This window comes from Zestomonas insulae (genome assembly GCF_016901015.1).
Lineage (GTDB): Bacteria > Pseudomonadota > Gammaproteobacteria > Pseudomonadales > Pseudomonadaceae > Aquipseudomonas > Aquipseudomonas insulae.
In genome coordinates this window covers 338,274-395,809 of record NZ_JAFEUP010000006.1, presented here as the reverse complement: position 1 = coordinate 395,809, position 57,536 = coordinate 338,274, and the positions used below count along the sequence as shown (strand labels likewise).

Sequence of the window (57,536 nt, the reverse complement as noted above, 5' to 3'; positions counted from 1 at the left end):
TGGAGATCCTGCAAGCGGCGCACGGTCTTCTCGGGACCGAACTTGAGCGCTTCACAGATCGCCTGCCCACCGGCCAGCGTGGTGGTACAGCAGATCTTGTGCTGCAGGGCGTTGCGACGAATGGAATAGGAGTCAGCGATCGATTGACGCCCTTCCGTGGTGTTAATGATCAGCGTGACTTCGTCATTCTTGATCATGTCGACGACATGCGGACGACCTTCGGTCACCTTGTTCACCCGACGCACCGGCAGGCCGGCAGCCTCGATGATGCGCGCGGTACCGGCGGTGGCGACCACCTCGAAGCCCAGCTCGACCAGGTCGCGGGCAACCTGGGCAACCATCGGCTTGTCGTCTTCGCGCACGCTGAGGAACGCGCAACCGGAGGTCGGCAGGATCTCGCTGGCACCGAACTGTGCCTTGGCGAAGGCTTCGCCGAAGCTGTCGCCGACACCCATCACTTCACCGGTGGACTTCATCTCTGGGCCGAGGATCGGGTCGACGCCAGGGAACTTGGCGAACGGGAACACCGCTTCCTTGACGCTGAAGTACGGCGGGATGATTTCCTGCGGGTAGCCGGCTTCGGCCAGCGACTTGCCGGCCATCACGCGGGCCGCGACCTTGGCCAGCGATTCGCCGACGCACTTGGAGACGAACGGCACGGTCCGCGAAGCGCGCGGGTTGACCTCGATGACGAAGATATCCTCGCCCTGCACGGCCATCTGCACGTTCATCAGACCGACCACACCAAGCTCCAGAGCCATCTTCTTGACCTGCTCGCGGATCTCGTCCTGGATGTGCTTGGGCAGCGAGTACGGCGGCAGCGAGCACGCCGAGTCGCCGGAGTGCACGCCAGCCTGCTCGATGTGCTGCATGATCGCGCCGATCACCACGGTCTCGCCGTCGCACACCGCGTCGATGTCGACTTCGATGGCGCAGTTGAGGAAGTGGTCGAGCAGCACCGGGCTGTCGTTGGACACCTGCACCGCTTCACGCATGTAGCGCTTCAGCTCGTCTTCCTGGTAGACGATCTCCATGGCGCGACCGCCGAGCACGTAAGACGGACGCACCACCAGCGGATAGCCGATGGTCTTCGACGCCGCCAGGGCCTCGTCTTCGCTGCGCGCGGTGGCGTTGGCCGGCTGGCGCAGGTTGAGGCGCTGGACCATTTGCTGGAAGCGCTCACGGTCTTCGGCGCGGTCGATGGCGTCCGGACTGGTACCGATGATCGGCACGCCGGCTTCCTCGAGGGCGCGGCACAGTTTCAGCGGGGTCTGCCCGCCGTACTGCACGATCACACCTTTCGGCTGCTCGACACGGACGATTTCCAGCACGTCTTCCAGGGTCACCGGCTCGAAATACAGGCGATCGGAAGTATCGTAGTCGGTCGACACGGTTTCCGGGTTGCAGTTGACCATGATGGTCTCGTAACCGTCTTCGCGCATTGCCAGCGCGGCGTGCACGCAGCAGTAGTCGAACTCGATGCCCTGGCCGATGCGGTTCGGACCGCCGCCGAGGATCATGATCTTGTCGCGCGACGACGGGTTGGCCTCGCACTCTTCCTCATAGGTCGAGTACATGTAGGCGGTGTCGGTGGCGAACTCGGCGGCGCAGGTGTCCACGCGCTTGTACACCGGCAGCACCTTCAGCTTGTGGCGGTGGCTGCGCAGGTTCTTCTCGGTGACGCCGAGCAGCTTGGCCAGACGCGCGTCGGAGAAGCCCTTGCGCTTGAGCTTGTACATGGCCTCGCGATCGATGCTGGACAGGCCGAGAGTCTTGACCCGCTCCTCGTCCTTGACCAGGTCCTCGATCTGCACCAGGAACCACTCGTCGATGCGGGTCAGCTCGAACACTTCGTCGACGGTCTTGCCGGCACGGAAGGCGTCGGCGACGTACCAGATGCGCTCGGCGCTCGGCACGGTCAGCTCGCGCTTGAGGATGCTCTCGGCTTCCGGGTGGGCCAGGTCGAGCTTCGGATCGAAACCGGTAGCGCCGACTTCCAGGCCGCGCAGGGCTTTCTGCATCGACTCCTGGAAGGTGCGGCCGATGGCCATGACTTCACCGACCGACTTCATCTGGGTGGTCAGGCGGGCGTCGGCCTTGGGGAATTTCTCGAAGGCAAAACGCGGCACCTTAGTGACCACGTAGTCGATGGCCGGCTCGAACGACGCCGGGGTGCGCCCGCCGGTGATGTCGTTCTGCAGCTCGTCGAGGGTGTAGCCGACGGCGAGCTTGGCGGCGATCTTGGCGATCGGAAAGCCGGTAGCCTTGGAGGCCAGCGCCGAGGAACGCGACACGCGCGGGTTCATCTCGATCACCACCATGCGTCCGGTGTTCGGGCAGATGCCGAACTGCACGTTGGAGCCGCCGGTTTCCACGCCGATCTCGCGCAGCACGGCCAGCGAGGCGTTACGCAGGATCTGGTATTCCTTGTCGGTGAGGGTCTGCGCCGGGGCGACGGTGATCGAGTCGCCGGTGTGCACGCCCATCGGGTCGAAGTTCTCGATCGAGCAGACGATGATGCAGTTGTCCTTCTTATCGCGGACCACCTCCATCTCGTACTCTTTCCAGCCGATCAGCGACTCGTCGATCAGCAGCTCCTTGGTCGGCGACAGGTCCAGACCACGGGCGCAGATTTCCTCGAACTCTTCACGGTTGTAGGCGATGCCGCCACCGGTGCCGCCCATGGTGAAGGACGGCCGAATGATGCACGGGAAACCGACCTTGTCGAGCACGCCGAAGGCTTCTTCCATGCTGTGGGCGATGCCGGAGACCGGGCAGGCCAGGCCGATGTCCTTCATCGCCTTGTCGAAGCGCGAACGGTCTTCCGCCTTGTCGATGGTGTCGGCGTTGGCACCAATCATTTCGACGCCGAACTTGGCCAGCACGCCGTGGTGCTCGAGGTCCAGCGCGCAGTTCAGCGCAGTCTGCCCACCCATGGTCGGCAGCAGCGCGTCCGGACGCTCCTTCTCGATGATCTTGGCGACGGTCTGCCACTTGATCGGCTCGATGTAGGTGGCGTCGGCCATGGCCGGGTCGGTCATGATGGTGGCCGGGTTGGAGTTCACCAGGATGACGCGGAAGCCTTCCTCCTTCAGCGCCTTGCAGGCTTGCGCGCCGGAGTAGTCGAACTCGCAGGCCTGGCCGATAACGATCGGGCCGGCGCCGAGGATCAGGATGCTTTTGATGTCTGTACGTTTAGGCATGGTTACTCACTCGAATCCGTAGGTCAGTCGACAGGCTTAGCGGCGCGTGGCCATGGCTTCGATGAAGCGGTCGAACAGCGGGGCGACGTCGTGCGGGCCAGGGCTGGCTTCCGGGTGACCCTGGAAGCTGAAGGCGACCTTGTCGGTGCGCTCGACGCCCTGCAGGGTGCCGTCGAACAGCGACTTGTGGGTGGCACGCAGGTTACCCGGCAGGCTGCTCTCGTCCACGGCGAAACCGTGGTTCTGGCTGGTGATCATCACCACGCCACTGTCGAGATCCTGCACCGGGTGGTTGGCGCCGTGGTGGCCGTGACCCATCTTCACGGTCTTGGCGCCGGAGGCCAGGGCCAGCAGCTGGTGGCCGAGGCAGATGCCGAACACCGGGATCTCGGTTTCCAGGACATCCTTGATCGCCTGGATCGCGTAATCGCATGGCTCCGGATCACCCGGGCCGTTGGACAGGAACACGCCGTCCGGATTCAGCGCCAGCACTTCGCTGGCCGGGGTCTGCGCCGGCACCACGGTCAGGCGGCAGCCGCGCGCCACCAGCATGCGCAGGATGTTCAGCTTGACCCCATAGTCGTAGGCGACCACGTGGTACGGCAGCTCGGCCGCCGGGATTTCCGGGTGGCTGTCGTCCTTCAGGTCCCACACGCTGGAGCGCCACTCGTAGCGCTCGGTGGCGCTGACCACCTTGGCCAGGTCCATGCCCTTCAGGCCGGGGAAGCTGCGCGCCAGTTCCAGCGCCTTCTCTTCGGTGGCATCGGCACCGGCGAGGATGCAGCCGTTCTGCGAGCCTTTCTCACGCAGGATGCGGGTCAGGCGGCGGGTATCGATGCCGGCGATGGCAACCGTGCCGTTGGCTTTCAGGTAGTCGGGCAGCGACTGGGTGCTGCGCCAGTTGCTGGCGATCAGCGGCAGGTCACGGATGATCAGGCCGGCGGCCCACACGCGGTCGGACTCGGCATCTTCCGGCGTGGTGCCGGTGTTGCCGATGTGCGGGTAGGTCAGGGTAACGATCTGCTGGGCGTAGGAAGGATCGGTAAGGATTTCCTGATAGCCGGTCATGGCGGTGTTGAACACCACTTCGCCGATGGTGTGACCATCGGCACCGATGGCTTCGCCGCGAAAGATGCTGCCGTCGGCAAGGGCGAGTATGGCTGGCTTAGTCAAGAAGACCTCCCGTAATCAAGGCTTGAAGCAAACGCAGGTTGTAAAAAAGCGGGATGACGTAAGAAACCGTCACCCCGCTTTTTATTTGAATCATTCTGCGTAACTTTTAGTGGACACACTAAAGCCGGCATCATACAGAAAGGCCCGTTTTCGGTCTACCGCAAAGCGACCTAACGGGCATAACTCAGCGCAAGCCGAGCACATCCTGCATGTCGTACAGCGCCGGCTGACGCTGATCCAGCCACATGGCGGCGCGTACGGCACCCTTGGCGAAGGTCATCCGACTGGACGCCTTGTGGGTGATCTCCACCCGCTCGCCGTCAGCAGCGAACAGCACGGTGTGATCGCCGACCACATCGCCCGCGCGCACGGTGGCGAAGCCGATGGTTTCGCGCTGCCGCGCGCCGGTCTGGCCCTCACGCCCGTACACCGCGACCTGCTGCAGGTCACGCCCCAGCGCACTGGCGACCACTTCACCCATGCGCAGTGCGGTACCCGACGGCGCATCGACCTTGTGACGGTGGTGCGCCTCGATGATCTCGATGTCCACCTCGTCGCCCAGCACGCGGGCCGCGGTATCCAGCAGCTTCAGGCAGAGGTTGACGCCGACGCTGAAGTTGGCAGCGAAGACGATCGGAATCTCCTTGGCCGCCTCGGCCAGCTTGTGCTTCTCGTCAGCCGTGAAACCGGTGGTACCGATGACCATGGCCTTACCGGCCTGACGGCAGACTTCGAGGTTCTTCAGGGTCACCGAGGGGTGGGTGAAGTCGATCAGCACGTCGAACTCGTCGACCACCCGCTCCAGGTCGGCGGACAACGGCACACCAATCCGACCGATGGCAGCCAACTCGCCGGCGTCAGCACCGACCAGGGTGCTGTCCGGGCGGTCGACCGCCGCGGTCAATCCGGCCCCGGCGTTCTGCTGGATCGCCTCGATCAGGGTCTTGCCCATGCGCCCCGCGGCGCCCATCACTGCAATACGTCGCATCAGTTCAGCTCCAAGCTGTGCGCCACCGCCGCGAGCGCTGCCCGCGGCGTGCGGCCATCAATCAAACGTCGCCGAAGAAGCGCTTCACGCCCTCAAACCAGCCACTGGCCTTCGGCGAATGGGAGGTGTCGCCCTGCAGCGAACCGCGGAACTCCTCGAGCATCTCGCGCTGCCGCTTGGTCAGGTGCACCGGGGTTTCCACCGCGACGCGGCACATCAGGTCGCCCGCCGCACCACCGCGCACCGGCGCCACGCCCTTGCCGCGCAGGCGGAACAACTTGCCGGTCTGCGTGCCTTCGGGAATCTTCAGCTTGACCCGGCCATCCAGGGTCGGCACTTCCAGCTCGCCGCCCAGCGCCGCGTCGGCGAAGCTGATCGGCACTTCGCAGTACAGGTGCTTGCCGTCACGCTGGAAGATCGCGTGCTCGCGCACGTTGACCACCACGTACAGGTCGCCCGCCGGGCCGCCGTGGGTGCCGGCTTCGCCTTCGCCCGACAGGCGAATGCGATCGCCATTGTCGACGCCTGGCGGCACCTTGACCGACAGGGTCTTGTGTTCTTCCACGCGCCCCTGGCCGTGGCAGCTGCCGCAGGGGTCGGTGATCATCTTGCCGTTGCCGTGGCAACGCGGGCAGGTCTGCTGCACCGAGAAGAAGCCCTGCTGCATGCGCACCTGGCCGATACCGCCGCAGGTGGTGCAGGTCACCGGACTGGTGCCCTTCTTCGCCCCGGAGCCATCGCAGGTCTTGCAGCCAACCAGGGTCGGCACGCGAATGGTCACCGTGGTGCCGCGCACCGCCTCTTCGAGATCCAGCTCCAGGGTGTAGCGCAGGTCACTGCCGCGCTGTGCGCCACCGCGCGAACCGCCGCGACCGCCACCGAAGAAATCGCTGAACACGTCGCCGAAGATGTCGGAGAAGTTCGCCCCGCCGAAGCCGCCGGCGCCGCCGCCCATGCTCGGGTCGACCCCGGCATGACCGTACTGGTCGTAGGCCGCGCGCTTGCTGGCATCGGACAACACTTCGTAGGCCTCGTTGGCCTCTTTGAACTGGTCCTCGGAGGCCTTGTCGCCCGGATTACGGTCCGGGTGATACTTCATCGCCAAGCGCCGGTAGGCCTTTTTCAGGTCCGCCTCGCTGGCGCCGCGCTCGACCCCGAGCACTTCGTAATAGTCACGTTTTGCCATAGCTCTGCTGCACTCTCGAATTCACATCATCCAGATACGCCGACGCGGGAGAAGGCTCCCGCGCGGCGAATCGTGCCCGCCGAAAGGCGGCGGGCTGGAACAACAGCTGACGCTTACTTGTTGTCTTTGACTTCCTCGAACTCGGCGTCGACCACGTCGTCCGCCGCGCCGCCGTTCGGCTCGTCTGCCGCCTGACCAGCAGCACCCGGCTGCGGCTGTTCGGCGTACATCTTCTGCGCCAGCGGTGCAGTGACTTCCGACAGCGCATTCATTTTCGCGTCGATGGCCGCTTTGTCGTCGCCCTTCACGGCCGCTTCCAGTTCAGCCAGCGCTTTCTCAATCGCCGCTTTCTCGTCGGCAGTCGCCTTGTCGCCCGCTTCGACGACCATCTTGCGCGTGGCATGGACCAGACCGTCGCCCTGGTTACGGGCACCGGCCAGCTCTTCGAACTTGCGATCTTCCTCGGCGTTGGCCTCAGCGTCACGCACCATCTGCGCGATTTCTTCCTCGGACAGACCGGAGTTGGCCTTGATCACGATGGACTGCTGCTTGCCGGTGGCCTTGTCCTTCGCACCGACGTGCAGGATGCCGTTGGCGTCGATATCGAAGGTCACTTCGATCTGCGGTACACCGCGCGGCGCCGGCGGAATCTCGGCCAGGTCGAACTTGCCCAGCGACTTGTTCTGCGCGGCTTGCTTGCGCTCGCCCTGCAGCACATGGATGGTCACGGCGGACTGGTTGTCGTCGGCCGTCGAGAACACCTGCGACTTCTTGGTCGGGATGGTGGTGTTCTTCTCGATCAGCGCGGTCATCACGCCACCCATGGTCTCGATACCCAGGGTCAGCGGCGATACGTCGAGCAGCAGCACGTCCTTGACGTCACCGGCCAGCACGGCGCCCTGAATGGCAGCACCCATGGCCACGGCTTCATCCGGGTTGACGTCCTTGCGCGCTTCCTTGCCGAAGAACTCGGCAACTTTCTGCTGCACCATCGGCATGCGGGTCTGGCCACCGACCAGGATCACGTCATGGATGCTGCCCGCGTCCAGACCGGCGTCTTTCAGGGCAATGCGGCATGGCTCGATGGTGCGAGCGACCAGGTCTTCGACCAGCGATTCCAGCTTGGCGCGGGAAATCTTCACGTTAAGGTGCTTCGGACCGGTCTGGTCTGCAGTGATGTACGGCAGGTTGACGTCGGTCTGCTGCGCCGAGGACAGCTCGATCTTGGCCTTTTCGGCGGCTTCCTTCAGGCGCTGCATGGCCAGCGGGTCGCCTTTCAGGTCGATGCCGGACTCTTTCTTGAACTCGTCGACGAGGTAGTCGATCAGGCGCAGGTCGAAGTCCTCACCACCGAGGAAGGTGTCACCGTTGGTGGCCAGCACTTCGAACTGGTGCTCGCCGTCGACTTCAGCGATCTCGATCACCGACACGTCGAAGGTACCGCCGCCCAGGTCATAGACGATCACGGTGTGGTCGCCCTTGGCCTTGTCCATGCCGTAGGCCAGCGCGGCAGCGGTCGGCTCGTTGATGATGCGCTTGACGTCGAGACCGGCGATGCGGCCGGCATCCTTGGTCGCCTGGCGCTGGCTGTCGTTGAAGTAGGCCGGCACGGTGATCACCGCCTCGGTCACGGCTTCGCCGAGGTAGTCTTCGGCGGTCTTCTTCATCTTCTTCAGCACTTCCGCGGAGATTTGCGGCGGCGCCATCTTCTGGCCCTTCACTTCGACCCAGGCGTCACCGTTGTCAGCCTTGGCGATCTTGTAAGGGACCATCTTGATGTCTTTCTGCACGACGTCTTCGTCGAAGCGACGACCGATCAGACGCTTCACCGCGTACAGGGTGTTGTGCGGGTTGGTCACCGCCTGACGCTTGGCCGACTGGCCAACGAGGATCTCGCCGTCGTTGGTGTAGGCGATGATCGACGGCGTGGTGCGCGCACCTTCCGCGTTCTCGATGACCTTGACGTTACCGTTTTCCAGAATGGCGACGCAGGAGTTGGTAGTTCCCAGGTCGATACCGATGATTTTGCCCATTTCACGCTCCTGAATTTGGATTTACCGAGGCCGCGATTCGCAGGCCGCGGCAGCATTAATTCGCTTGGTTAAACAGATGGGGGCCGCTGCGCGGTTTTCAAGCCTGCTCGTCAATCGACGGCGGCACGTTCGCGGGGGCCTTGCTGACCACCACCATCGCCGGACGCATCAGCCGCCCATTGAGCAGGTAGCCCTTCTGGAACACCTTGAGCACCGAGTTCGGCTCAACATGAGTGCTCTCTTCCATCGCCATCGCCTGGTGGTGCTCCGGATTGAACGGCTGACCGTGCGGATCGACCGCCTCGATCTGGTAGCGCTTAAGGGTGTCGAGGAGCAGCTTGAGGGTCAGCTCCATGCCTTCGCGCACCGCCTTGATCGACTCGTCGCTGTTGCTCGACAGCTCCAGGCCGCGTTCCAGGCTGTCGACTACAGGCAGCAGGTCGTTGGCGAATTTTTCCAGGGCGAACTTGTGCGCCTTCTCCACGTCCTGTTCGGCACGGCGGCGCACATTCTGCAGGTCGGCGGCCACGCGCAGCGACTGATCCTGGGCAGCAGCCAGCTGCTCTTCCAGCGCTTGCACGCGCGCGGCCAGGTCGCCGCCGGCGGCCGCTTCCGGCGCAAGGTTCTCGTCGGTTACTGGCGTATCCAGGTTCTGTTCGTCTGCCATTGGGGTCTCCTTTGAATGCAACGGCGGGCCTCGCCCGCGCTTCTGCCGCCTATATGGGGCCCGCGCACAAGGTTTCAAGGGTTATTGTCAGGAAGGAAACAAACACTGTATAAACGAACAGTCATTAAATTTCGGGAGCGCTCCCATGCTGGTGCACCTGTCCGTCCACAACTACGCCATCGTCGAACACCTGGACCTCGAACTGGAACGCGGCATGACCGTGATCACCGGGGAGACCGGCGCCGGCAAGTCGATCATGCTCGACGCCCTCGGCCTAGCCCTCGGCGACCGCGCCGACAGCGGCGTGGTCCGCCCCGGCACGGACAAGGCGGACATCCTCGCCAGCTTCGACCTGCATGACATTCCCGAGGCACGCACCTGGCTCGCCGAGCGCGACCTCGACCATGACGGTCAGTGCCTGCTGCGCCGGGTGATCACCGCCGAGGGCCGCTCGCGCGGCTACATCAACGGCACCCCGGCGCCGCTCGGCGACCTCAAGGCGCTCGGCGAACTGCTGATCGACATCCACAGCCAGCACGAGCACCAGTCGCTGCTCAAGGCCGACACCCACCGCCGGCTGCTCGACGAATACGCCGGCAACCAGGACCTCGCCCGCCAGGTACAGCTTGCCGCGCAGCGCTGGCAGCAGACCCGCCAGGAACTGGAGCGCCTGGCGCGCAGCAGCGACGAGCAGCGCGCCCGCCATCAACTGCTCAGCTATCAGCTGGAAGAGCTGGACAACCTTGCCCTCGGCGAGCACGAACTGGAGCAGCTGGAGCAGGATCACAAGGCCCTGGCCAATGCCGGCAGCCTGATCGGCACCTGCCAGCAGGTGCTGGAGCTGTGCAGCGACAACGACGCCGGCAACGTGCTGTCCGCGCTGACCAGCAGCCTGCACCGCTTGACCGCTTTCTCCAGCACGCCCAGCGCACTGGGCGAAGCGATCAACCTGCTGGCCAGCGCGCAGATCCAGGTCGAGGAAGCCGTCGGCGAGCTCAACCGCTTCATCGACCACTTCGACGCCGACCCGCAACGCCAGCAGCAACTCGAGGAGCGCCTCGACAGCATCTACACCCTGGCGCGCAAGCACCGCATCCAGCCTAACGAGCTGCACAGCCTGCAGCAGCAGCTGTTCGAGGAGCTGGAAAACCTCAACGCCGACGACCAGGCCGTCGAGCGCCTCGGCGAGGAACTCGGCGCCTACGCGCGTCATTACCAGGACAAGGCCAGTGAACTGAGCAAGCTGCGGCAGACTGCCGCCGCCGCGCTGGCCGCCGCAGTGCAAGGCGAGATGCACAGCCTGGGCATGCCCGGCGGGCGATTCAGTATCGAATTGCGCGCCCGCGAGCAGGGCGGTCCGCACCCGGCCGGCCTCGAGCTGCTGGAGTTCTTGGTCAGCGCCAACCCCGGGCAATCGCTCAAGCCGCTAGCCAAGGTCGCCTCCGGCGGGGAGCTGTCACGCATCAGCCTGGCGATCCAGGTGATCACCGCACAGACCTCGCGGGTGCCAACCCTGGTGTTCGACGAAGTCGACGTCGGCATCGGCGGACCCACCGCCGAAGTGGTCGGCCAGCTGCTGCGCCGCCTGGGCGAGCGTGGCCAGGTGCTGACCGTGACCCACCTGCCGCAGGTCGCTGCGCAAGGCCATCAGCACCTGTTCGTGCACAAGGCGCGCGGCCAGGACGCCACCCACACCGCGGTGGCCAACCTGGCCACTGACGGGCGCATCGAGGAAGTCGCGCGGATGCTCGGCGGCGTCGACCTCACCGAAGAATCCCTCGCCCATGCGCGCAAGATGGTCAGCAGCGCCAACGCCTGAACGTGCCGACATAAAAAAGGCGACCCGCAGGTCGCCTTTTTTATTTGCCGATCGGCTTACTTCTTCTTGCGTACGTAGAGCACCAGATTGTGATCCACCAGCTCGAAACCGTGCTCTTTGACGATTTCCTTTTGGCGCTTCTCGATTTCGGTGTCGAAGAATTCGATGACTTCGCCGCTGTCGACGCACACCATGTGGTCGTGGTGACCGCTGTCGGCGAGTTCGAATACCGCGTGGCCGCCGTCGAAGTTATGGCGCACCACCAGGCCGGCGGCCTCGAATTGGGTCAGTACGCGGTACACGGTGGCCAGACCGACGTCTTCGCCGGCTTCCATCAGGGCCTTGTAGACATCTTCGGCACTCATGTGACGGTGGCCGCTGGAATCAAGCATCTGCAGGATCTTGACCCGCGGCAGGGTCACTTTCAGGCCAGCCTTGCGCAGTTCGTTATTTTCAACCATGGTCAGCTTTCTCGTGGGCGCTGGTTCGCAGCGGCCTTCAATGCGGGTATGATCGGCGGTCAAGTTGCCCTGCCAAGATAGTGGAAGTCACCCACCGATGCCAAACACCAAGCTCTTGCTGACCAGTCTCACCTTCGCGGGACTCATCGCACTCGCCGGCTGCTCATTTCCCGGGGTTTACAAGATCGACATTCAACAGGGCAATGTCGTAACGCAGGATATGATAGACCAGTTGAAGCCCGGAATGACCCGCCGCCAAGTGCGGTTTATCATGGGCAACCCGCTGATCACCGATACTTTCCACGCCAATCGCTGGGATTATCTGTACAGCCTGCAGCCCGGTGGCGGCCAGCGCCTCCAGGAGCGCATGAGCATCTTCTTCAACGACAGCGATCAGCTGGTTTCGTTGGCCGGTGACTTCATGCCCGGCGTGAGCCGCGACCAGGCGATCCTCGGCCAGGACGGCGAAACCGTCGCTCCGCAGCCGCAAGCCCAACCCGAGCCGCAGAAAGCCGAAGCACCGGCCAAACCGGGCTCGCTGGAAGAGCAGATTCAGCGCGAAGTCGACGACGTGGAAACCACGCCGGTACCGATTCCGGCACCGCTGGAAACCTCGCCGCAGTAAGACTGCCCGAGAAGCAAAAAGCCCGGCCAAGTGCCGGGCTTTTTCGTTGCTGCGCGGCTACTTCTGTGCGGCGCGCGCCTGGGCGGCCCTGGCTGCGCGCTGCTTGCGCACTTCCTTGGGGTCGGCGAGCAGCGGCCGGTAGATTTCCACCCGCTCGCCATCTTCCAGCACTCGCGCTTCGGGCTTGGCCAGCGCCTTGCCGAAGATCCCCATCGGGCAGTGCTGCAGGTCGAGACCTGGGAACTGCGCGTCCAGCCCGCTGCGCTCGACCGCCTCGCGGGCGGTGATGCCATAGGGCAGGCTCAGGCGCAGCAGGCTCTGCCTGTCAGGCAGTGCGTAAACCACTTCGACCGCGATGTGTTTGTCCACCGCACCTTACCCGTAGAGCTGCTTGGCCCGCTGGCAGAAGGCATCGACCAGGGTGTTGGCCGCCTGATTGAACAGCGGCCCGAGGGTGGCCTTGACCAATGGCCCGGCGTAGTCGAAGGACAGGTCCAGGCTGATCTTGCAGGCCTTGTCGGTCAGTGCCTTGAATTGCCAGATGCCGTGCAGCTCGGTGAACGGGCCTTCGACCAGGTTCATCTCGATTCGCTGCCCGGGCACCAGCTCGTTGCGCGTCTCGAACTGCTGGCTGAGGCCGGCCTTGGCCACCCGCAGGCGCGCCTGCATGTGGGTCTCGCTGACGTCGAGCACTTCGGTTGCCGAGCACCAGGGCAGGAATTCCGGGTAACGCGCCACGTCGTTGACCAGATCGAACAGCGCCTGTGCCGGATAGGGCAGCAGGGCGGAACGTTGAATGTGAGTGCTCATCGAGTGTCTTCCAGGGCGGCACAGCGATCCCGCTTGCCCTGGCGAGTATGGCCAGAGTTCAGGGAATACGCCGCACGGGGCAAAAAGTGCGCGCATTGTCGGCAATTCATCTGCCTGCCTCAACCCTGCGCCTGTCGCCAGCCCGCCGACGACTCCCTATAATGCGCGCCCTATGGCTAAGCAAAAGAAACACCCCGAAGGCACCATCGCGCAGAACAAGAAGGCGCTGCACGACTATTTCGTCGAACAACGCTACGAGGCCGGCTTGGTTCTGGCTGGCTGGGAAGTGAAGAGCCTGCGCGCCGGCAAGGCCCAGCTGGTCGACAGCTACGTCCTGCTCAAGGACGGCGAGGCCTGGCTGATGGGTTGCCACATCACCCCGCTGACCACCGCCAGCACCCACGTGATCGCCGACCCGGTGCGCACCCGCAAGCTGCTGCTCAATCAGCGCGAACTGGGCAAGCTGTTCGGCAACGTGCAGCAGAAGGGCTACACCTGCGTGGCGCTGTCGCTGTATTGGAAGAAGCACCTGATCAAGTGCGAGATCGCGCTCGGCAAGGGCAAGAAGGAATTCGACAAGCGCCACACCGAGAAGGAGCGCGATTCCGATCGCGAAATCCAGCGCGCCGTGCGCAACAAGGGCAAGGACGACTAGTCACAAGCCCTGACGGCGCTGCGCCCGCGCCGTCCGTTCGACTTCACGCTGCGCCTCGGACAGCACTTCCTGCACGTAGTGGATGTGCTGACTGGAAATCTCCCGCGCCGCATCGGCGCGCCCCTCGATGATCGCCTCGTACAGTGCCCGGTGCTGACTCATCAGCATGTCGCGGGTTTCGCCGCGTTGCGCGTACATCCCGCCGATATTGGTCACCACATTGCGCTTGAGCAGGTCGAACAGGCCGCGAATGGTGTGCAGCAGCACGGCGTTGTGGCTGGCTTCGGCAATCGCCAGGTGGAAGCGCGCATCGGCGGCGCCCTCCTCGGCGCGACTGCCCGGAGTCGGCGCCCGCGCATAGCAGGCCTGCAGCGCGGCGAAGGCGTCGTGCAGGCGCTGATGGTCCGGCGCCGTGGCGCGCAGCGCCGCGTAGTAGGCGCAGGAGCCTTCCAGGGTATGGCGAAACTCGAGCAGGTCGCGCTGCGCCTCGGGATTGCTCTCCAGCAGCTGCAGCAGCGGATCGCTGAAGGTCGAGCCGAGCGTATCGACCACGTAGTTGCCGCCGCCCTGGCGGCTGACCAACATACCCTTGGCCACCAGCTTCTGGATCGCCTCGCGCAGCGACGGGCGCGACACGCCGAACTGCTCGGCCAGCGCGCGCTCCGCCGGCAGCCGCTCGCCCGGCTTGAGCGTGCCCTCGAGGATCATCGCCTCGAGGCGCGCGACGATATCGTCCGACAAACGGCGCGGTTGGATCTGATTAAAGCTCATCACCCTCTCCTTCCGGCAATTCGCGCCGCACGCCTCTAATTCGCGGCTTTGCGCGACCTCACAGAAATTGGTCAGACCATAGCGAAGGACGCCATCGACGCGCCGCTCGACCAAAGTCGTAGTGCGACAAATTGACAGCCTTTCCGCTGGGCTTTTACCCTGAGCCGTCGCTTTTGTAAATTGGTATTACCAATTTATCCGACACCGCACGCCGAGGTCAACGTCGAATTCGCCCGCGCGCCACAAGCGCCGAGGCAGCCCCGGCCCACAGGCACACCCAACAACAATCAGGGAGCCACCCCACGATGCAAGCCTGGCAACAGATCTACACGCCCCTCGGCAGTCTCGGCCTGTCGGCCTTCGCCGCCCTCATCCCGATCATTTTCTTCTTCCTCGCCCTGGCGGTGTTCCGCATGAAGGGCCATGTCGCCGGGACCATCACCCTGGCGCTGTCGATCCTGGTGGCGATCTTCGCCTTCGGCATGCCCACCGACATGGCCTTCGCCGCGGCCGGATACGGTTTCGCCTACGGTCTCTGGCCGATTGCCTGGATCATCGTCGCCGCGGTGTTTCTCTACAAACTGACGGTGAAGAGCGGCCAGTTCGAAGTGATCCGCAGCTCGGTGCTGTCGATCACCGGTGACCAGCGCCTGCAGGTGCTGCTGATCGGCTTCTCGTTCGGCGCTTTCCTCGAGGGCGCCGCCGGCTTCGGCGCGCCGGTGGCGATCACCGCCGCACTACTCGTCGGCCTCGGCTTCAACCCGCTGTACGCCGCCGGCCTGTGCCTGATCGCCAACACCGCGCCGGTGGCCTTCGGCGCGCTGGGCATCCCGATCATCGTCGCCGGCCAGGTCACCGGCATCGACGCGTTCAAGATCGGCGCCATGACCGGCCGCCAGCTGCCGCTGCTGTCGATCATCGTGCCGTTCTGGCTGGTGGCGATGATGGACGGCTGGCGCGGCATCCGCGAAACCTGGCCGGCCGCCCTGGTCGCCGGCGCGAGCTTCGCGGTGACCCAGTACTTCACCTCCAACTTCATCGGCCCGGAACTGCCGGACATCACCTCGGCGCTCGTCAGCCTGGTGTGCCTGACCCTGTTCCTCAAGGTCTGGCAACCGAAGGCCGCCGCCGAGCAGGAAATCGCCGGCGTGAATGCCGATGGCAGCGCGGTGCTCGGCGGCTTCGGCGGAGTGCGCAGCACCGAACCGTCGCCGTACAGCTTCCTGCAGATCCTCAAGGCCTGGTCGCCGTTCCTGGTGCTCACCGTGCTGGTCACCATCTGGACCCTCAAGCCGTTCAAGGCGCTGTTCGCCGCCGGTGGCGCGCTGGAGAGCTGGGTGTTCCTGTTCGCCGTGCCGCACCTCGACCAGCTGGTGATGAAGGTCGCGCCGATCGTCGCCAACCCGACCGCCATCCCGGCGGTGTTCAAGCTCGACCCGGTCTCGGCCACCGGCACCGCGATCTTCTTCTCGGCGCTGTTGTCGATGCTGGTGCTGCGCATCGACCTGAAGACCGGCGTGAGCACCCTCAAGGAAACCTTCGTCGAGCTGAAGTGGCCGATTCTGTCGATCGGCATGGTGCTGGCATTCGCCTTCGTCACCAACTTCTCCGGCATGTCGACGACCCTGGCCCTGGTGCTCGCCGGCACCGGCGCGGCATTCCCGTTCTTCTCGCCGTTCCTCGGCTGGCTGGGCGTGTTCCTGACCGGCTCGGACACCTCGTCCAACGCGCTGTTCAGCTCGCTGCAGGCGACCACCGCGCACCAGATCGGGGTCAACGACACCCTGCTGGTGGCCGCCAACACCAGTGGCGGGGTGACCGGCAAGATGATCTCGCCGCAATCCATCGCCGTGGCCTGCGCCGCCACCGGTATGGTCGGTCGCGAGTCGGACCTGTTCCGCTTCACCCTCAAGCACAGCCTGATCTTCGCCGCTTTCGTCGGCCTGATCACCCTGGCGCAAGCCTATGTGTTCACCGGCATGCTGGTGCACTGAGGAGAGCCGTTATCCCCGCGAAAGCGGGGATCCAGAAACCACCGGCTACGGTTGTTCTGGGTCCCCGCCTGCGCGGGGGCGACGCTGCGAATGCCTGACACCCGGTTCACGACAAGTCCAACCTCGATGAGACGCCCATGATCATCTCTGCCTCAACCGACTACCGCGCCGCCGCACAACGCCGGCTGCCGCCGTTCCTGTTCCACTACATCGATGGCGGCGCCTACGCCGAGTACACGCTCAAGCGCAACGTCGAGGACCTGGCTGGCATCGCCCTGCGCCAGCGCGTGCTGAAGAACATGGCCGAGCTGAGCCTGGAGACCCGCCTGTTCAACGAGACCCTGGCGATGCCGGTGGCACTCGCGCCGGTCGGCCTGACCGGCATGTACGCGCGGCGTGGCGAGGTGCAGGCGGCCAAGGCGGCTTCCGCCAAGGGCATCCCCTTCACCCTGTCGACCGTGTCGGTGTGCCCGATCGAGGAAGTCGCCCCGGCCATCGACCGGCCGATGTGGTTCCAGCTCTACGTGCTCAAGGACCGCGGCTTCATGAAGAACGCCCTGGAGCGCGCCAAGGCAGCCGGGGTCACCACCCTGGTGTTCACCGTCGACATGCCGGTGCCCGGCGCGCGCTACCGCGACGCACATTCCGGCATGAGCGGCCCGAACGCCGCGCTGCGCCGCATGCTGCAGGCGGTGACCCGACCGGCCTGGGCGCTCGACGTCGGCCTGCTCGGCAAGCCGCACGACCTCGGCAACATCTCCACCTACCGCGGCCACCCGACCGGCCTGGCCGACTACATCGGCTGGCTGGGCGCCAACTTCGACCCGTCGATTTCCTGGAAGGACCTCGAGTGGATTCGCGACTACTGGGACGGCCCGATGGTGATCAAGGGCATCCTCGACCCGGAGGACGCCAAGGACGCGGTGAAATTCGGCGCCGACGGCATCGTCGTCTCCAACCACGGCGGCCGTCAGCTCGACGGCGTGCTGTCCAGCGCCCGCGCCCTGCCGGCGATCGCCGACGCGGTGAAGGGTGAACTGGCGATCCTCGCCGACTCGGGCATCCGCACCGGCCTCGACGTGGTGCGCATGCTCGCCCTCGGCGCCGACACCGTGCTGCTCGGCCGCGCCTTCATCTACGCCCTGGCGGCCGCCGGCCAGGCCGGGGTGAGCAACCTGCTCGACCTGATCGACAAAGAGATGCGCGTGGCCATGGTGCTCACCGGCGCCCGCTCGATTGCCGAGATCAGCCGCGACTCGCTGGTCCGCGAACTGGGCGTCTGACGCCCGGACTTCCGCGCCTTACCGGGCGCGGGAGTGGCGCGGACCACCCACCAGCGGCCCGCGCTCCAGCCGCGCCACCGTGAGCGGCGGCGCGGTGCAGTCAACCATAATCCGAGGGGCCGTCACGAGCGGCCCCCACCTACCGTGATTCCTGGAGCACGCATGAGCTTGCCCACCGCCTTCCTGACCGCCGTCGAACGGCTGATCCCGCACGAGCGGCGCTTCGACGACCCGCTGTCGACCCTGGCCTTCGGCACCGACGCCAGCTTCTACCGGCTGATTCCCCAGCTGGTGGTACGCGTCGAGAGCGAAGCCGAGGTGGTCGCCCTGCTGCAGCTCGCGCAGGCCAAGCGCGTGCCGGTGACCTTCCGCGCCGCCGGCACCAGCCTGTCCGGCCAGGCGCTCAGCGACTCGGTGCTGATCGTCCTCGGCGACCAGTGGAACGGCCGCGAAATCCGCGCCGACGGTGCACAGATCCGCCTGCAACCGGGGGTGATTGGCGCCCAGGCCAACGCCTGGCTGGCGCCATTCGGCCGCAAGATCGGCCCCGACCCGGCGTCGATCAACGCCTGCAAGATCGGCGGCATCGTCGCTAACAACGCCAGCGGCATGTGCTGCGGCACTGCGCAGAACAGCTACCAGACGCTCGCTGGCATCCGCCTGGTGCTGGCCGATGGCAGCGTGCTGGATACCGAGGACGCGGCCAGCGTCGCCGCGTTCGAGCAGCGCCACGCCGCGCTGCTCGCACAACTTGCCGAACTCGGTCGCGAAACCCGCGCCAACCCCGAGCTGGCGGCGAAAATTCGCCACAAGTACCGGCTGAAGAACACCACCGGCTTGTCGCTCAACGCGCTGGTCGACTACGACCGGCCGCTGGACATCCTCAGCCACCTGATGGTCGGCTCGGAGGGCATCCTCGGCTTCATCAGCGCGGTGACCTACCACACCGTGCCCGACCATCCGCACAAGGCCAGCGCGCTGATCGTCTTCCCCACGGTGGAAAGCTGCTGCCAGGCGGTGCCGCTGCTCAAGCGTCAGCCGGTGTCGGCGGTCGAGCTGCTCGACCGCCGCAGCCTGCGCTCGGTGGAGAACATGGCCGGCATGCCGGCCTGGGTGAAGGACCTCTCCGGTCAGGCCTGCGCGCTGCTGATCGAATCGCGCGCCGCCACACAGAGCCTGCTGGACGAGCAGCTGGCGCAGATCAGCGCCTCCATCGCGCACTTTCCGGTGGAGAAGCAGGTCGATTTCAGCACCGATCCGGTCGTCTACAACCAGCTGTGGCGGATTCGCAAGGACACCTTCCCGGCAGTCGGCGCGGTGCGCGAGACCGGCACCACGGTGATCATCGAGGACGTGACCTTCCCGGTCGAACAGCTGGCCGCCGGGGTCAACCGCCTGCTCGGCCTGTTCGACAAGCACGGTTACGCCGAGGCGATCATTTTCGGCCACGCCCTGGAGGGCAACCTGCACTTCGTGTTCACCCAGGGCTTCGAGGCGCCGGAACAGGTGGCGCGCTACTCGGCGTTCATGGACGACGTCGCGCAACTGGTGGCGGTGGAGTTCGGCGGCTCGCTGAAGGCCGAGCATGGCACCGGGCGCAACATGGCGCCCTTTGTCGAACTGGAGTGGGGCAGCGACGCCTACCAGCTGATGTGGCGGATCAAGACCCTGCTCGACCCGGCCGGCATCCTCAACCCGGACGTGCAGCTCAGCCGCGATGCGCAGATTCACCTCAAGCACCTCAAGCCGCTGCCGGCCGCCGACGCGCTCGTCGACAAGTGCATCGAGTGCGGCTTCTGCGAGCCCGTCTGCCCGTCCAAAGGACTGACCCTCAGCCCGCGCCAGCGCATCGTGATCTGGCGCGACATTCAGGCCAAACGCCGCGCCGGCGAAGACACCCGACAACTGGAGCGCGACTACCAGTACCAGGGCCTCGACACCTGCGCGGCCACCGGCCTGTGCGCGCAGCGCTGCCCGGTGAACATCAACACCGGCGACCTGGTGCGCCAGCTGCGCGCCCAGGCCGCCACTCACCAGCAGACCGCCAGCTGGCTGGCCGGGCACTTCCACACCGCCCTGCAGGGCACCCGCGCTGCGCTGCACGCGGCCAACGGCGCGCGCCTGCTGCTCGGCGCGCCGCGCCTGGCGAAGACCTCCGCGGCGCTGCACAAGCTCAGCGCCGGCCGCGTGCCGCAATGGTCGCCGGCCATGCCGCAGCCGCTGAGCCTCGGCCCGCAGCCGGCGGCGGTTATCGACGCCCGGCCGCGGGTGGTCTACCTGGCGGCCTGCGTGTCTCGCGCCATGGGCCCGGCGGCCGGCGACGCCGAGCAGGTGCCACTGTTCACCAAGACCCGCCAGTTGCTGGAAAAGGCTGGCTTCCAGGTGGTGTTCCCCGACGACCAGGACAGCCTGTGCTGCGGCCAGCCGTTCGCCTCCAAGGGCTATCCCGAGCAGGCGGATAGCAAGAAGCAGGAGCTGATCGCCGCACTGCTGAAAGCCAGCCGCGGTGGCCTCGACCCGATCTATTGCGACACCAGCCCGTGCACCCTGCGCCTGCTGCAGGACGGCCTCGACTCGCGCCTGAACCTGCACGACCCGGTGAAGTTCATCCGCGAGCAGTTGCTCGAGCGCCTGGAATTCACCCCGGAAGACACGCCGGTGGCGGTGCACGTGACCTGCAGCACCCAGCACCTCGGCGAGGCGCAGGGGCTGATCGACATCGTGCGGCGCTGCACCACCCAGCTGGTGATCCCTGAAGGCATCCACTGCTGTGGCTTCGCCGGCGACAAGGGCTTCACCACCCCGGAGCTCAACGACCACGCGCTGCGCTCGCTGAAGGACGCGGTGCAGCACTGCACCGAAGGCATCTCCACCAGCCGCACCTGCGAGATCGGCCTGTCCAGCCACAGCGGCATTGACTACCACGGTCTGGTCTACCTGGTGGACCGGGTCACCCGCCCCCGGCAACTCTGATTACTCTCCTCTGCCCCGCACCATGCGGGGCTTTTTTTGCCCGCGGCGTGCCAATGCCGGCGGCACTTGGCCATAAAAAACACTGAACCTCGGCAATCCGGCGCCAGTCCATCGTTGTACCCGGCTGCGGTCGCCGAGCCTTGTCCGCTCGGGCGCCCGAACCGTCACCAGAGGACTTCCCCATGAAACGCTTCGTGATCTTGCTCACCGCCTCGCTGCTCGCCGCACCGGCGTTCGCCGACGAACTGTGCACCACCAACCTGCAGAAGCTCGACGACGCCCTGGCGACCAAAACCCCCATCGGGCAAACCGGCACCAAACAGGCCGAAGAGCTGAAAGCCAAGGCCGAACAAGCCAAGGCCGCCGGCGACGAGAAAGGCTGCGTGAGCCACAGCACCCAGGCCCTGCAGCTGCTGGAAAGCGGCGCGAAGGGCGGTGAAGGTGGCGGCAGCTAAGTGCCGCGCCGTACTAACGTCGCCCCGGCGGCGGACCGCCGCTAAGGGCCGACGCTCTCGCGCTTGAGCAGTGCCACTACCTGGCTGCGCAGCTCCTGCAGGTCGAGCGGCTTGCTCAGGCAGCCGTTGGCGCCAAGCCGCTCGGCCTCGGCCAGGCTATCCGGGTCGGCCGCCGCGCTGACCACCAGCACCGGCAGATCGCGGCTGCGCACGCTGCGCCGCACGCTTTCCAGCACCTCCAGGCCATGCCCGTCGGGCAGGTCGAGGTCGAGGATTAGCAGGTCCGGCAGTTGCTCGGCGAGGTGCGCCAGCGCGCGTTGCACCGAGACCACGCCCTGCACCTCAGCGACCTCGCGCAGGCCCTGCTGGATCAGTTTGAGGCAGGCCGGATGATCCTCGACGCACAGCACGCGCAAGCGCGCCGGCTCGTGCGCCGGCGCCTGGCCCGGGGCCGCGGCCCCCGGCAGGTCAATCCAGAAGCGGCTGCCGAGCCCCGGCTCGCTGCGCAGGCCAATCTCGCCATCCATCAGCTCGGCCAGCTCGCGGCATAGCACCAGGCCGATACCAGCCCCCGGCGTGGTGGAGTTCTCCCAGCCGAGGCGCTGGAACGGCTGGAACAGCTGCGTCTGTTGCTCGGCACTCAGCCCGGCGCCGCTATCCTCGACCCACAAGCGCACGCAGCCGGGGCGCACCTCATAGCCGAGGCTGACCAGGCCGTAGGCGCTGTTGTACTTGAGCGCGTTGGACAGCAGGTTGAGCAACACCTGGCGCAGCCGGCGCGCGTCGCCGAGCACGTAGAGCGGCGGCTCGACGCTCATCACCTGCAACTGCTGGCCGCGCTGCTGCACCTCCGGCTGGACCAGCTCGGCGCAGCCGGCGAGCAGCGCGCCGACTTCGATCGGCTGCAACTGCAACTGCTGGCGGCGGCTTTCGATGCTCGACAGGTCGAGGATGTCGTCGACCAGCGAGGTCAGATGGCGGCTGGCGTTGAGGATTTCCCGCGAATAGCCGAGCACCGGCTGGGTCTCGCCCTGCTCCTCGGCCTCCAGCTCGATCAGCTGGGCGAAGCCGTGGATGGCGTTGAGCGGCGTGCGCAGCTCGTGGCTCATGCTCGACAGGAAGCGGCTCTTCGCCTGACTGGCGCTCTGCGCCTCGACGCTGGTGCGCCGCAGTTCCTCCTGCACGCGCTTGAGGCGGGTGATGTCGACGTGCGTGCCGGCGACGCGCAGCGCCATGCCGTCGGCGTCGCGCTCCAGCACCTGGCCGCGGCTGAGCAGCCAGGCGTACTGGCCCTGGGCGTCGGCGAAGCGGTACTCGGCGTCGAAGCTGTTCTCGCTCTCGCGGCACAGCAGGCGCAGACGGCGCACCCGGTCGCGGTCGTCGGGGTGCACGCGCAGGTTGTACTCGGCCAGCGGCACTTGGTCGTAGGGCAGGCCGAAGCGGCGGATGAAGCGCTCACCGAGCTTGAAGGTCAGGCGCTGGCTATCCATCTCCCAGAGGCTTTCGGTGGTGCTCTCGAGGATCAATTCGAGCTTGCGCTGCGCGTGCTGGCGCTGCGTCTCGCTGGCCTGCAGCTGCGCACCGGCCTGCACCACCGCGGCGCCCATGCTGGCGACCTCGACGATGCTGCTGCTCGGCGCCGGCGGCCGGTAATCACCACGCCCCAGGCGCTGCAGCATGCCGGCGATACCCTGCAGCGGCGCAGCCAGCGCGTCGCTCAGGCGCCGCGAACGGCGCCACATCCAGGCGAAGAACAACACATAGAACGACAGCAGCCCGGCGATCAGCAGGTAGCCGATCTGCCGGTAGTGCTCGGCCAGGCGGTTGGTCTGCTGGAAGATGTTCGCCTCGTCGACCACCAGCAGCAGGCGCCAGCCGGTCTGCGGAATCTCACTCCAGGCCACCAATTGTTTGCGGCCGCCGAGCAGCACCTCGTGCACATCGCTGGGCGTCGACTCCATCGCCTGCAGCAGCGGCTGCAGCTCGGCACGCTGACCGAGATTGAAGTCCGCCGGCTTGTGCTGCTCGCGCTGCACCGCCTCGCGGTAGGCGTACTGGGTCAGTTCGCTGAGGCCAAAGTCGCGCTCGCCGGCGGCCGGCAGCGCCATGATGCTGTTGTCGCGGCCGACCAGCATCGCGTAGCCCTGCCACGGCACCTGCAGGCGACCGATCTCGGCGAGCATGTTGCCGATGGTGATGTCCAGGCCGACCACCCCGTCGAGGAAGTCGCCGCGGTACACCGGAGCGATCGCCGACATCATCCAGCCCAGCCCGGCGGGGTCGAGGTAGACATCGGTCCAGGCCACCTGGCGGCGCGGGTTGTGCTCGGCGTCGGCGAGGTAATAGAAGTTGTAGTTGGGGATCACCATGTCGTGCGGGTAGCGCGCCGGCGTGGCGAAGTACGGGTAGATGCGGTTGTAGCTGTCCCAGCTGTTGAAATACACCGCGGCCACCAGCGGCGTGGCGGTCTGGATCGAGCGCATCAGCGGGTCGACGTGCATCAGGCGCAGCGCCTTGGCGCGGTCCTGCCGGGCCGGCGGCGTGCTGTTGGCGTAGAAGGAGGCGGCGCGACCATCGTCGCTGCGGCTGTAGAACACGCCGTCGGCGGTCTGCGCATGACGCTGGCGCTCCAGCGCGTCGGGGACCAGGCGGGTGTCGTGCAGCACGCGGCCCACTTCGTCGCGGAAGATGCGCACCTGCGCCTCGATGCCCTGCAGGCGGCTGTCGATCACCTGCCCTTCACGGCGCACGGCGCCGGCCAGATCCTGCACCGCGCTCTGCTGCAGGTGCTCGAGCTGGGTGTCGCGAATCGACGCGTTGGTGAACAGGTACACCGCAATCAGCACGGACTCCACCAGCACCAGCGGAATCAACGCACTGCGCAGAAAGGCTTGCCAGATCCAGCGACGCAACGGCTTGAGCGGTGCTGATGGCATGTCGATACTCCTTTAAATCGACGTCCGGAAAGCATGGCGAAACCGCCACGCGGGGCAGCTCCCTCGCCACCCGGCCGCCATTCTAAGAGGCTAAAGGCGATCCTGCGAATCGGCGGGACGCACGGTGCTTGAGCCGCGCGTCGCCCTCGGCCACACAGGCGGCGGTCGACGCCCCGCCCCCTTTGCCGTACACTGCAAGTCCCCCTGTGCTCGCACAGAGGTTTTGGGGCCGATTAGGATTCGACGCCGGTAGCAAAACTTGAGGGGCATGCCGAGTAGGTGACAGTTCTCGTAAATCCGCTGCCACAACTTTATAGTTGCCAACGACGACAACTACGCTCTAGCCGCCTAAGTGCCGCTAGCTGACCCTAGGGGATGCCTGTAAACCCGACGATTAGGTCAGTCAGATAGAACAGGATCGCCGCCAAGCTCGCTGCAGGTGTAACGGCTAAAACTTATGCAGCTCGCTCCAAGCGCCCTGCCACTCGGGCCGCGCGGAGTTAACTCAGTAGAGATGGCTAAGCATGTAGAACCGATAGCGGAGAGCTGGCGGACGGGGGTTCAAATCCCCCCGGCTCCACCAAATCAAGCCCCTGAAAATCCAAAGAATTTTCAGGGGCTTTTTCTTTGGGTGTCGAAAACGTCGTGAAGCACAGCTAGCAGACCCCGAACCAATGGCAGGTGCGGCGCACCTATCTCTGCAGACGCCCAGAAAAGCAAAACCCCGCTCTGCGCGGGGTTTCGATGCCCTTACTCACGATTGCGATTTCGCGTCCGACCGATCGCCCTTGAGCGACGCTGCCGCCTTAGCCCTTGAAGCCTTTACCAACCAGATAAACCTCCCGCGAGCGCGGTCGCGAGGCTTCTGGTTTGCGGATCACCACCTTCTCGAAGGAGGTGCGCACGTCCTTGAGGAACTCGTCGGAGCCTTCGCCCTGGAAGACTTTCACCGCGTAGTTGCCGCCGGGCTTGAGCACCTGGCGCACCATGTCGAGGGTGAGTTCGACCAGATACATCGAGGCGGCCTGGTCGGCGGCCGCGACGCCGCTGATGTTGGGGGCGATGTCGGAGACGATCAGGTCGGCCTGCCGGCCGCCGAGCTTGTCGAGCAGCTGCTGGAACACCGCGTCGTCCGTGAAGTCGCCCTGAATGAAGTCGACGTTGTCCAGCGGGTCCATCGGCAGGATGTCGGTGGCGATCACCCGGCCCTTCTCGCCCACCAGCTTGCCGGCCACCTGCGACCAGCCGCCCGGCGCCGAGCCCAGGTCCATGATCAGCATGCCGGGGCGGATCAAGCGGTCCTTCTCGTTCAGCTCGATCAGCTTGTAGCTGGAGCGCGAGCGCAGGCCGTCCTTCTGCGCCCGTTTAACGTAGGGATCGTTGACGTGTTCGTTCAGCCAGCGGCTGCTGCTTTTGGATCGTTTCATGAGAGAGCCAGGGAAAATCAAAGTGAGGAGCGGGTCAACGGCGCGAACAGAAGCACGCTGTTGGGCGCAAAATGGCGGCAATTATATGCTGATAATGCTGCGCAGGTTGCATCCACCGGGCAGGCGCCTCCGGCAGCACCCGTCCGGCCGCGCCTGACAGGGGTGAGTGGCGACGGGTACAATTCGCGTCTTACCCCCTCTTCTGCTTCCTTTGCCGGAGTCACCGGCCAGGATTATCGCCATGATTCGCATCAACGAACTGTCCCTGCCCCTCGATCATTCCGCCGATGAACTGCGCGCGGCCATCGTCCAACGCCTGAACATCAGCGACGCCGAGCTGCTGAACTTCACCGTGTTCAAGCGCAGCTACGATGCGCGCAAGAAGAACAGCATCATTCTGTTCATCTACATCATCGATCTCGAGGTCCGCGAAGAGGCGGCGATCCTGGCGCGCCTGGCCGATGACCACAACGTACGGCCCGCTCCGGACACCCATTACTATCCGGTCGGACAGGCGCCGGCCGATCTGACCGAGCGCCCGCTGGTGGTGGGTTTCGGCCCCTGCGGCCTGTTCGCCGCGCTGCTGCTCGCGCAGATGGGCTTCAAGCCCATCGTGCTGGAGCGCGGCAAGGATGTGCGCAGCCGTACCAAGGACACCTGGGCTCTGTGGCGCAAGAAGGTCCTGACCCCGGAATCCAACGTGCAGTTCGGCGAGGGCGGTGCCGGCCTGTTCTCCGACGGCAAGCTGTACAGCCAGATCAAGGACCCCAAGTTCTACGCCCGCAAGGTGATGCACGAGTTCGTTCGCGCCGGCGCGCCGGACGAGATCATGTACGTCAGCAAGCCGCACATCGGTACCTTCCGCCTTACCGGCGTGGTCGCCGCGATGCGCGAGGAGATCATCGCCCTCGGCGGCGAGGTGCGTTTCGAGAGCAAGGTCACCGACCTGCTGATCGACGACGGCCAGCTTGAAGGCGTGGTGCTCGCCAGTGGCGAAACCCTGCGCAGCCGCCATGTGGTGCTGGCGCTCGGCCACAGCTCGCGCGATACCTTCCGCATGCTGCATCGCCAGGGCGTGTTCATCGAGGCCAAGCCGTTTGCCGTGGGTTTCCGCATCGAGCACCCGCAAGGCCTGATCGACAAGGCGCGCCTGGGCAAGTACGCCGGCCATCCGGAGCTCGGCGCCGCCGACTACAAGCTGGTGCACCACGCCAAGAACGGCCGCGCCGTGTACAGCTTCTGCATGTGCCCGGGCGGCACCGTGGTGGCCGCCACGTCCGAGCCGGGGCGTGTGGTGACCAACGGCATGAGCCAGTACTCGCGTAACGAACGCAATGCGAATGCCGGCATCGTGGTCGGCATCAATCCGGAGCAGGATTTCCCCGGCGGCCCGCTGGCCGGCGTCGAGTTCCAGGAGCGCCTGGAATCCCGCGCCTACGAGCTGGGCGGCAGCGATTACTGCGCGCCTGCACAACTGGTCGGCGACTTCATTCGCGGCAAGCCGTCGAGCGAGTTTGGCGAGGTGGAACCCTCCTACAAGCCCGGCGTGCGCCTCGGCGACCTGGCGCCGTCGCTGCCGGAATACGCGATCGAGGCGATCCGCGAGGCGCTGCCGGCCTTCGGCAAGCAGATCCGCGGTTTCGATCGCGATGACGCGGTGCTCACCGGCATCGAGACCCGCACCTCCTCGCCGGTACGCATCACCCGCGACCACGACTCCCTGCAGAGCCTCAACCTGAAAGGCCTGTACCCGGCCGGTGAAGGCGCCGGTTATGCCGGCGGTATCCTCTCGGCGGGCGTGGATGGCATCAAGGTCGCCGAAGCGGTGGCCAAATCGCTGCTGTCCGAACCGAGCCACTGAGCGCCGCCGCGATGAAATTCGACGACATCAAGAAACTCCAGCAGAAGAAGTACCGCGCCGAGTTCGGGCATTTTCTGGTGGAAGGCGAGCACCTGATTTTGGAACTGCAGAAGGCGGCCGTGCACAACCCGCAGCTGCAGCGCAGCGAGCTGTACGTCACCAGCGCCCACGAGCACTGGCAGAGCCCGTTCAAGACCCATGTGATCAGCGACCGGCAGATGGCGCAGATCGCCGACACCCAGACCCCGCAGGGCATCATCGCGCTGGTGCCGATGCCGGCGAGCGCCACGCCGGCGGCCGTGCCCGCTGCGCATGAGCGCGCCATCTACCTGCACGAAATCCAGGACCCGGGCAATCTCGGCACCATCCTGCGCACCCTGGCCTGGTTCGGCAATTTCCGCTGCCTGCTCAGCCCCGGCAGCGTCGATCCGTACAACCCGAAAGTGGTGCGTTCCAGCATGGGTGCGATCTTCCATGCGCCGCTGGAGCTGGATGTGCCGCTGGACTCGCTGCGCAGCCGCTTCACGCGCATCGCCTGCCTGGATATGCACGGCGAGCGCGTGCAGTCCGCCAGCTTCAAGAGTTTCGACTGCTACCTGTTTGGCAACGAGGCGCGCGGTGTACCCCGCGAGCAACTGCTCGCGCTCAACGCGGAGCCGTTCACCATTGCCGGCTGCGGCGCCATCGAATCGCTGAACCTGGCGACGACGGTCAACATGTGCGCCTACGAACTGAACCGCTAGCGGTTCAGGCGGGCGGCACTTGCCCCTGCCAGACGGTGAATACCGCGCTGGCGCGCAGCACCGGGCGCTCGCCGACCTTGAGCAGGCAGCTGGCATTCACGAAGCTGCGCCCGACCTTCAGCACCTCGACATGCGCCTCCAGCCAGTCGCCTTCGCGCGCCGCGGCCAGGTAGTCGACGGTCAAGCTGACGGTGATCGGCGGCACCGGGGTGCCCAGCGCACGCTTGAGCACCAGGCCGAAGGCGGTGTCGGCCACGGTGGCGAGGAAGCCGCCGTGGACGATGCGCACCGAGTTGAGGTGGTCGGCGACTATCCGCACCGCGACCAGCGGCAGCTCGTCGTGGAAGTGGAAGCCGCCGCAGTAGCGCACGAAACCGGGCGGTGCCTGCAGCGCGGAGAAACCGGCTGGCACCTGTGCCATTGCGCTCGCGCTCATCAGTTCACCCCCCGTGCCTTGCCGGCCCAGAACGGTTCGCGCAGCTCGCGCTTGAGGATCTTGCCGGCGCCGCTGAGCGGCAGTGCCGCGCGGAACTCCACGCTCTTCGGGCATTTGTAGCCGGCGACGAATTCACGGCAGTGCGCGCGCACCTCGTCCTCGCCGAGCGCCACGCCGGGCTTGGGTACCACCACCGCGTGCACCGCCTCACCCCACTGCTCGTGCGGCACGCCGACCACCGCACACATGGCCACCGCCGGGTGGCGGGCGATGGCGTTCTCCACCTCGGCCGAATAGATGTTCTCGCCGCCGCTGACGATCATGTCCTTGAGGCGGTCGACGATGTACAGGTAGCCCGCCTCGTCCATGTAGGCACCGTCGCCGGTGCGCAGCCAGCCGCCGCGCAACGCCTTGGTAGTCTCCTCCGGCTTGTTCCAGTAGCCCTGCATGATGTTCGGCCCGCGCACGATGATCTCGCCGACCGTGCCGCGCGGCACTTCCGCACCCTGCTCGTCGACGATGCGCACCAGCACGCCGAAACCGCCACGGCCGACCGAACGGCTCAGGCCACTGCGGCGCGCCTCCGCCGTATGGTTTTCCGGCGGGTTGCTGGAGACGATCGGGCAGGCCTCGGTGAGGCCATAGGAGTGCGACAGCTGCAGCTCCGGCAAGGCGCCCAGCAGCTGCTCGACCATCTCCCCGGCGGTCGGCGAGGCGCCATAGGTCAGGCGCTTGAGGCTGCCGAGGTCGCGCTTGGCGAAGTCCGGATGGACGAGCAAGGCCTGGATCATGGTCGGCACCAAAATCGAGTCGCTGACCCGCTCCGCCTCGATGGTGGCGAGCAGCTGCGCCGGCTCGAAACTCGGCAGCAGGACGAACGAGCCGCCGCAGATGAAGCCGGAGACCACCCGCGCCAGCGCGGCGACGTGGAACAGCGGCATGACGATCAGGTCGCGGTTGTCGGCGTTCTGCGGAATCTCCGCCATGCGCTGGATGCATGCCGACCAGAGGTTCATGTGGCTCTGCATCACGCCCTTGGGGAAGCCGGTGGTGCCGCCGGTGTACATCACGCAGGCGAGGTCGTCGCCGCCGCGCCCGGCATCGGCGATCGGCGCGTGCTCGGCGATCAGTTGCTCGTGGCAGAGCATGCCGGCCGGCGCCTGGCCGTCGCCGGCGTAGATGAACAGCGGCGCGCGCTTGGCGCTGGCGCGGATGCCCTCGACCAGCGGCAGGAAGTGGTCGTCGACGAACAGGATGCCGGTGGCGCAGTCGTCCAGCGAATACACCACTTCCGGCACCGCCCAGCGGATGTTCACCGGATTGAGCACGCCGCCGCCCCACCAGGTCGCATGCATGTACTCGAGGTAGCGATCGGAGTTCAGCGCCAGCATGCCGACCCGGTCGCCGGGGGCCATGCCGAGCTGCTGCAGGGCGCCAGCCAGGCGGGCGACCCGCTCGCCGAACTCGCGGAAGGTGCGCCGGCGCTCGCCGCAGAGGGTCACGAGGCGCTCAGGGGTCTGTTGCAGCGCGCGCTGCAGGCCTTGGGTCAGGTACATGCGGGGACTCTCTTGTTATCGGTGGCGCGCCGTTCAGGCGCGTTTGGCCAGTTCGGCTTCCTGCAGCTCGCGCCAGGCAATCTTGCCGGTGGCGTTCTTCGGCAGGCTGTCGACGATCTCCATCAGGCGTGGCGTCTTGTAGGTCGCCATGTTGGCGCGGCACCAGGCGAGTAGACTGTCGGTGGTCTCTGCGGCGCCGGCGCGCAGGGTTACCACCGCCTTGACCGTCTCGCCGCGGTGCTGGTCCGGCACGGCGATCACGCAGGCCTCGAGAATCGCCGGATGCGCGCCGAGCATGGCCTCGATCTCCGCCGGCCAGACCTTGAACCCCGAGGCGTTGATCATCCGCTTGAGCCGATCACGCATGGTCACGTAGCCGTCCTCGCCGCAGCTGGCCAGGTCGCCGGTGCGCAGGAAGTGCTTGCCGTCGAGAACCACGAAGCTGTCCGCGTTGGCTTTCTCGTTGTTCCAGTAGCCGAGCATGACCTGCGCGGCATGCACGATGATCTCGCCGACCTCACCCGTGGCCACCGCCTCGAGGCTGTCCGGATCGACGATGCGCAGCTCCACGCCGTAGGTCGGGATGCCCAGGCAGCCGCGCCGCGGCGCGAAGTACGGGTTGGTGCAGAGGAACGAGGCGGTCTCGGTCATGCCGTAGCCTTCGATGTAGTCGAGGCCGTAGCGCTGCTTGAGCAGGTCGTTGATGTGCTGCGGCGTGGCGGCGCCGCCGCCGGTGATCAGCGCCAGGCTGGACAGGTCGCGCTGCTCGATGCCGGGCTGGGCGAAGAAATCCACCAGCATGGTCGGCAGCGCCGCCCAGAAGCTCACCGCGTAGCGCTCGATCAGCGCGGCGGCGTTCTCGCGGTCCCAGCGCGCCATCAGCACGATGCTGCTGCCGTTGAAGATCGCCGCGTTGACGTTGGTCTGCAGGCCGAGCAGGTGGAACAGCGGCGCCACGGCGAGGAACACCGAGGAGGCGTTGGTCGGTCGCCACAGGCTGGAACCGACGAACGAGGTCGACACCGTGCGGTGGCTGTGCACGCAGGCCTTGGGCTTTCCGGTGGTTCCCGAGGTGTAGGGCAGCATGCACAGGTCGTCCGGGCCGGCCTGGTGTGGCGCCGGCTGACGCTGTTCAGCCAGAGCGGTATTCCACAGCGCCACGCCGGGTTGCGCCAGCGCCAGGTTCGAGCGGGCACGCAGCCAGTCGGGAATATTCAGGCCGGCGTCATCGTCGCCCAGCGCGTCGCCATAGGCATGCACGATGACCTGCTGCAGGCAGGTGCTGCCGAGCAGCGGCGTGACCTGGTCGAGCAGTTCCTGGGCGACGAAGGCGGCGACCGCGCCGCTGTCGCTGACGATGTGCGCCAGCTCGTCCTGCAGCAGCATGGCGTTGGCCGGCACCAGCACCGCGTCGGCCCTCAGGATGGCGAAATAGGCGGCGATGAACTGCGGGCAGTTCTGGCTGAACACCACCACCCGGTCGCCGCGCTGCACGCCGCAGACCTGCTGCAGGTAACCGGCCATGTGCTCGACGTCGCGCAGCAGCTCGGCGTAGCTATAGCTGGCGCCGTAGAACTGGATCGCGGTCTTCTGCGGATAGCGCGCGGCGGCGACCGCCAGGTGCTGGAAGACGCTGGTTTCGGGCACGTCGACGTGGCGTGACGGCACCAGCGCGGCATGCGCCGGGTTGACGCGCAGGGTGCCGCGCGGTCGTTCGCACACATCGGCAGCGCTCGGATATGGATGAAAGTGGGCCACGAATGCCTCCTCGGCTCGCTCGAATCGGGTTTAGAACGCGGTGTCGCCGGCCAGCAGGCGCTTGGCGATGGTGCGCCGCTGAATTTCCGAGGTGCCGTCCGGGATGCGCATGGTGCGCGCGTAGCGGAAGCCCTCCTCCAGGCGCAGTTCGTTGGTCAGGCCCATGCCGCCATGCACCTGCATGCAGCGGTCCATGACCCGGCAGAGCATCTCGGTGGCCGCGGCCTTGATGATCGAGACTTCCTTGGTCGCCGGCTTGCCTGCGTCGAGCAGCCACGCGCAGTGCTGGATCATGGCTTTGCTGGCGTAGATGTCCATGGCGCACTCGGCGAGCATGGCCTGCACCATCTGGTGCTCGGCGATCGGCTGGCCGAAGGTCTTGCGCACCTTGGCGTACTCCAGCGCCTGGTCCAGCGCCCAGCGCGCCAGGCCCAGGCAGGCGGCGGCCATGCCGACGCGGCCGGCGTTGACCCCGTCCATCGCCACGGCCAGGCCGCGATCCACTTCACCGAGCACCTGGCTGTGCGGCACGCGCACGTTGTCCAGGCTGATGATGCCGATGTCGGCGCCCAGGTGGCCCATGGTCGGGATGGTGCTCGGCACCGAGAAACCGGGCGTGTCGGTGGCCAGGAAGAAACCGGTGATGCCGCCGCGCCCGGCACGCGCCAGGCTCTCGTCGGTGACCGCGAAGAGCATCGCGTAGTCGGCGTACGGCGCGTTGGTGATCCACTGCTTGCTGCCATTGAGCACCCAGTGGTCGCCGTCGCGCACCGCGCGGGTGCGCATGCCGAACACGTCGGAGCCGGCGTCCGGTTCGGACAGGCCGAAACACAGGGTCTTCTCGCCGCTGGCGATCTGCTCGCTGTAGCGCGCGAAGACTTCCGGGGCGAGGTGCTTGAGCACCGGGGTCAGGCCATTGGTGAACGGCGATGGCAGCACCACGGTCTGCACCAGGTGGCGGGTCGGGCCGACGTGGTGGTTGAGGCGCTCCTGGATGTACACCTGGGCCTGGGCGCCGAGCCCGCCGCCGCCCAGCGACTCGTCGCCGAGCGCGGTGTAGAAGCCGGCCTCGGCCGACTTCAGGCGCACCTGCTTGCGCAGCGCGTTGACCGCCGGGACGAAGCGGCCGTCCTCGCTGTAGGTGTGGCGCTCGTTGTGCAGCAGGGTCGCGTGCTGTTTTTCCAACGGCACGACTTCCTGCTCGATGAAGCGGATCAGCGCGTCGCCGAAGGCTTCGTATTCGGAGGGGACGGTGAAATCCATGACAAATCCTCAAATGCTCACGGCCGCGGACGGCCACGCGGGGCGGCTCAGCGGAAGGCGCTGACGCCGGTGATTTCGCGACCCTGGATCAGCGCCAGGATGCCGTTCATGCCGTCCGGCACCTGGAACATCCGCGCGTCGCGCCACATGCGTTCGATGCCGAGTTCCTGGGTGATGCCCATGCCGCCGTGGATGTCGATGGCCAGGTTGAGCGCGCGCTCGCAGGCCTGGGTGGCGTAGCGCTTGGCCATCGCCGAGGTGCCGTTGGCGCGCTGGCCGCGGTCCATGGCGTCGAGCGCCTGGTAGCAGAGCAGCCGCGAGGTGTGGATCAGGGTTTCCATGTCGGCCAGGTCCTTCTGCACCAGCTGGTGCGCGGCCAGCGGCTTGCCGAACTGTTCGCGGACACGGCTGTACTCGACGCACAGCTCGAAGGCGCGCTGCGCCAGGTGCACGCACATCAGGCCGATCAGCGGACGGTTGCCGTTCCAGCCGACGGTGAGGGTCTTGGCCGCGTCGCCGGCCTCGCCGATCAGGTGGCTGCGCGGAATGCGCGTCTCCTCGAACAGCACTTCGCTGAGGTGGCCCTGCTGCAGGCCGCTGACCGCAATCTCGCGGACCTCGACCTCGGACTGGCTGCGGTCGACCAGCGCGCGCTGGGCGATCGGCCGGCCGCGCTCGTCGCTGCCGAGCGTGCAGGAGACGTTGAGCACGTCGCACACCGAGGCGTTGGTGATCCAGATCTTGCGCCCGCTGATGTAGGCGGCGTCGCCGTCGATGCGGATGCGGGTCTTCACCGCGTTGGAGTCGGAGCCGGCGTTGACCTCGGAGTTGGCGGTGCAGGCGATCTTGCGCCCGGCGATCAGGTCCGGCAGGTATTGCTGGGCGATCGCCTCCGGGCAGCCGGAATAGATGCGCGCCACGGTGCCTTCGTGGGAGATCAGCGACAGCGCGACGATGGCCGGCAGCCGTTCGAGGATCAGCCCGTAGTCGAGCATCTTCAGCCCGCCGCCGCCGACTTCCACCGGCAGGCGCGGCGCGGTGATGCCGAGGTCGGCCAGCGCCGCGTAGATCTCCAGCATCGCCGCCTTGGGCAGCGGTTTATCCAGCGGATGCCGGTTCAGCACCGGATCGATGCGGTCGCGGACCATGCGCTGGGCCGCGTCGATCATCATTTCCTGGGATTCGTTGGGGGCAAAGTTCATCGTCGGTCTCTCGAAAGCAGGGGCGTCAGGCGCCGGTGTACTTGGCCGGGCGCTTCTCGGCGAAGGCCTGGCGGCCCTCGATGCGGTCGGCGCTGTCGCGTAGCAGGCCCCAGTGCAGGTTGGCCTGGGCGGTGAAGTCGCGCGGCGCCAGGTGACTGGTCTCCACCGCCAGCTTCTTGATCGCCTGCACCGCCAGCGGGCCGTTGGCGGCGATCCGCTCGGCGATCTCCAGGGCGCTGCGCAGCAGCGCGTCGGCGGGCACCAGATCACTGATCAGGCCGAGGCGCAGCGCCTCGTCGGCGCCGATGCGATCGCCGGTCAGCGCCAGCTTCATGGCATGCGCGGCGGGAATCGCGCGCAGCAGGTACTGCACGCCGCCGACCGCCGGGATGCTCGCCACCTTGGCTTCCGGCAGGCCGAACGAGGCGCTCGGCACGGCGATGCGCAGGTCGCACTGCAGCGCCAGCTCCAGGCCGCCGCCCAGGCAGTAGCCGTTGATCGCGGCGATCATCGGTTTCCAGATTTGCAGGTCGCTGAGGTCGATCAGCCGCGTGTAGCCGCCCTCTTCCGCCTCGGCCTCGAGGCTCTTCAGCGCGCCGCCGATGAAGCCGCTGGCCGGTGGCAGGGTGGCCTTGAGGTTGGCGCCGGTGCAGAACGCCTTGTCGCCGGCGCCGGTGAGCACGATGACGCGCACCTGCTCGTCGTCCTGGCAGGCGCGCAGCGCCTTGCGCAGGTGCTGCAGGTCGCCGACGGTCAGCGCGTTGAGCGATTCGGGGGCGTCGAGGGTAATCACCGCGACGCGTTCCCTGATCTGGAGCTGGATAGCCATGCGGAACTCCTGCGCTTACACGCTGGGACTGGACAGCGAGCGGCCGCCGCACACGTAGAGCGTCTGGCCGGTGATGTAGGAGGATTTCGGGCTGGCGAACAGCAACACCGCCTGGGCGATGTCCTCGGGCAAGCCGAGGCGGCCGACCGGGATGGTGGCCATGATCTTGGCGCGCTGTTCGGTGGACAGCGGGGAGAGGATCGGCGTGTCGATGGCGCCCGGCGCGACGGCGTTGGCGGTGATGCCGTGCTTGGCCAGTTCGATGGCCAGCGAACGGGTCAGGCTGACCACGCCGCCCTTGGCCGCCGAGTAGTTGGCCTGGCCGAAGGCGCCCAGCCAGGCGCGCGAGGAGATGTTGACGATGCGCCCGAAGCCCTGGGCGATCATCCCCGGCACCACGGCCTTGGCGCAGAGGAACTGCGACTTGAGGTTGACGTCGAGGACCAGGTCCCAGTCGGCTTCGCTGAGGTTGACCAGGCGCTTGTCGCGGGTCAGGCCGGCGTTGTTGACCAGCAGGTCGGGGCTCTTCCAGCACGCGCTGACCTCGGCGACGGCGGCATTCACCTGCTCGCTGGAGGTGACGTCGACCGTCACGCCCATCAGCCGCTCGGCGTGCACGCCGGCCAGCTTGATCTGGGCGTCCATGGCCGCGGCGTTGAGGTCGAACATGGCGACCCGATAGCCCTCGCGCAGCAGCGCTTGGGTGAGGCCCAGGCCGATGCCCTGGGCACCGCCGGTGACGATGGCAACTTGTTGGTTCATGTGGGACTCCTCAGACACCCAGAATGTGAACGGCCGAGGCCGCGTGATCGACGCCGGCGATGCCGCCGCCGGTGCATTGGGTCAGCGCCAGCTCGGCGCCGTGGGCCTGGCGCTCGCCGGCACGGTCCTGCAGCTGCCAGACCGCCTCGACCATCTGCGCCACGCCGGTGGCGCCGAGCGGATGGCCCTTGGCGAGCAGGCCGCCGGACGGGTTGACCACCACGCGCCCGCCGAAGGTGGTGGCGCCGCTCTGCAGCAGGGCGTGGGCTTCGCCGCGACCGCACAGGCCGAGGGCGTGGTAGTAGATGAGTTCGGCGATCGAGAAGGCGTCGTGCAGCTCGACCACGTCGAGGTCGGCCGGGCTCACCCCGGCTTCCCGGTAGGCCAGCTGGGCGGCGCGCGCGGTGATCTCGGCGGCGAGGATGTCGTCGTCGGTGCCGGCTTCGGCACGCCCGGACTGGATCACCGAGGCGAGCACGCGCACCGGTTTGGCCTGGCTCGGCGCCTTGGTGGTGAGCACCAGCGCGGCGGCGCCGTCGACCGCCGAGGGGCAGCACTGCAGCAGGGTCAGCGGGTCGAAGACCATGCGCGAGTTCATCACCTCGTCGAGGCTCACTTCCGTGCGGCTCTGCGCATAGGGGTTGAGCGCGCCGTGGCGACGGTTCTTCACCGCCACCTCGCCGAGCACTTCGGCGCCGACGCCGAACTCGTGCAGGTAACGGGTGCCGCGCATCGCGTAGATGGCCGGCAGGGCCATGCCGGCACGGGCATACAGCTCGGTCATGTAGTCGTTGCGCTGCAGCGGGATGGTGCCGCCGCCCAGCGCAGTGAGCTTCTCCACGCCGAACACCACCACGGTGTCGTAAATGCCGGCCTGCAGCGCGTGACAAGCCAGGTGCACGCCGGTGGCGCCGCTGGCGCAGGCGTTCTCGACGTTGTAGATCGGCAGGCCGGAGAGGCCGAGGTCACGCAGCAGCACCTGGCCGAGGACCATGCCGCCGAACACGTTCGCGGCGTAGAAGGCCTGCACCGCGCCGAGCTCGGCGCCGGCATCGGCCACGGCGCCGAGCACCGCGGTCTGGGTCAGGTCCTGCATCGAGGCGGCATGCCGGCCGAACGGGGTCATCGCCACACCGGCGATGTAGATGGGCTTGCTCATGCGGCGTGCTCCGGGCGGAAGACGTAGATCGGGCCGCTGTCGGTTTCGGCGAGGCACAGCTGCAGCGCGTCGCCGATCGCCGGACGGCGCTTCTGCGGGTAGTCCAGGCGGGCGAACACCCGCACGCCCTCGGCGAAGTCGGCCAGGCCCAGCGCCTGCGGCGGCTTGCCGGCCTTGGGGCTGGCATGCACCACGGTGAAGCTGTACAGCCGTGGCGTGGAAGTCAGCTCGACCAGCTCGCAGCCCTCGGCCAGCGGCGAAGTCGGCGGCAGGGGCGGGAAATGCAGGCCGGCGTGGCCGCTACGGCGGTGCGCCAGCAGTACGGTGCGGCCGTCGCGCTCGCGCCAGGGGCGCTCGGCGACGGTGGGAGTGATCTCGTGGCTCATGGGATTTCCTTGTGAGGGAGTCAAACGCGCTCTGCTCTTCAAACACGCTCAAAGACAGCGGCCAGGCCCTGGCCGCCGCCGATGCACATGGTTTCCAGGCCATAGCGAGAATTGCGGCGCTGCATCTCGTGGAGCAGCGAGGTGAGGATGCGCAGCCCGGTGGCGCCGATCGGATGGCCGAGCGAGATGCCCGAGCCGTTGACGTTGACCCGCGGGTCGTCCTCCAGCTGCCACTCGCGCAGCACCGCCAGCACCTGGCCGGCGAACGCCTCGTTGACCTCAATCAGGTCCATGTCGGCCAGCGACAGGCCGAGGCGCGGCAGCAGCTTGGCCACCGCCGGCACCGGGCCGATGCCCATGCGCAGCGGGTGGCAGCCGGCCGAGGCCCAGCCGACCAGGCGCGCCATCGGGCGCAGCGCGTGTCGGTGGAGGAAGCGCTCGGAGACCACCAGACAACCGGCCGCCGCGTCGTTCTGCTGGCTGGCGCTGCCGGCGGTGACCGTGCCGCCCGGAATGATCGCCGGCAGCTTGGCCAGCGACTCATAGCTGGCGTCCGCACGGATGCCCTCGTCGCGGCTGACCCGCACTGCCGGCCCCTTGCGCTGCGCCACCTCGATGGGCAGCACTTCCGCATCGAAGCGCCCTTCGGCCCAGGCGCTGGCGGCTTTCTGGTGGCTGGCCAGCGCCCAGCGGTCGCACTGCTCGCGGCTGATGCCGTAGTCGCGCACCAGGTTCTCGGCGGTTTCCACCGCGCCGCCCGGGCAGTCGCCGTAGACGCTGACCGGCTGCGAATTGACCCGGCCGCGGTCGAGACGGTCGTGGAATTTCACGTCACCGAGGCGCGCGCCCCAGCGCAGGTCGGTGCTGTAGTACTCGATGTTGCTCATGCTCTCCACGCCGGCCACCAGCAGGCAGTCGGCGGCGCCGGTCTGCACCTGCATGGCCGCGTCGATCACCGCCTGCAGGCCCGAGCCGCAGCGGCGGTCGACCGTATAGCCGGCCACCGCGTCCGGCAGGCCGGCCAGCGACGCGGCATAGCGGCCCATGCACGGCGCCTCGCTGGACTGGTAGGACTGCGCGACGATCACTTCGTCGACCCGCTCAGCGGGCACCCCGGTGCGGCGCAGCACCTCGTTGAGGATGCGCGCGGCGAGCTGCGCCGCCGGCACGGCGGCGAGGCCGCCACCGAACTTGCCGATCGGGGTACGCACGGGGGACAGGAGGTAGGCGTGGGACATGGTTGGCTCTGTCGGTCGATCCACGGATGCGCCGCGCGGGAAGTCGCCCGGCGGCCGTTGCTGGCCAGTAGAGCAACGGCCCGCCACCCGACCGCCACCCGCAACGGGTGGCAGGGTTTGCGTAACCGGGGGCCACTGGCGTTAAGCTGAAAGCACGCCGGGATGGCTACCCCGTTGGTGTCATTTCGCCTCTCGAGACCGCTCTGGATCCCCCATGCACAAGCCCCGCAAGCCCACCGCGATGAGCACCGCCGGCGCCTTTGCCGCCATCGACGCCGGCAAGCTGCAACCGCCGCGCAGCACCAGCCAACTGGTACCCCGCGAGCGGCTGCACAGCGCCCTGCTCGAGGCGCGCCAACGCCGCTGCTTTGTGCTGCGCGGGCCGGCCGGCTGCGGCAAGACCAGCGTGCTGATCGGTTGGCGCCAGCAGTTGCTGCCGCTCGGCTACGACTTCGCCTGGCTGACCCTGACCGACGACGACAACGAGCTGAGCCGCTTCCTCGACTACCTGCTGGCCAGCGTCGCGCAGATCGCCCCGGAAATGGTCCGCGAGGCGGTGCAGTTCAACGGTCGCGGCACCGACCGGGAGGCGGTGGAACGCACGCTGATCAGCCTGGTGCGCGGCGTCGCCGAGCAGCGTCGCGAACTGGTGCTGGTGCTCGACGACCTGCACAACCTGACCGACCTCGGCATCCACGAGGCCCTGCAGTGGCTGATCGACTACGCGCCGACCAACCTGCATCTGGTGCTGGTGTCGCGCAGCAGCCTGCCGGTGTCGCTGGGCCGCCTGCGCAGCCAGGCGTTGACCCTGGAACTGGAGCTCGACGACCTGCGCTTCTCGGCCGAGGAAAGCGAGCGCTTCCTGCGCAGCCAGCTGGGTGCGCTGGAGCCGGGCGAAGCGCGCCAGTTGCATGAGCGCACCGACGGCTGGATCGCCGGCCTGCAACTGCTCTGCGTCGGCCGCCGCAAGGCGCCGCACGGCGCAGCCGAGCCCACCCAGCTGCGTGATACCGAGGCCTTCGAAGCGTTCTTCAACAGCGAGGTGCTGGCGCAACTGGCGCCCGAGGAGTTCCGCCAGTTGCTGCACATGGCGGTGTGCAGCCGCTTCTGCGCCGCGCTGTGCGCGGCGCTCGACGCTGACCCGCAGGCAGTCGTCAGCGTCGCGGCCCTGCTGGCGCGCCTGGAACGCGACAACCTGTTCCTGATCGCCGTGGAAGGCAGCGAGCAGGAACCCTGGTATCGCCTGCATCCGCTGCTGCGCGAGACGCTGCTCAAGCATTTCGCCCGCCTCGACGACGCGCAGCGGCGCGCCGTGCATCGCCGCGCCTGGCTGTGGTTCCGCGACCACGAGCAGCTCGACGAAGCGGTGCGCCATGCCGTGCTGGCCGGCGAGAGCGCGGCCGCCGCGGAGCTGGTCGAGGCGCGCACTGAAGCGCTGTACGCGCAGGGCGAACTGCGCCAGATGGGCAACTTGGTCCGCCTGTTGCCCATCGAAGAAGTTGAGGCGCGCAACATGCTGAGCATTCTGCTGGCGCGCCTGCACATCTACGCCCAGCATTTCGCCGCCGCCGAAGAACTGCTCGAGCAACTGCTGGTGCGGGTGCCGCCGAGCGACACGGTGCAGCGCTTCCGCCTGACCCTGCTGCGCGCCACGCTGGCGGTGCAGCGCGACGATACCGACGGCGCCATGCAGGTGCTGCCGGACATGCTGCAGCCGCCGGCCGAGGCCGATGTGGTGCTGATCGGCGGCAGCCTCAACATCCGCTCCTGGCTGCACATGCACCGCGGTGAATACGAACAGGCGCGGCGCCTCCAGCTCGACCGCCCGCCGCTGCGGGTGAATGGCGTGCCGCTGCTCGGCAGTGCCTCCGGCAGCCTGCAGGGGCGCTGCCTGATCGGCCTGAGCCTGGCCCTCGAAGGACAGATGACCCAGGCCGAGCGGGTCTACCGCGAAGTGCTCTACGAGGCCGAGCGCGGCGGCAAGGCCTGCGCCGAAGCCCACCACCTCGCCGCCGCGCTGCTCGGCGAAGTGCTTTACGAGAACAACGAGGTCGACGCCGCCTACCAGTTGCTCAGTGCGCAGCTCGACATCCTCGAGCGCGTCGCGATCCCCGACTCGGTGCTGCGCGTGCTCGGCATCCTGGCCGCCTCGCAGTGGCTGGCCGGCAACCGCCAGGAAGCCTTCGCCTACCTGGAGCGCCTGGAGGACTACGCCAACAAGCTCGACCTCGACCGGCTGCGCGCCTACAGCCTGGTCTGGCGCGTGCACTGGCACCTGCTGCTCGGCGAACAGGTCGCCGCCGAGGACAAGCTGGCGCAGCTCGACGTCCTGGCCGCACGCAACCCGCTCCACGCCCACAGCGCGCTCAAGGAAATCCAGTACCTGCGCCAGTACTCGCAGGTACGCATGCTCGCCGCGCAGGGCGACCTGCAGGGCGCGGTGCATCGCCTGCAGCAGGTCGCCGCGCTGTGCGAAGAGCACGGCCGGCAGGGCATGGTGGTACGCATGCACATCCTCGCCGCGGTGCTCGAAACGCGACTCGGCCACACCGTGGCGGCGCACCGCAAGGTGCTCGACGCGCTGCGCCGCGGCCACCGTTTCGGCCTGCTGCGCAGCCTGCTCGACGCGCATTCCGATGCGCTGCAACTGATCAGCGAGGTGGCCGCCAGCACGCCGCTCGATCCGGTGCTGGCGTTCTATGTCGAGCGCCTGCAGCGCACGCAAAGCCAGGCGCTCCAGGCCAGCCGCACGGCGCCGCCGACGCCCGCCAAGCGCGCCACCCCGAGCGGTCTGGAACCGCTCAAGGAGCGCGAGATCGAGATCATGCGCCTGCTCGCCCAGGCGCTGCCGAACAAGAAGATCGCCCGCGCCCTGGGGCTGTCGCCGGAGACGGTGAAATGGCACCTCAGCCATATCTACACCAAGCTCGGGGTAAACAGCCGCGATGAGGCGGTCGCGCGCATGCGCGATCTGGAGGCGGGCGAGGCCGACGGCTAACGCCGCCACCCGGCCTGGGTGGCGTGTCGGGCCACGCCAGGGCCGAGCATGAAGCGCTACGGCCAGCCGACCCGCCAGTGGGCGGGCGGTCGCCCTTTCCCAGCCTCCGAGGACCGCCATGAGCACCGAGCTGATCCAGCTGCGTGAAGCGCAACTTTGCATCGACAACGGCATCGCCGAGTTCAGCCACCAGAAGCCGAGTGCGCGCAACGCGCTGTCGCTGGAGCTGCGCGAGGACTACGCCGAGATGCTCGACCGGGTCGAGGCCGACCGCAGCATTCGCGCGCTGATCCTCACCGGCTCCGGTGGCAGTTTCTGCGCCGGCGGCGACCTGAAGTCGCTGAAGGCACGGCAGACCAGCCAGGACCCGGAGGACAACTCGCCGGACGCGATGCGCCGCCGTCTGCGCAAGCTGCACGGCTGGCTGCAGCGCCTGCGCGACCTGGAGCTGCCGGTGATCGCCGCGGTCGACGGCCCGGCCTACGGCGCCGGCTTCGCCCTCGCCCTGACCGCCGACTTCGTGCTCGCCTCGAGCCGCGCGACGTTCTGCATGTCGTTCGCCAAGGTCGGCCTGGTGCCGGACTCCGGGGTGCTCGCCACCCTGCCGCGGGTGGTCGGCATGGCGATGGCCAAGGAGTTGCTGTTCACCGCACGGCGCGTCGAGGTCGCAGAGGCCAAGGCGCTGGGCATCGTGCATGCGGTGCATGCGCCGGAGGCGCTGGCCGAGCAGGCCCGGCTGTTCGCCCGACGCTTCCACGACGCGCCGCGCGAGGTGCTGGCGTTTACCAAGAGCCTGCTCAACAAGAGCTTCGAGACGCCCTACGCCACGCTCACCGAGCTCGAGTGCCAGGCCCAGGGGGTGGTCTCGGTCACCCCCTATCACCTCGAGGCGGTGCGCCGCTTCCTGGCCGGCGAGCCGTCGCTGCTCGACTGGGACCGCGGCTGATCCGGCGGCGCCCCGCAGGACGCCACCGGATGGGGGTTATGGCCGCCTGGCGCTGAGCGCCGGAGCAGCGTCCAGGGCGACGGGCTGCAGCACCGGCTTCTGCCAGCGACCCTCCAGCGCCTCGGGCTTGGGCCAGTACAGGCGCCCGGCAATGTAGAACGGCCCGTTCGGCGCCGGCAGCCAGTTGCTCTCGCGCTCCGGCCCCGGCGACGCGTGCTGGATGTACAGGGTCAGGCCCCCATCGGCATCGCGCTTGAGCTGCGGCAACATCGACGAGTTGATCAGGTAGCGGTGCAGCGGGTTGGCCACCAGCAGGCGCGAGGCGTCGTACATGGTCAGCGACCAGAAGGCGTTCACCGGCGGCAGCTGGCCGGGCGCGAAGCGCAGGGTGTAGCCATGCTGCGCGGCATCCAGTTTCTGCCCGGCGGCGTCGAGGTAGAACGGCGGATAGATGGTTTCTTCCTTGTCGTTGCCGTACAGGCCGGTGACCGCCGCGCGCATGCGGTACAGGTAGTTGTCGCCGAGAAACGCGCGGCTGCCGAGGAAACGCGTGGTGGACACCTCGCCACGCGCCACCTGCTGGCCGAGGGCGTCGAAGTCCTGCCAGGCGTCGTGGATACCGGCGGCGATGGCGGTGCGCATCTGCGCCGACAAGGTGCGCTCGTCGAAGTGCTGGCCGGGACCGATACCCAGGCGGGCGAAGCGCGCCAGCATGGCCTGCTCGGACGGGTGGGTCGGGCAGAAGCGCAGCACGAAATTCAGCTGCTCGAAGAACGCCAGGCTGCTGCGCTCCTCATAGGCGCTGAGCGGCTCGAGGAAGTCGATCGGCGGGGCAGCTGCCGGCGCCGGCTGGCCGAGGAACGCCGACAGCGGCTGTACCTTGTAACCGGCCTGGACCTGCTTGACGTTGCCCAGATCGTCCGGGCCGAACAGCTGGGTGCGGTAGAACACGAAGGCGAACTGGGTTTCCGAGCGGAACACCTTGTCGATGCCCGGCGGCACGCTGCCCTGCCAATCCGGCCCGGCCAGCAGGAACACCCCGCCGCTATTGCCGGTGGTGCGGCTGCCGACATAGCCGAAGTTGTAGGTGTAGGCGTCGACGAACTGCGCCGAGTAGTAGCGGCCTGGCTCCACCGCCGGCAGGGTCAGCACCAGCGGCTCGCTGCGCAGGTCGGCACCGAGCTGGGAGTACGGCGTATCGGCGTTGGGCGTCGGGTAGGCCTTGTCGTCCGGGGTGTAGATGCGCGCGGTGTTGTGCAGCGTGTTCCACGGCGCCTTGAATTCGGCGTGCTGGCGATCCTGGAAATAGGTGTACTGGACGCGGTAGTGGTCGACCAGCGGGAAGCCATAGACGTAGGCTTCCTTGGCAATCGCGCGGGCCTCGTCGGCGCTCAGCGGCGCGGCAGTCGTCAGGTTGACATGGCCGACCAGCGCCAGCAGCGCGGCCAGCAAGCCGTGCTTGATCTTGTTGTTGTGCATGGGGCAGCTCCGGGTGGCGAGGCGTCGCAACGCCTCAGTTTTGTGCGTGCGCGTCGCCGTACGGACGCCACTCGCTGATCTTGCGCGCCGCCTCACCCTCCGGGTGGTAGGCGTGGCAGGTGCCGATCACCCAGTGGTTGGGCATCGCGAAACTCGGGTCGCGCGCCGCACGTTCGCGCAGACGCTTCTGCATGACCGGCGCCATGGTCTGCACCGCAGTGGTGGCCATCGGACCGAGCATTTCGGTGAGGTGGGTACAGCCCTTCAGGCCGCCGACCAGTTCGGCGGCGCGCTTCTTGAAACCGGGCCCGATGCGCAGGCCCTTCAACGCCGCATAGGCGCTGCTGATGTGCGGGCACACCGGCGTCGGCGCGTGTTCGGAGTGTGCCTCGATGTGCTGGATCACCATGCGTTCGTCGAGGGTCATCACCAGACGCATCTGGTGCAGCACGCCGCCGGCGGCGATGGTGCCGTAGAGAAACTGGGTGTCGATGCCCTTGGTATCGAGTAGTCGGCCTTCGATGTCGAACAGGCCGTCATCGCGCAGGTAACCCGAGCACACCACCTGGCGTGTATGCAGCAGTTGCCGGCCGGGGCGAATCGCGATCGCGTCGTTCATCTTGCAACCCTCACTAACTACAACGGGGCGCCACAGCGCCCCGTATCACTCACTCAGACGTTACCGATGCCGCCGCCGCAGACCAGCACCTGGCCGGAGACGTAATCCGACTCGGGGATGCAGAACAGGTACACGGCGCCAGCCGCTTCCTCGGTGTTGCCCGGACGGCCCAGCGGAATCATGGTCTTCGACTGCTCGACGATCGCCGGGCTGATGCCGACCTTGATCTCGCGGCCTTCGATGTTGATGAAGTTCGGGTCGCCTTCCACCGGTTGGGTCTGGCGGGTTTCGATGTGACCGAAGGCCACGGCGTTAACGTTGACCTTCATGCGGCCCCACTCCTTGGCCAGGCATTTGGTCATGCCCAGTACACCGGCCTTGGCGGTGGAGTAGTTGACCTGGCCCGGGTTGCCGCCAGCGGAGGTCGAGGCGATGTTGACCACTTTGCGGTTGACCACGCGACCTTCGGCGGCCTCTTTCTTGGCCATCGCGCTGATGATCGGCTGGGCAGCGCGCAGGATGCGGAACGGCGCGGTGATGTGGCAGTCGATGATCGCGTACCACTGCTCGTCGCTCATCTTCTGGATCACGTTGTCCCAGGTGTAGCCGGCGTTGTTGACGATGATGTCGATGCTGCCGTAGTTGTCGACTGCAGTCTTGACGAAGCGATCGGCGAAATCCGGGGCAGTGACGCTGCCGACGCAGGCCACGGCTTCGCCACCGGCTGCCTTGATTTCTGCAACCACTTCATCAGCCGGAGCCTGGTCCAGGTCGTTGACCACCACTTTGGCGCCGTCAGAGGCCAGTTTCAGGGCGACGCTGCGACCGATGCCACGACCGGAACCGGTGACCAGGGCGACTTTGCCTTCAAGCTTTTTCATCTTTCGTACCTATGTTTTTTGGGGTGGGGCTCAGGCCAACGCCACGACCGCTTCGCCGGTCAGGCGTGGCTCGCCGTACTGGTTGCTGCAGGTCAGCGCGATGCGCACGCGCGTCTCGCCGTCCTGCTCGAATTTGTCGATCACCTTGCCGGTGCAGGTCGGCACGTGACCCAAGTGAGTGATGCCGACGAAGCGCACCGCCAGATTGCGGATCTGCGGTTGCGGCACCCATTGCGTCAGCAACCGACCGAGGTAGGCGGCCGACAACATGCCGTGGGCGAACACGTCGGGCTGGCGCGACTTGCGCGCGAAATCGAGGTCGATGTGCACCTGGTTGTGGTCGCCCGACGCACCGGCGTAAAGCGCCAGGGTGGTGCGGTTGACCGGCGGCAGGACCAGGGGCGGCAGCAGGTCGCCGACCTGCACCTCGCTGTAACGCGGGATGTTCATGGACGGCTCCTCAGCGCTGCACGGTGGACGACAGCACATCGGCGATGTGTTCGCCGCGCTGGTTGGTGACGCGGGTTTCAGCGACCACGAACTGCAACGCCCCGCCCTTCTTCTCGTACACGTCGAGCACCCGCGCATCGAAGGTCAGCACATCGCCGGCGAACGCCATGCGGTGGTAGGTGAAGCTCTGCTCGCCGTGCAGGATGCGGCCGAGATCGAAGCCGTAGATGCCTTCGATGATGTGGTCGGTATCACGCCCTTCGCGTTCCAGGCAGAACAGGAAGGTGGGTGGCATCGGCAACGACGGGTAGCCGGCAGCCTCGGCCGCGGCCTCGTCGGTGTACACCGGGTCGGTCTCGCCGATGGCCTTGGCGAAGAAGCGCAGGCGGCCCTTTTCCAGCTCGGCAGTGGTGATGCCCAGCGAACGGCCGATCAGACTGGTATCTGCCATTGGGGAATTCCTGTCAGGTGAAAGAGCGCGCCCCTGGAGCGGGGCGCGCGGAGTTTCAGAACCTGTTCACGATCTCGCGAGCTAGAGATAAACGGTGGCGAAAGCGGCCGAGGAAGCGGAATTTACGAGCGGTAAATGAGCATTCCGAGGTCGCTTTCAACGCCGTTTAGCCGACGCGCAGCAGATCGAGAGCGGGTTCTTAGCCGCGACCGAACAGGGTCACGATCCCAGCGCCGCCCAGACCCAGGTTGTGCTGCAGGGCATGCTGCAGACCTTCAACCTGACGGGCGCCGGCGGTGCCGCGCAGCTGATGGGTCAGCTCATAGCACTGCGCCAGACCGGTGGCGCCCAGCGGGTGACCCTTCGACAGCAGGCCGCCGGACGGGTTGATCACCACTTGGCCGCCGTAGGTGTTGTCGCCGTCGTTGACGAACTTCTCGGCACCGCCCTCCGGGCAGAAACCCAGACCTTCATAGGTCAGCAGTTCGTTGTGGGCGAAGCAGTCGTGCAGTTCGCAAACGCGGATGTCTTCCGGGCCGACGCCGGCTTTCTCGTAGACTTCCTGAGCGGCCTGACGGGTCATGCCGACGCCGACGATGCTGATCAGCGATGGCGGATCGAAGGCTTCCGGCTGGTCGGTAACCAGCGACTGGGCGAGGATGCACACGTCGGTACGCAGGCCGTGCTTCTTGGCGAAACGCTCGGAGCAGACGATCGCCGCGGCGCCACCGCAGGTCGGCGGGCAGGCCATCAGACGGGTCATCACGCCCGGCCAGATCACCTGGTCGTTCATCACGTCTTCGGTGGTCACGACTTTCTTGAACACCGACATCGGGTTGTTGGCGGCGTGACGGCTGGCCTTGGCGCGGATCGCCGCGAAGGTCTCCATCTTGGTGCCGTACTTGTCCATGTGCTCTTTGCCGGCGCCACCGAACAGGCGCAGTGCGTTGGCCATGGAGGCGCCCTCGGGGAAGATCCGCGCGGAGACTTCCATGCCCTTGCCGTAGGTCGCCGGACGGTCGGTCCAATGGTCTTTCAGCGCGCCCGGTTGCATCTGCTCGAAGCCGAAGGCCAGCGCGCAATCCACGGCACCGCTTTCCACTGCCTGGCGAGCCAGCCACAGGGCCGAAGAACCGCTGCCGCAGTTGTTGTTGACGTTGATCACCGGGATGCCGCTCAGGCCGACTTCATAGAGGGCCGACTGGCCGCTGGTGGAGTCACCGTAGACGTAGCCGGCATAGGCCTGCTGCACCAGCTTGTAGTCGAGGCCGGCGTCTTTCAGCGCCAGGCGAATGGCTTCAGCGCCCATCTCGATATAGGTACCGCTCTGGCCGGGCTTGGCGAACGGGATCATGCCGACACCGGCGACGTAGACTTTCTGCGACATCTCTTTTCTCCAGGGATAGGTGACAGGACCTTGCTCGTCGCCTTCAGCGGCGACACAGCGACCATGGAGCGATGGTCAGGCACGAGGGAAAAGCCACGCCCCCTCCTGTCGAGGGGGATTTGCGGTTCTCCCACCAACCCTGCAGCGCAGCGACCTACTCACCCGAAAGTAGTACCCCCCTCCCCTTAGGGGGGGGAGGTGGGGGGGAGCGGGATTAGCGTTTGAACCGCTGATCGAGCACCGACACACGTTCAGAAAGGCAATCGCGACCAGGGTCAGGGCCCATGTCGCAACCGCTCACCTACGCCGCTCGCGGCAAGCCAACTGATCAGCCGGGTCTGAGCGATTCGCCCTTCGTACTGCAACCTCTTTGGAGCGCCGCATGACAATAAGAAAATTCGGAGTCTTCCAACCCCACCTGCTGGCCGCCGCCATTGCAGTTGGGGTCGCATCCCAGGCCCAGGCCGTTAGCTTCAACGTTGGGGAGATCGAAGGCAGCTTCGACTCGACACTCTCGGTGGGTGCCAGCTGGGCTACCGATGCCCCGGACCCCGACTTCATCAACAACGCCAACACCCTCGGCATGCGCGGCATGTCGGCCACCCGTACCGCCGACGACAACCGCAAGAACTTCAAGAAAGGCGAAACCTTCTCGAAGATCTTCAAGGGTATCCATGACCTGGAGCTGAAATACGGCGACAGCGGCATGTTCGTGCGCGGCAAGTACTGGTACGACTTCGAGCTGAAGGACGAGAGCCGCCTGTTCTACGACATTGACGACAGCGGTCGCGACCGCGCCGCCAAATCTTCGGGCGCGATGTTCCTCGACACCTTCGTCTACCACAACTACAACCTCGGCGACCTGTCGGGCAACGCGCGCCTCGGCAAGCAGGTGGTGAGCTGGGGTGAGAGCACCTTCATCGGCAACTCGATCAACAGCATCAACCCGATCGACGTCGCCGCGCTGCGCCGTCCGGGCTCCGAGGTCAAGGAAGGCCTGATCCCGGTCAACATGTTCTATCTGTCCCAGGGCCTGTCGGAGAACCTCAACGCCGAGGCCTTCTATCAGATCGAGTGGGAAAAAACGATCGTCGACAACTGCGGCACCTTCTTCGGTTCCGACCCGCTGCCGAAGGGCTGCAACGACCGTTTGGTCTTCGCCGGCTTGGACTTCGCCCCAGGGGTGTCGGATAACATTGGCGCGCCGGACGCCAACACCAACGTCTACATGCCGCGCGGCAAGGACAAGGAAGCCCGCGACGGCGGTCAGTACGGCATCGCCCTGCGCTGGTTCGTGCCTGAACTCAACGACACCGAGCTCGGCGCCTACGTGATGAACTATCACAGCCGCAACCCGTACCTGAGCCTGCGCCAGACCACCAACACCCAAGCGTTTTCCGGCGCCACCGCACTGGCTAAGGTCCGTGCCGCGCAGTACTACGTCGACTATCCGGAAGATATCCACCTGTATGGCCTGAGCTTCCAGACCAACGTCGGCGGTGCCTCGCTGGGTGGCGAGATGAGCTACCGGCCGAACATGCCGCTGCAGATCAACACCGCCGACCTCAACCTCGCGGCGATCCGTCAGCCCTCGCTGGTCAATGGCTCGCTGCAGCCAATATCCCCGCTGTTCATCAGCGGCGACCGCACTCCGGCGGCCGGCGCCGACCTGCCTGGCTACAAACGCATGCCGGTGTTCCAGGCACAGATGACCGCCACGCAGTTCATCGATCAGATCTGGGGCGCCAGCCGCCTGACACTGGTCGGTGAGGTTGGTTACAACCACATCAACGGCCTGGGCAGCTCCGACGGCTCCGACGTGCGCTTCGGCCGCAGCCCGATCTGGGGTGCCGGCCAGCTGGCCGACACCGGCAACCCGCTGGGCGCCACCAACACCTGCCGCGGCACCGGCGTGTCCAACCCGACCGTCAGCAACCCACAGCAGGAGTGCAACAGCCACGGCTTCTACACCTCCAGTTCCTGGGGCTACCGGGCGCGCGCCAGCCTGAACTACAGCAACGTGTTCGCCGGCATCAACCTGACCCCGAACCTGGCCTGGTCGCATGACGTGGAAGGCTTTGGTCCGAACTTCGAGGAAGGCGTCAAGGCAGTGAGCATCGGCTTGGATGCCGACTACGCCAACACCTACACCGCCAGCCTCAGTTACACCGATTTCTTCGGTGGAGACTTCAACACCAACACCGATCGCGATTTCATCGCGCTCAGCCTCGGCGTGAACTTCTGAGCCGCTACCGGCAGAGGGTAAATCCATGAAAACAAAAACAAATATGATTTTCAAAAGTGGTGTCATCGTGCTGTCGCTGCTGGCCAGCAGCGTCATGGCCGCGGTCTCTCAGCAGGAAGCCGACCAGCTCGGCGCCAGCCTCACCCCGCTGGGTGCGGAGAAAGCCGGCAACGCCGACGGCAGCATTCCGGCCTGGACCGGTGGCCTGAAGCCGGGCGCCGGCTCGATCGACGCCAAGGGCTATGTCAGCGATCCGTATGCCTCCGAGAAGCCGCTGTTCACCATCACCGCCGCCAACGCCGCGCAGTACAAGGACAAGCTGACCCCCGGCCAGATGGCGATGTTCAAGCGCTACGCCAGCACCTACAAGATTCCGGTGTACAAGACCGAACGCAGCGCGTCAGTGCCGCAGAAGATCTACGACGCGGCTAAGAAAAGCGCGCTGAACGTCGAGCTGATCAGCGATGGCAACGGCCTGGCGCATTTCACCGAGTCGCGTAACTACGCCTTCCCGATTCCGAAGAATGGCGTCGAGGTGTACTGGAACCACCAGACTCGCTATCGCGGTGAAAACGTTCAGCGTTGGGCGGCTCAGGCCGCGCCGATGGTCGACGGTTCCTACACCATCGTGGAAACCAACGACAAGAACAGCTTCCCGCAGTACATGGACGGGGTGAACCCGGACGCCGCGAGCAACGTGCTGTTCTATTACATCTTCGCGGTCACCGCGCCGGCGCGTCTGGCCGGCAGCGTGTCGATGGCCCACGAGACCATCGACCAGGTCAAGGAACCCCGCAAGGCGTGGATGTACAGCGCCGGTCAACGCCGCGTACGCCGTGCCCCGCAGCTGGCCTATGACGCGCCCGGTCTGGCCTCCGACGGCATGCGTACCTCCGACAACGCCGACATGATGAACGGCGCGCCGGACCGCTACGACTGGAAACTGGTGGGCAAGCAGGAGCTGTACATCCCCTACAACAGCTACAAGCTGCAATCGCCCGACGTGAAGTACGCCGACATCATCAAACCGGGACACATCAACCAGGACCTGACTCGCTACGAGCTGCACCGCGTCTGGCATGTCACCGCGACCCTCAAGCCGGGCCAGCGGCACATCTATGCCAAGCGTGACATGTACTTCGACGAGGACACCTGGACCATCGCCGAAGTCGATCACTACGACGGTCGCGGCCAGCTGTGGCGTGTGGGTGAGAACCACACCTACCAACAGTACGAGCAACAGGTCAACGCGCCGGCGGCACAAGGCTTCTACGACCTGCTCGCCGGCCGCTACATCGTCGCCGGCATGAGCAACGAGGCGAAGCGCGGCCCGCTGTTCGGCCAACGCACCAAGATGTCCGACTTCACCCCAGCCTCGCTGCGAAACGTCGGTATCCGCTAAGCCGCTCCACCCGCAATAACAACGGCGCCCTCGGGCGCCGTTTTTCGTTGCACCGCAGCTCGCCCAGGTCACTGCGCCGAGGTCAGCACCCCATGCACCATGCGCGCGAGCATCTGCACCGTATCCTTCTCGCCCAGGTAGGCAGGACGCTCGAGGAGGATCGACCGTGAGAGCGCCAGCAAGGTGTGAAACACCAAAAAATGAGCCTTGTCCTTGTCGCGCACCACCACCTCATCCGCGAAGCGGCTCATCAGCGCCTGGGTGGCGCTGCCGGACAACTCCTCCCGGGCCTTGATCACGTCGAGCCGCACCAGTTCGTCGTAATGGGTCGAGCGCACGCTGAACTCCGGATCGAAGCGCATCTTCTGCTGATACAGGCCAAGACCGACCTCGATGGTCATCACGATGCCGTCGTACAGCGTGGTCTCGGCCGGCAAGGCGGCGATGCGGGTCAGCAGTTCGCTGCGCACTTCGCGGCGGTAGTCCTCGTAGATCGCCGCGATCAGCGCCTCGATGGTCGGGAAGTACTCGTAGATGGAGCTGGTGGCGACCCCCGACTCTTCCGCCAGGCGCAGCGTGGTCAGCTCATCCCGGCCATAGCGTTCGAGGATCTGCCGGGCGGTCTGCTTGAGCGCCTCGACCAGGGCGATGGAACGCGCCTGGCGCGGCGCCTTGCGCTGCTGGGCCGGCACTTCGACGCGCAGGACGCCGTCGGCGCCGGGTTGCAACTCATCGATGGGAGGCTTGCTCATGGGTTTCTCCGGCGATCGCGCCGCGCGGGTGGCGGCACCATCACGATCACCTTACAGGCGCGCTCCCCCACCGCCCTCCCCTCGTTGCGAGTAGGCGTCACCGCGCTGATGGTGGAAAACGCTGCGCGCTTTTCCACCCTACTTGCTGCTGGTGTGACGGTATGGACGCCCCGCCGGCGGCGGGGCGCCACGCTTCAGGAGATGCGCCGGCCCTGATCCTGCCAGTACTTGTCGCGTACCTGGCGGCGCAGCACCTTGCCGACCGGGCTGACCGGCAGCTCGCTGACCAGCAGCAGCGACTTGGGCGCCTTGAAGCGCCCCAGGCGCTCCTTGACGTGCTCGATCAGCTCCGCCACCGAGGGCTGGGTACCGGCGCGGACCACCACCTCGGCATGCACGGCCTCGCCCCATTCCGCATGGGGAATACCGACCACCGCCGAGATCGCCACCGCAGGGTGGGCGTTGAGCGCCGCCTCGACCTCCACCGCATAGACGTTGAACCCGCCGGTGATGATCATGTCTTTCTTGCGATCGACGATGAACAGATAACCCTGCGCATCCACGTAGCCGAGGTCGCCGGACTTCCAGAAGCCGTTGCTGAACTCGGCGGCGGTCGCCTCGGGATTGCCCTGGTAGCCACTGATGGTCGCCCGGCTGCGCAACCACACCTCGCCGGTGGCGCCGGCGGCGACCTCCACGCCGTGCTCGTCGACGATCATCAACTCGACGCCCGGCGCCACCCGCCCGGCCGAAGCGAGCCGACTGGCCGCATCGGCCAGCAGATGGTCGGCCTTGCTCAGCGTGGCGACCGCCTGCAGGCACTCGGTGGCGCCGTAGATCTGCAGGAAGATGTTGCCGAAGCGCTGCTGCAGTTGCGCAAGCTTGCTCGGGCTCATTGGCGCGGCGCCGTAGTAGACGGTCTGCAGGCTGGACAGGTCGTGCTCGCTGGCTTCCGGCAGGTCGAGCAGGCGGTACAGCAGGGTCGGCACCAGCGAGCCGACAGTGACCCGCTCGGCTGCGATGTTGCGACACCAGAGGGCGAGGTCCGGGGCGTTCTGGGTCAGCGTGCAACCGCCGCGGAACAGCGTCGCCAGCACGCTCAGCCCCGAGCCGTGGCTGATCGGCGCCATGTGCAGCAGCCGCGTGTCGGCATCGAAGGCCTGCTCGCTCTCGGCGTAGAAGCCGTCGCGACAGGCCAGCCAATTGTCGATGGTGTACTGCGCGCACTTGCTCTTGCCGGTGGTGCCACCGGTGAAGCGGTAGATCAGGATGTCTGCATGCGGGTCGCTCTCCACGCCAGGGTCGTGGTCGCTGACCCCGGCGAGCAATTCGTCGAAGCCATACAAGCCCTCGCGGCGGACTGCCGGCGGGTCCATGCAGACCACGCTGATGCCGCGCTCATGCAGCCAGTCGAAGTAGCGGTCGAGCAGCACGTTCTCCAGGAACACCACCTTCGGCCGCAGCTGGTCGACCTGCGCCACGTGCTCGTCGAGCGCATCGCGGAAGTTGGTGAAGGCGGCAGCCGCCTCGCCCTTGAGCGCGGTCCAGGTGTGCAGCAACGACAGGTTGTCGTTCTCAAGGATGCACAGGTAGCGGTCGCCGCGGCGTAGCTGCAGGCGCTCGCGCATCATGTTGACGATGCGGTTGGTCAGGCGGTGCAGCTCGGCAAAGCTGTAGCGCCGCTGGCGTTCGAGGTTGACCAGAGCCTCGCGGTCGCCATGGCGAACGGCGAGCTGGGCAAAGGTGCGGGCGAAGTTCATCTTCATCGGAGGTCCCTGTTCTTGTTTTGGCCTCCGAGTTATGCGCCCGTAGGCGCGCAGCTCGCCCCCTGCAATGGAGGGGGCTGCGGCAGAAACGACAAGGCCGGCCCCGAAGGGCCGGCCTTGAGCTGCCGCCAGTGAGGGGCCTACTCGAAGATGACCTTGCTGCGGCTCGCGCCCCAGGTCTCGGCCGCCGCGTGGTAGCGCTCCTCGATGAGGTTGCGACGGATCTTCAGGGTCGGCGTGAGCAAGCCGTTCTCGATGCTCCACGGCTCGCGCACGACCACCAGGCAGGCCAGCTGCTCATGCGCCTCGAACTGCGCATTGACCTCGTCGAGCAGCGCCTCCAGCTCGGCACCGATCTGCTCGCGCGTCGCGGCGTCGGCCAGCGCGGCGCGGATGTCCGGCGCCACATTGAGCAGGCCGAGCGGTTGCGCCAGGCCGACGCCCATCACGCAGGACGCTTCGACGGCCTGGTGGTTGCCCAGCTTGGCCTCGATCGGCACCGGCGCGACGTACTTGCCCTTGGCGGTCTTGAACAGGTCCTTGACCCGCCCGGTGATGCGCAGGCGGCCCTCCTCGTCCAGCTCGCCGCGGTCGCCGGTGCGGAACAGGCCGTCCTCGGTGTAGCTCTCGGCGGTCAGCTCCGGCTCGCGGTAGTAGCCGAGCATCTGCCCCGGGCCGCGCACCAGGATCTCACCGCCATCGGCGATCCGGCAGGCGACCTCGGGCAGCGCAGCGCCGACATAGCCGATGCGCACCGTACCGGCGCGACTGAAGTGCGAGGTGCCGAAGTTTTCCGACATGCCGTAGCCCTCGAGCAGCTCGAGGCCCAGCCCGCGGTACCAGGCGTGCACGGCGGCCGGCAATGGCGCCGAGCCGGACAGCCCGGTATGCGCCTGGTCGAGGCCCAGCGCGCCGAGAATCTGCGCACGCATCGCCGGCGCCTTGTCCGGGTCGGCCAGCGCGGCACTCTGCACCGCCGCTGGAATCCGCTCGTTGATGCCGTGGTAGAACTTGCCCCACAGGCGCGGCACCGACATGAAGATGGTCGGCCGCGCGCGGCGCAGGTCGTCGGTGAAGGTCGCCAGGCTTTCGTTGAAGAACACCTGGCAGCCGCTGTACAGCGACAGCGCCTCGACCACCGCGCGCTCGGCAGTGTGCGCCAGCGGCAGGTAGGACAGCAGGCGATCGCTGGTGCTGGTGCCGCGGCCGCCGTTGTACATCACCTGGGTGACCGGCAGCACGTCGTGCATCGCGGCGAAGCTGAGCATCACGCCCTTCGGGTTGCCGGTACTGCCGGAGGTGTAGGTGATGGTCGCCAGCTCGTCGCGCGCCGGCAGCACCGGTGACTTCAGCGGCTCGCAGCGCGCCATCACCTGCTCCCAGCGCAGCCCCTCGCTACGCGCCGAGCGCGGCAGGTTGATCAGCGGCAGATCGGCCGGCACCGCGGCGGCGAGCTTGCGCCAGCCCTCGGCATCGCCGTCCAGGCGGCCGACGAACATCAGCCGCGCCGCGGAGTGTTCGAGCACGTAGCTCACCGTGCTGGCGTTGGCGGTGGAGTAGATCGGCACACTGACGTGGCCGGCGAGCCAGATCGCCAGGTCGGCGATGATCCAGTGCGCGGTGTTCTTGCCGAAGATGGCGATGGCCGATTTCGGCGGCAGGCCCAGCGACTGCAGATGGCTCGCCATGCGCCGCGCCTGATCGCCGACTTCCCCCCAGCGGTACTCGACCACCGAGCCGTCCTCCAGCGGTTGCGTCAGGTACACCGCATCGGGCTGACGGCTTTCCCAGGCGAGGAAGCGGTGAAGCAAGGTCGCATGTTCGTGTGTGGCGCTCATGGCAGTTCCTACGGTACAGCGGCGGCAGACCGCCTGATTCATTGTTGTTGAGGTGCGGATGGCCGCTCGTGCGCCGCTCAATCGCGGCGATACAGGGTCACGACACTGGCGCCGGCCGCGCCGGCATCCTGCTGCAGGGCAATGCTGGCGTTGGCCACCTGGCGTGCCCCGGCTTGGCCACGCAGATGGGTCACCAGCTCGACGCACTGGGCGAGTCCGGCGCTGTTTGCACCATACCCCATGCCCAACAGTCCGCCGGACGGATTGACGACGATATTGCCACCATATGTGTTGTCGCCGTCTTCGATGAAACGCTCGGCGCTACCCTCGCGGCAGAAGCCCAGCGCCTCGTACAGCAACAGCTCGGTGACGGTCGCGCTGTCGTGCAACTCGCACAGCTGGATATCGGCCGGACCGACCCCGGCGCGCTCGTAGACTTCCCAGGACACCGCCATGTCGCGGTCGTAGCCGACCGGACGCAATGGCGAGTCCGGCTCACCGGCCGGGACGCGCAGCTCATCGCTGCACACCTGCGCCGCGATCCGCACCGCGCGCCGCAGCGCCAGGCGCTGGGCGAACTCGGCGGAACACAGCAGCACCGCGCTGGCGGCGTAGGCCGGCGCGGCGAATTGCAGCGGGGTTAGCGGGGCGAACTCGTACGGCCCGGCCAGCACCTCATCGAGCCCGAGCGGCCGACCGTGGTCGGCATCCGGGTTGTGGAACGCGTGCTGATGGGCCTTGACCGCGATCATCGCGAAGGTTTCCACACGGCACTGATGGCGGCGGGTGTACTCGCGCGCGGCGGCACTCCACTGCGTCATCGCTTGCGCGCTCGGCGCATCCGCCACGCCATGATCGATCCCCGCCACCAGCACGCAGTGCGCGCGGCCGGCCTCGATATCGCGGCGCGCCAGGTACAGCGCGTGACTGGCGCCAGCCTGCGCGGCATCGACCGCGGTGATGGACAGCTCATGACCCAGCGTACGCAGCAGTGGTTCCTGCCACGGTAGGCGCGCGATGCCATTGGCGCACAGATAGGCCCGTTGGACCTGCATGGGCTCGAGACCGGCATCGGCCAACGCCGCGCCGATCGCCTCACCCAGCGCCGATATGGGATACCAGCCAGCCGTCGACCGGTGATAGGCGGAACGCCCCACACCAACCACTCTGACGTCTTGCTCCATCGCGCGCTCCTGAAATTCGGGTGCCGCCGCCCCCAGAGGGCGCGGCGGACTTTCTTTACAGCGTTAGGCCGGGACTTGCTCGAAGATCTCGACCGAGCCGCCCTTGAGCACCACCACGTCACGCTCGACGGCGCGGGTCTCGAAGATCACGCGGGTCGGCGATTCACGCCACATGCGGGTTTCCAGGGTGTCGCCCGGCATCACGATGGCGGCGAAACGCACGCGGATGTTCTTGAACAGACGCGAGTCGTTGTTGCAGAACGCCTTGATCACATGGCGACCGGCATAGCCGAAGGTGCACAGACCGTGCAGGAACGGCTTCTCGTAACCGGCCTTCTGCGCGTAGTCCGGATCGACGTGCATCGGGTTCCAGTCGCCGCACAGGCGGTACAGCAGCGCCTGGTTGATATCGGTTTGCTCGGCGATGACATAGTCCGGGGCACGATCCGGCAGTGGCGCTGCCGGTACGCTCGGCACACGCTTCAG

The 57,536-nt window shown here is 66.7% G+C and carries 46 protein-coding genes and 1 other RNA gene (2 of these 47 cut by a window edge); 14 read left to right on the top strand and 33 right to left on the bottom strand.

The window, feature by feature from the left end:
* From carB to grpE, 6 genes are all read right to left on the bottom strand, one after another.
* Positions 1-3,203 carry the 5' portion of a carbamoyl-phosphate synthase large subunit gene (gene carB, locus JQX08_RS20255; RefSeq protein ID WP_205350231.1) on the bottom strand. Its footprint begins 19 nt before the window's first position, so 3,203 of the gene's 3,222 nt are visible here — the first part of the coding sequence; the start codon lies at positions 3,201-3,203; its stop codon lies off the left edge, out of view.
* 36 nt (positions 3,204-3,239) lie between these two features.
* Positions 3,240-4,376 (bottom strand): glutamine-hydrolyzing carbamoyl-phosphate synthase small subunit, encoded by a 1,137-nt coding sequence (gene carA, locus JQX08_RS20250; RefSeq protein WP_205350230.1) that lies wholly within the window; start codon positions 4,374-4,376, stop codon positions 3,240-3,242.
* Positions 4,377-4,560: 184 nt separating this feature from the next.
* Positions 4,561-5,364, bottom strand: coding sequence for a 4-hydroxy-tetrahydrodipicolinate reductase (gene dapB, locus JQX08_RS20245; protein ID WP_205350229.1), 804 nt, complete (start codon positions 5,362-5,364; stop codon positions 4,561-4,563).
* Positions 5,365-5,425: 61 nt separating this feature from the next.
* Positions 5,426-6,550: a molecular chaperone DnaJ gene (gene dnaJ, locus JQX08_RS20240; RefSeq protein WP_205350228.1), complete on the bottom strand. Its 1,125-nt coding sequence runs from the start codon at positions 6,548-6,550 to the stop codon at positions 5,426-5,428.
* 113 nt (positions 6,551-6,663) lie between these two features.
* Positions 6,664-8,583, bottom strand: a complete 1,920-nt coding sequence (gene dnaK / locus JQX08_RS20235; RefSeq protein WP_205350227.1) for a molecular chaperone DnaK — start codon at positions 8,581-8,583, stop codon at positions 6,664-6,666.
* A 97-nt stretch (positions 8,584-8,680) separates the two neighbouring features.
* Positions 8,681-9,250, bottom strand: coding sequence for a nucleotide exchange factor GrpE (grpE, locus tag JQX08_RS20230; RefSeq protein ID WP_205350226.1), 570 nt, complete (start codon positions 9,248-9,250; stop codon positions 8,681-8,683).
* A gap of 145 nt (positions 9,251-9,395) precedes the next feature.
* Here grpE and recN point away from each other — a divergent pair, with 145 nt between their 5' ends.
* The gene (gene recN / locus JQX08_RS20225) at positions 9,396-11,069 is read left to right on the top strand and encodes a DNA repair protein RecN (protein ID WP_205350225.1); all 1,674 of its coding nucleotides are present in this window, start codon (positions 9,396-9,398) and stop codon (positions 11,067-11,069) included.
* Positions 11,070-11,125: 56 nt separating this feature from the next.
* Here the strand turns inward: recN and fur are convergent, their stop codons facing one another.
* Positions 11,126-11,530, bottom strand: coding sequence for a ferric iron uptake transcriptional regulator (gene fur, locus JQX08_RS20220; protein ID WP_205350224.1), 405 nt, complete (start codon positions 11,528-11,530; stop codon positions 11,126-11,128).
* Positions 11,531-11,627: 97 nt separating this feature from the next.
* On the opposite strand from fur, the gene JQX08_RS20215 reads away from it, so the two are divergent.
* Positions 11,628-12,155, top strand: a complete 528-nt coding sequence (locus JQX08_RS20215; RefSeq protein WP_205350223.1) for an outer membrane protein assembly factor BamE — start codon at positions 11,628-11,630, stop codon at positions 12,153-12,155.
* A 57-nt stretch (positions 12,156-12,212) separates the two neighbouring features.
* On the opposite strand, the gene JQX08_RS20210 is transcribed toward JQX08_RS20215, so the two are convergent.
* Together JQX08_RS20210 and JQX08_RS20205 are read right to left on the bottom strand one after the other, a co-directional pair.
* Positions 12,213-12,524, bottom strand: coding sequence for an RnfH family protein (locus JQX08_RS20210; RefSeq protein ID WP_205350222.1), 312 nt, complete (start codon positions 12,522-12,524; stop codon positions 12,213-12,215).
* A gap of 6 nt (positions 12,525-12,530) precedes the next feature.
* On the bottom strand, positions 12,531-12,965 hold the full coding sequence (locus JQX08_RS20205; protein WP_205350221.1) for a type II toxin-antitoxin system RatA family toxin: 435 nt from the start codon (positions 12,963-12,965) through the stop codon (positions 12,531-12,533).
* A 172-nt stretch (positions 12,966-13,137) separates the two neighbouring features.
* Between JQX08_RS20205 and smpB the strand changes: the two genes are divergently transcribed.
* The gene (gene smpB, locus JQX08_RS20200) at positions 13,138-13,620 is read left to right on the top strand and encodes an SsrA-binding protein SmpB (protein ID WP_205350220.1); all 483 of its coding nucleotides are present in this window, start codon (positions 13,138-13,140) and stop codon (positions 13,618-13,620) included.
* Here the strand turns inward: smpB and JQX08_RS20195 are convergent, their stop codons facing one another.
* Positions 13,621-14,391 carry a GntR family transcriptional regulator gene (locus tag JQX08_RS20195; RefSeq protein WP_205350219.1) on the bottom strand — a complete coding sequence of 257 codons (771 nt, stop codon included), beginning with the start codon at positions 14,389-14,391 and terminating at the stop codon, positions 13,621-13,623.
* Positions 14,392-14,696: 305 nt separating this feature from the next.
* Between JQX08_RS20195 and JQX08_RS20190 the strand changes: the two genes are divergently transcribed.
* From JQX08_RS20190 to JQX08_RS20175, 4 genes are all read left to right on the top strand, one after another.
* Complete coding sequence (locus JQX08_RS20190) at positions 14,697-16,385, top strand: lactate permease LctP family transporter (protein ID WP_205350218.1); 1,689 nt, start codon at positions 14,697-14,699, stop codon at positions 16,383-16,385.
* Positions 16,386-16,522: 137 nt separating this feature from the next.
* Entirely contained in the window at positions 16,523-17,668 is a 1,146-nt protein-coding gene (gene lldD / locus JQX08_RS20185) for an FMN-dependent L-lactate dehydrogenase LldD (protein ID WP_205350217.1), read from the top strand.
* 162 nt (positions 17,669-17,830) lie between these two features.
* Positions 17,831-20,641, top strand: a complete 2,811-nt coding sequence (locus JQX08_RS20180) for an FAD-binding and (Fe-S)-binding domain-containing protein (protein ID WP_205350216.1) — start codon at positions 17,831-17,833, stop codon at positions 20,639-20,641.
* 182 nt (positions 20,642-20,823) lie between these two features.
* The gene (locus JQX08_RS20175; RefSeq protein WP_205350215.1) at positions 20,824-21,096 is read left to right on the top strand and encodes a hypothetical protein; all 273 of its coding nucleotides are present in this window, start codon (positions 20,824-20,826) and stop codon (positions 21,094-21,096) included.
* Positions 21,097-21,137: 41 nt separating this feature from the next.
* On the opposite strand, the gene JQX08_RS20170 is transcribed toward JQX08_RS20175, so the two are convergent.
* Positions 21,138-24,032 carry an ATP-binding protein gene (locus tag JQX08_RS20170; RefSeq protein WP_205350214.1) on the bottom strand — a complete coding sequence of 965 codons (2,895 nt, stop codon included), beginning with the start codon at positions 24,030-24,032 and terminating at the stop codon, positions 21,138-21,140.
* 225 nt (positions 24,033-24,257) lie between these two features.
* Between JQX08_RS20170 and ssrA the strand changes: the two genes are divergently transcribed.
* Positions 24,258-24,615, top strand: a transfer-messenger RNA (tmRNA) gene (ssrA, locus tag JQX08_RS20165).
* A gap of 223 nt (positions 24,616-24,838) precedes the next feature.
* On the opposite strand, the gene rlmE is transcribed toward ssrA, so the two are convergent.
* On the bottom strand, positions 24,839-25,459 hold the full coding sequence (rlmE, locus tag JQX08_RS20160) for a 23S rRNA (uridine(2552)-2'-O)-methyltransferase RlmE (protein ID WP_205350213.1): 621 nt from the start codon (positions 25,457-25,459) through the stop codon (positions 24,839-24,841).
* Between the two features lie 241 nt (positions 25,460-25,700).
* Between rlmE and JQX08_RS20155 the strand changes: the two genes are divergently transcribed.
* Positions 25,701-27,320 (top strand): NAD(P)/FAD-dependent oxidoreductase, encoded by a 1,620-nt coding sequence (locus tag JQX08_RS20155; RefSeq protein WP_205350212.1) that lies wholly within the window; start codon positions 25,701-25,703, stop codon positions 27,318-27,320.
* A gap of 11 nt (positions 27,321-27,331) precedes the next feature.
* On the top strand, positions 27,332-28,063 hold the full coding sequence (locus JQX08_RS20150) for a TrmH family RNA methyltransferase (protein WP_205350211.1): 732 nt from the start codon (positions 27,332-27,334) through the stop codon (positions 28,061-28,063).
* A 4-nt stretch (positions 28,064-28,067) separates the two neighbouring features.
* Here JQX08_RS20150 and JQX08_RS20145 read toward each other — a convergent pair whose 3' ends face one another.
* Genes JQX08_RS20145 through JQX08_RS20100 form a run of 10 tightly spaced genes read right to left on the bottom strand, consistent with a single transcriptional unit; the run spans position 28,068 to position 38,652 of the window.
* The gene (locus JQX08_RS20145; protein ID WP_205350210.1) at positions 28,068-28,499 is read right to left on the bottom strand and encodes a PaaI family thioesterase; all 432 of its coding nucleotides are present in this window, start codon (positions 28,497-28,499) and stop codon (positions 28,068-28,070) included.
* Positions 28,499-30,055, bottom strand: coding sequence for a long-chain-fatty-acid--CoA ligase (locus tag JQX08_RS20140; RefSeq protein WP_205350209.1), 1,557 nt, complete (start codon positions 30,053-30,055; stop codon positions 28,499-28,501). Before JQX08_RS20140 ends, JQX08_RS20145 begins: the two co-directional genes overlap by 1 nt.
* Before the next feature lie 33 nt (positions 30,056-30,088).
* A complete protein-coding gene (locus tag JQX08_RS20135; RefSeq protein ID WP_205350208.1) occupies positions 30,089-31,813 on the bottom strand; it encodes a long-chain-fatty-acid--CoA ligase in 1,725 nt (574 codons plus the stop codon).
* Positions 31,814-31,843: 30 nt separating this feature from the next.
* Positions 31,844-33,076, bottom strand: a complete 1,233-nt coding sequence (locus JQX08_RS20130; protein ID WP_205350207.1) for an acyl-CoA dehydrogenase family protein — start codon at positions 33,074-33,076, stop codon at positions 31,844-31,846.
* Positions 33,077-33,123: 47 nt separating this feature from the next.
* Entirely contained in the window at positions 33,124-34,278 is a 1,155-nt protein-coding gene (locus JQX08_RS20125) for an acyl-CoA dehydrogenase family protein (protein ID WP_205350206.1), read from the bottom strand.
* Positions 34,279-34,303: 25 nt separating this feature from the next.
* Positions 34,304-35,107, bottom strand: coding sequence for an enoyl-CoA hydratase/isomerase family protein (locus JQX08_RS20120; protein WP_205350205.1), 804 nt, complete (start codon positions 35,105-35,107; stop codon positions 34,304-34,306).
* A 15-nt stretch (positions 35,108-35,122) separates the two neighbouring features.
* The gene (locus JQX08_RS20115) at positions 35,123-35,869 is read right to left on the bottom strand and encodes an SDR family oxidoreductase (protein WP_205350204.1); all 747 of its coding nucleotides are present in this window, start codon (positions 35,867-35,869) and stop codon (positions 35,123-35,125) included.
* Positions 35,870-35,879: 10 nt separating this feature from the next.
* Positions 35,880-37,028, bottom strand: coding sequence for a thiolase family protein (locus JQX08_RS20110; RefSeq protein WP_205350203.1), 1,149 nt, complete (start codon positions 37,026-37,028; stop codon positions 35,880-35,882).
* Positions 37,025-37,414 carry a Zn-ribbon domain-containing OB-fold protein gene (locus JQX08_RS20105; protein WP_205350202.1) on the bottom strand — a complete coding sequence of 130 codons (390 nt, stop codon included), beginning with the start codon at positions 37,412-37,414 and terminating at the stop codon, positions 37,025-37,027. Before JQX08_RS20105 ends, JQX08_RS20110 begins: the two co-directional genes overlap by 4 nt.
* A 38-nt stretch (positions 37,415-37,452) precedes the next feature.
* Positions 37,453-38,652: an acetyl-CoA C-acetyltransferase gene (locus tag JQX08_RS20100; protein ID WP_205350201.1), complete on the bottom strand. Its 1,200-nt coding sequence runs from the start codon at positions 38,650-38,652 to the stop codon at positions 37,453-37,455.
* Positions 38,653-38,866: 214 nt separating this feature from the next.
* On the opposite strand from JQX08_RS20100, the gene JQX08_RS20095 reads away from it, so the two are divergent.
* Positions 38,867-41,650 carry a winged helix-turn-helix domain-containing protein gene (locus JQX08_RS20095; protein ID WP_205350200.1) on the top strand — a complete coding sequence of 928 codons (2,784 nt, stop codon included), beginning with the start codon at positions 38,867-38,869 and terminating at the stop codon, positions 41,648-41,650.
* A gap of 118 nt (positions 41,651-41,768) precedes the next feature.
* The gene (locus JQX08_RS20090; protein ID WP_205350199.1) at positions 41,769-42,596 is read left to right on the top strand and encodes an enoyl-CoA hydratase/isomerase family protein; all 828 of its coding nucleotides are present in this window, start codon (positions 41,769-41,771) and stop codon (positions 42,594-42,596) included.
* A 36-nt stretch (positions 42,597-42,632) separates the two neighbouring features.
* Here JQX08_RS20090 and JQX08_RS20085 read toward each other — a convergent pair whose 3' ends face one another.
* From JQX08_RS20085 to JQX08_RS20060, 6 genes are all read right to left on the bottom strand, one after another.
* Positions 42,633-44,075: a DUF1254 domain-containing protein gene (locus JQX08_RS20085; protein WP_205350198.1), complete on the bottom strand. Its 1,443-nt coding sequence runs from the start codon at positions 44,073-44,075 to the stop codon at positions 42,633-42,635.
* Positions 44,076-44,109: 34 nt separating this feature from the next.
* Positions 44,110-44,694, bottom strand: coding sequence for a DUF2889 domain-containing protein (locus JQX08_RS20080; protein ID WP_205350197.1), 585 nt, complete (start codon positions 44,692-44,694; stop codon positions 44,110-44,112).
* A 53-nt stretch (positions 44,695-44,747) separates the two neighbouring features.
* Positions 44,748-45,575, bottom strand: a complete 828-nt coding sequence (locus JQX08_RS20075) for an SDR family NAD(P)-dependent oxidoreductase (protein ID WP_205350196.1) — start codon at positions 45,573-45,575, stop codon at positions 44,748-44,750.
* A gap of 30 nt (positions 45,576-45,605) precedes the next feature.
* Positions 45,606-46,025, bottom strand: coding sequence for a MaoC/PaaZ C-terminal domain-containing protein (locus tag JQX08_RS20070; RefSeq protein ID WP_205350195.1), 420 nt, complete (start codon positions 46,023-46,025; stop codon positions 45,606-45,608).
* Between the two features lie 10 nt (positions 46,026-46,035).
* On the bottom strand, positions 46,036-46,476 hold the full coding sequence (locus JQX08_RS20065; RefSeq protein WP_205350194.1) for a MaoC family dehydratase N-terminal domain-containing protein: 441 nt from the start codon (positions 46,474-46,476) through the stop codon (positions 46,036-46,038).
* A gap of 199 nt (positions 46,477-46,675) precedes the next feature.
* Positions 46,676-47,863, bottom strand: a complete 1,188-nt coding sequence (locus tag JQX08_RS20060) for a lipid-transfer protein (protein ID WP_205350193.1) — start codon at positions 47,861-47,863, stop codon at positions 46,676-46,678.
* Between the two features lie 382 nt (positions 47,864-48,245).
* On the opposite strand from JQX08_RS20060, the gene JQX08_RS20055 reads away from it, so the two are divergent.
* Positions 48,246-50,108: a DUF1302 domain-containing protein gene (locus tag JQX08_RS20055; RefSeq protein WP_205350192.1), complete on the top strand. Its 1,863-nt coding sequence runs from the start codon at positions 48,246-48,248 to the stop codon at positions 50,106-50,108.
* A 43-nt stretch (positions 50,109-50,151) separates the two neighbouring features.
* Positions 50,152-51,510, top strand: a complete 1,359-nt coding sequence (locus JQX08_RS20050; protein ID WP_205350191.1) for a DUF1329 domain-containing protein — start codon at positions 50,152-50,154, stop codon at positions 51,508-51,510.
* 68 nt (positions 51,511-51,578) lie between these two features.
* Here JQX08_RS20050 and JQX08_RS20045 read toward each other — a convergent pair whose 3' ends face one another.
* The 5 genes from JQX08_RS20045 to JQX08_RS22435 all read right to left on the bottom strand — a co-directional run.
* On the bottom strand, positions 51,579-52,262 hold the full coding sequence (locus JQX08_RS20045; protein WP_205350190.1) for a TetR/AcrR family transcriptional regulator: 684 nt from the start codon (positions 52,260-52,262) through the stop codon (positions 51,579-51,581).
* A gap of 194 nt (positions 52,263-52,456) precedes the next feature.
* Positions 52,457-54,028 (bottom strand): class I adenylate-forming enzyme family protein, encoded by a 1,572-nt coding sequence (locus tag JQX08_RS20040; RefSeq protein ID WP_205350189.1) that lies wholly within the window; start codon positions 54,026-54,028, stop codon positions 52,457-52,459.
* A 140-nt stretch (positions 54,029-54,168) separates the two neighbouring features.
* On the bottom strand, positions 54,169-55,866 hold the full coding sequence (locus JQX08_RS20035; RefSeq protein WP_205350188.1) for an AMP-binding protein: 1,698 nt from the start codon (positions 55,864-55,866) through the stop codon (positions 54,169-54,171).
* A 77-nt stretch (positions 55,867-55,943) separates the two neighbouring features.
* Positions 55,944-57,050, bottom strand: coding sequence for a thiolase C-terminal domain-containing protein (locus JQX08_RS20030; protein ID WP_205350187.1), 1,107 nt, complete (start codon positions 57,048-57,050; stop codon positions 55,944-55,946).
* A gap of 63 nt (positions 57,051-57,113) precedes the next feature.
* On the bottom strand, positions 57,114-57,536 hold the 3' end of the coding sequence (locus JQX08_RS22435; protein ID WP_205350186.1) for an SDR family NAD(P)-dependent oxidoreductase. 1,395 nt of this gene lie beyond the right edge of the window; 423 of the gene's 1,818 nt are visible here — the last part of the coding sequence; its start codon lies off the right edge, out of view — the gene reads right to left on this strand; it ends in the stop codon at positions 57,114-57,116.

Coding starts and splice junctions, on each gene's coding strand:
- JQX08_RS20215 (WP_205350223.1), top strand. CDS start 11,628: ATGCCAAACACCAAGCTCTTGCTGACCAGTCTCACCTTCGCGGGACTC.
- smpB (WP_205350220.1), top strand. CDS start 13,138: ATGGCTAAGCAAAAGAAACACCCCGAAGGCACCATCGCGCAGAACAAG.
- JQX08_RS20070 (WP_205350195.1), bottom strand. CDS start 46,025: ATGAACATCCCGCGTTACAGCGAGGTGCAGGTCGGCGACCTGCTGCCG.
- JQX08_RS20180 (WP_205350216.1), top strand. CDS start 17,831: ATGAGCTTGCCCACCGCCTTCCTGACCGCCGTCGAACGGCTGATCCCG.
- dnaK (WP_205350227.1), bottom strand. CDS start 8,583: ATGGGCAAAATCATCGGTATCGACCTGGGAACTACCAACTCCTGCGTC.
- rlmE (WP_205350213.1), bottom strand. CDS start 25,459: ATGAAACGATCCAAAAGCAGCAGCCGCTGGCTGAACGAACACGTCAAC.
- dnaJ (WP_205350228.1), bottom strand. CDS start 6,550: ATGGCAAAACGTGACTATTACGAAGTGCTCGGGGTCGAGCGCGGCGCC.
- JQX08_RS20125 (WP_205350206.1), bottom strand. CDS start 34,278: ATGAACTTTGCCCCCAACGAATCCCAGGAAATGATGATCGACGCGGCC.
- JQX08_RS20075 (WP_205350196.1), bottom strand. CDS start 45,575: ATGAAAAAGCTTGAAGGCAAAGTCGCCCTGGTCACCGGTTCCGGTCGT.
- JQX08_RS20060 (WP_205350193.1), bottom strand. CDS start 47,863: ATGTCGCAGAAAGTCTACGTCGCCGGTGTCGGCATGATCCCGTTCGCC.
- JQX08_RS20090 (WP_205350199.1), top strand. CDS start 41,769: ATGAGCACCGAGCTGATCCAGCTGCGTGAAGCGCAACTTTGCATCGAC.
- JQX08_RS20065 (WP_205350194.1), bottom strand. CDS start 46,476: ATGGCAGATACCAGTCTGATCGGCCGTTCGCTGGGCATCACCACTGCC.
- JQX08_RS20105 (WP_205350202.1), bottom strand. CDS start 37,414: ATGAGCCACGAGATCACTCCCACCGTCGCCGAGCGCCCCTGGCGCGAG.
- lldD (WP_205350217.1), top strand. CDS start 16,523: ATGATCATCTCTGCCTCAACCGACTACCGCGCCGCCGCACAACGCCGG.
- grpE (WP_205350226.1), bottom strand. CDS start 9,250: ATGGCAGACGAACAGAACCTGGATACGCCAGTAACCGACGAGAACCTT.
- JQX08_RS20205 (WP_205350221.1), bottom strand. CDS start 12,965: ATGAGCACTCACATTCAACGTTCCGCCCTGCTGCCCTATCCGGCACAG.
- recN (WP_205350225.1), top strand. CDS start 9,396: ATGCTGGTGCACCTGTCCGTCCACAACTACGCCATCGTCGAACACCTG.
- JQX08_RS20115 (WP_205350204.1), bottom strand. CDS start 35,869: ATGAACCAACAAGTTGCCATCGTCACCGGCGGTGCCCAGGGCATCGGC.
- JQX08_RS20050 (WP_205350191.1), top strand. CDS start 50,152: ATGATTTTCAAAAGTGGTGTCATCGTGCTGTCGCTGCTGGCCAGCAGC.
- JQX08_RS20055 (WP_205350192.1), top strand. CDS start 48,246: ATGACAATAAGAAAATTCGGAGTCTTCCAACCCCACCTGCTGGCCGCC.
- JQX08_RS20030 (WP_205350187.1), bottom strand. CDS start 57,050: ATGGAGCAAGACGTCAGAGTGGTTGGTGTGGGGCGTTCCGCCTATCAC.
- JQX08_RS20190 (WP_205350218.1), top strand. CDS start 14,697: ATGCAAGCCTGGCAACAGATCTACACGCCCCTCGGCAGTCTCGGCCTG.
- JQX08_RS20140 (WP_205350209.1), bottom strand. CDS start 30,055: ATGTACCTGACCCAAGGCCTGCAGCGCGCGCTGCAACAGACCCCTGAG.
- JQX08_RS20145 (WP_205350210.1), bottom strand. CDS start 28,499: ATGAGCGCGAGCGCAATGGCACAGGTGCCAGCCGGTTTCTCCGCGCTG.
- JQX08_RS20130 (WP_205350207.1), bottom strand. CDS start 33,076: ATGGATTTCACCGTCCCCTCCGAATACGAAGCCTTCGGCGACGCGCTG.
- JQX08_RS20035 (WP_205350188.1), bottom strand. CDS start 55,866: ATGAGCGCCACACACGAACATGCGACCTTGCTTCACCGCTTCCTCGCC.
- JQX08_RS20175 (WP_205350215.1), top strand. CDS start 20,824: ATGAAACGCTTCGTGATCTTGCTCACCGCCTCGCTGCTCGCCGCACCG.
- JQX08_RS20170 (WP_205350214.1), bottom strand. CDS start 24,032: ATGCCATCAGCACCGCTCAAGCCGTTGCGTCGCTGGATCTGGCAAGCC.
- JQX08_RS20195 (WP_205350219.1), bottom strand. CDS start 14,391: ATGAGCTTTAATCAGATCCAACCGCGCCGTTTGTCGGACGATATCGTC.
- JQX08_RS20085 (WP_205350198.1), bottom strand. CDS start 44,075: ATGCACAACAACAAGATCAAGCACGGCTTGCTGGCCGCGCTGCTGGCG.
- JQX08_RS20150 (WP_205350211.1), top strand. CDS start 27,332: ATGAAATTCGACGACATCAAGAAACTCCAGCAGAAGAAGTACCGCGCC.
- JQX08_RS20080 (WP_205350197.1), bottom strand. CDS start 44,694: ATGAACGACGCGATCGCGATTCGCCCCGGCCGGCAACTGCTGCATACA.
- JQX08_RS20155 (WP_205350212.1), top strand. CDS start 25,701: ATGATTCGCATCAACGAACTGTCCCTGCCCCTCGATCATTCCGCCGAT.
- JQX08_RS20095 (WP_205350200.1), top strand. CDS start 38,867: ATGCACAAGCCCCGCAAGCCCACCGCGATGAGCACCGCCGGCGCCTTT.
- JQX08_RS20045 (WP_205350190.1), bottom strand. CDS start 52,262: ATGAGCAAGCCTCCCATCGATGAGTTGCAACCCGGCGCCGACGGCGTC.
- JQX08_RS20110 (WP_205350203.1), bottom strand. CDS start 37,028: ATGAGCAAGCCCATCTACATCGCCGGTGTGGCGATGACCCCGTTCGGC.
- JQX08_RS20100 (WP_205350201.1), bottom strand. CDS start 38,652: ATGTCCCACGCCTACCTCCTGTCCCCCGTGCGTACCCCGATCGGCAAG.
- JQX08_RS20040 (WP_205350189.1), bottom strand. CDS start 54,028: ATGAAGATGAACTTCGCCCGCACCTTTGCCCAGCTCGCCGTTCGCCAT.
- fur (WP_205350224.1), bottom strand. CDS start 11,530: ATGGTTGAAAATAACGAACTGCGCAAGGCTGGCCTGAAAGTGACCCTG.
- JQX08_RS20120 (WP_205350205.1), bottom strand. CDS start 35,107: ATGGCTATCCAGCTCCAGATCAGGGAACGCGTCGCGGTGATTACCCTC.
- dapB (WP_205350229.1), bottom strand. CDS start 5,364: ATGCGACGTATTGCAGTGATGGGCGCCGCGGGGCGCATGGGCAAGACC.